The organism is Pantoea stewartii (assembly GCF_011044475.1).
Taxonomy (GTDB): Bacteria; Pseudomonadota; Gammaproteobacteria; order Enterobacterales; family Enterobacteriaceae; genus Pantoea; species Pantoea stewartii.
This window is the reverse complement of sequence record NZ_CP049115.1, coordinates 4,477,068-4,534,187: the sequence shown is the minus strand read 5'-3', so window position 1 is coordinate 4,534,187 and position 57,120 is coordinate 4,477,068. Positions and strand designations below refer to the sequence as shown.

The following is a 57,120-nucleotide window of genomic DNA, read 5'->3' as shown; positions in this document are numbered from 1 at the left end:
GCAGGGCGATGGCAGAGGCTTACAACAAAAACGTCGCATTGCTGACGGTGGTCTGGTTCATCTACCCCATCGTTTTCCTTGTCGGTCCGGAAGGATTAAAAATCATCACCGATCCTGCGTCCGTATGGGCATTCCTGGTTCTTGATATCATCGCCAAGGTGTTTTACGCCTTTTACGCGGCGTCCAGTCTTGAAAAAGCGCTGCGCCATACCACCTTTGATGGTGCTGTGCGGGTATGACTCTGCGGCAGACTGCCGGCTGGACAGGACTTTGGGGGGCAGCGCTGGCTGCCTCTTTCAGTCCGATGCCCGTGCAGTTGATTTTTGCCATTGTCGCAATAGGTGTTATTGGCATGGCTCACGGTGCCAGCGATCTGGCAGTAGTAAAACACGGACGTAAGGTGCCCTTTCTGGCTGCTTATGGCGTGATCATTCTGCTTTGCCTGTTCTGGTGGCACTGGTCACCGGCACTGGCATTACCCGGTTTCTTGCTGGCATCTGCGCTGCATTTTGCCCTTGAGGATGCCCCAAAGGGAGCGATAACCGAACGTCTGGCCAGAGGCGTCAGCATGATAGCGACGCCGGCCCTCTTTCACCCGCGAGAATACAACATCATTCTTCACCAGGCAGGGCTGGCACCCACTCTGCCCGGCTCCGTGACGTTATGCATGGCGATTGCCGGCGCACTTTGTGCCATTAGCCTGCTCATTACCGGCGTGAGTCGTCACGATGTGCGGCTCATTACCGGGACGCTGGCGCTGCTGCTCCTTCCGCCTTTTGTCGGCTTTTCTATGGGATTTTTGATTCTGCATGCCCTGCCACAAACCCGGTTACGCCGTCTTCAGCTGGGCTATGCGCATTACACAGGCTACCTTTATGCGACCTGGCCGGTGTTTGCAGGAGCGATCCTGCTGGCGGCAGTGACAACCTGTATGATGTATCCGTCCAGTGACGCAGACATTAAATCGCTGTTTGCTGCGCTCGCTTCACTCGCTATTCCCCATATGCTGGTTACGCCCTACTTCGAGCCAGGTAGCCATGAATAGTGAACTTAATGCGCGCAGCCCCCGCCGGAAACACGCAGAAGCGTCCCTCCTCTTGCAGGATGCCCCCGCGAAAGACAGTTACTGTGGCTTCCCAGCAAACCGGTTTAAGGCTCCGCTGAAAATCGCTGCATAGCTGCACGCACGCAATACCGCTATCACGCGAGGATCACTGTTCGCTTTCCGGGAGAGCCGCATGTGAAGCGGTGCGCTTCAGTCAGAATGACGCCAATGCCGCCAGGGGTTTACAGCGGCACAGGCAGTGAAGGTGATACAAGGCATCAGCAGGCAAGGACAGATATTCAGGTTTGGCCTGGCAACCGTAACGGATCAGTTACCTGATTTACGACCGAACAAGAGACCCAGCAGTTCACGGTAATGCTGTTCTTCTTCTGCACTTCCTGCCAGCTCCAGGCGTCGGACGAGTTTGCTGCAAATAGCCGTGCGGTTCAGGCTTTTTCCTGCTCGAAGTATTTCGGATGCAATGCTGCCCAGCGTTTCTTGCTGCGTAGGCAGTGACGCGCTTTCAAAGTAGCGGGCAATGGCGCTCATGGCGTCGGGTCTGGACGTGTTTTTATACAATGTCGGCTCTGGGGAAATATTTAATGAGTTAACTATTACGTGTGGGTAAAGTTATAGACTTGATGGTCCGCTGTACAGGTGTATTTTTGGAAACGCTCGTTTTCTTTTGCAAAACGTGCTTTTGCCACCATCCTGGCTGATCTCACGAGAATCTGACAGGTTTTTCTGTCCTGATCCCGGGTGGGCTCACCACCGACACCACAGCATTCCTGAACTGGTTCTGAATTCTGCGAGATGAGAGAAAGAATGATGTTACCGACACGCTAATCGCAGCGACATTTTCTCTTTCACATCGAAAATGCCCTGCTTAACACGTTAAAGGTGATCGGGAATGATCACTCTTTTTCCGCCCCGGGATTCAGGGCATTGAGTTGTTTCGCATCATGGCTGCAAAAGAAGGTGATATCCTGATGATGCTGACTCAACAACGCACGAAGCTGCTGTTGTGTACGCTTTCTGGCTTCGTTATCCATGGCCATCATCCACTGATAGAAACGTAGCCCTGGCGTACAATGAGGATCCTGCAGCGCCATCTCGCCCTGATAGAACCAGGCGTCGCCGCCGTGAAGCAACCACCCTTCCGACCGACTGACTGCAATACCGGCATGGCCTTGCGTATGGCCGGGCAGTGGCACAAGCAGAATTTCAGCGGGAAGACCTTTGAGTGCGGTTACGGCATCAAAGCCGTACCATTGCTCTCCCTGAACCTGATAGCCTGTCCAGCCAGAAAGGCCGGTCCACTGACCGGGCCGATAGCGTTCGCGGGCCAGCCAACTGTGCCGCTGTTGTGATGTATCAATCTCGGTTTGTAGCAGATGTACCTGCGCGCCAGGGAAATCAGTGAGCCCCCCGGCATGGTCAAAATCAAGATGAGTAAGAACGATGTGACGCACATCGTTAGCATTGAATCCCAGCGCCTCAATGCGGGAGCGTGCAGTGAGGGCTTCCCGCCTTTGAATATTGTTCAGCAACCGAAAAAAGCCAGAAAGACGTTTTTCTGGGTGGCGCATATCATCCCGTCCAAAACCGGTATCGACCAGGACCAGACCGTGTCGATCTGTTTCTATCAGCAGGCAATGGCACACCAGATGGGCATAAAGGCCTTTACTGAAACCATCAAACAGCGCTCCGCCCACCGGGCACATACATCCACAATTAAGATGATGAATTTTCATAATTTACCCAGCTTTAAAATGTTGTAAACGTTCAGACAGGCGGTATCTGGAAACCTGTATGACTGAAGGCTCTGAGAGCATGAGGTGAATGGCTGTACTGCATGGCTGTTCCTGATAACGCACGTGTTTGAAACAAAAGAAGCACAGGCAGACAGCCGTCGGAATGCACGATGCCTGGCGTTCAGAACGTACATGAGTAATAAGCAGTGCATGGGGAACGAAGCGCCTCCGGCCTGGCTATCGTTAGTATTGCTCAGCTGAGTTTTACATCGGTGGATTTTTCCTCTTCAAGCCTCTTCGCACGCCGTTGTGATGCTTCTTTCAGGCCGAGTGGAGAGGCAAGCGCAATGCGCGTCTGCAACCAGTCCCTCCAGAGCATGGCATTTCAGATGAACAATGCGACGTTTATCGCGGGCATCAATAATCTGATCAAGGCGCGAAATTTGCTTTTCAGCACTGTAAACGTCAGAAAGGTCATGAATAAACAGATCAAGTAACGTTTTTACTTTCACAGATTAACCACCCTTCCGGCCAGTGATAAACATAAAAGAAGGATCTCTACGAATAACAGCAGCGTTCAACGGGCGTTGTTCATGGAGCGCTCCCTGCTCCGCAGTCTGTCCTTTAATTAAAGTGAATCAGGAGCCACGATGGCTGTTTTGTCCACCTTTCTTACCTGCTTCAGAGGCTTTTTCGCGGTCGTTCTTGAAGTTACCACCGCTATGCTGGCCGCCTTTTTTGCCGGCTTCAGAAGCTTTCTCTTTATCTTCAGCGAAATTACCGGAACCGCCACGATGTTCAGTCATGATATTTCCTCCTAAAAGTAAAAGTTACATGCTTCATTTCCATGCTAAGCATGGCATTGTAAGGCTATAAAACTTTTTTAATACTGCAAGCGTGACGGGAATTCTTTCTGGGGATTTTACGGGGCAACCTTATTCAAATCTCGCATCCGGCTTAACGCTTCCTCTCCGTTTCTTACCCTCACTTCGTCCCACGGTTAAAGAAAAAACAAACAGAACAGCGGGTTGTGAATCATTGATTATTACCCACCTTCCTGAATTATTTCTTAAGGAAATTTTCCCGCCTGAAAAAATCCAGACAATTATTTGCTAACCCTTTTTCCATCTCACTTATACTCATTGTCATACACGCATGACACGCCCGATGTTTTATGGTGCTTTACCGTTGCGTTTTGGCTTTCCGCCGGATGCTTAACACATTTATAAGATTACTCTCAAAAGCCGCCGCCATTAATTTGTACAGGAATCAGGATTATTGTACAAATTTGCCCATTAACCGTCTTCAATAAAAGAATTATTACCGGGTAAAGTTAAAGCGCTATCCGATGCGAATAAAAGTAGCGGTCATGAAAAATAGTTCTCACTGGTACTTTAAAAAACCTTATACGCTATTCTTAGCCGGCAAGGACTGGCGGAGAGGGGTTAAGAAAATAGGGATAAGCGCCGTGGCGGTGGCGGACATTCAGCTACACATCCTAAAAAGACGTTCGGGGCTCGACAAAAAGAGAGTGGCATTTAACGTTAACATCCTTTTACAGAACGATTGACGCTGGCCGCCCTGTATCAGGCGTAATCGGGGGTTAACGCTTTACCCGTCCGAAACGAAACCTGCCATGTCTGAGTCACGGGCTCACGCCCAGACGATGCTATTGCCACATATCGGCAGTTTCGGGTTAAGCCCACTGAGGCTGGCTTGTAATTTCACTGAGAATCGCCCATGTCTGGTGGAAAACTGCGATTTTTATTTATAGGTAACATCATAAGCCTCCCTGTGAGATTCCTGCTTCAGCGTATTTAATCAGATATTCCTGCGGATATTATTCATCCTGCGCGTCAGCTTCTTCATCGCAAAGATAATACAGATGCTGCGCCAGCCCTGGGCCGAAGTAAAAAAACGCCCCCACTCAATAGCGGGGGTGAACCAACTAAACAGTTCCAGGCTACTTTAGCTGTAGGCGCCAGCAGGCACCCACGTTAAATTATTATTGTACTGATGCCTGAGCGTTGCAAACGAGGCGGTAATACCACTCAGGATTATCAGCCGGACTTTTTACAGGTCTACTGCGATATTAAATTGTCCTGAAAAGTAACCGGGCAATTGCTTTGTTTAAAAAGAGCTGACATGAGAATGATTAAGCGAGTCAGGATGTTTTTGAAATTTATTTAACAGAAATAACCGTACACACACTTAGCCTGTCTTTACTACGCCTTTTCCGGCACCACTGACACCTTCTCTACTCTGTTTCGTGTGAAAAGGCTTAGCCTGTATTTCAACCTCAAAAAGCACACTGCCCTTTTTACCTGTCAAGGTAGTACGTGCCCCAGCGATATCCCGACTCGTTTAAAAAACACAGTTAGAATACAGATGGTAACGCGAGCAATAGTTAACGCCATGATTTTCAACCTGTGGAGAAAGAACAATAAAATTGATCAAAATCAAAGAAAGTTAAAAACGGCAGATAAAAAAACAAAAGAAGCATAAGGAATGTATCTTTTGTGCCGATACACGATTACCGCCTGAGAAAACCTAAGGCTCGGGGTAACGTTCAACACAGGGTTAATTAAATGAAAATTATAAAAAGCTTTTATAATTTAAAGATAGGCGGGAAACTGGTTCTGGGTTTTCTGTTAGTTATTCTTGCCTCACTGATTATCTCTTCGCTGGCGCTCAAATGTTTTTTAAATATCAAAGAGAACTCTGCCAAACGTGACATTACCGTACAAATGCTGGATTCACTGGCTAAAGCCCGGCTTAACCGCACACTTTTTCAGTATACTCGTGAGACGAAGTTTATCGAAATCAATGGCGAGGCAATGAACCAGCTTTCGGGTTTACGGCAAAGCCTGGAGCACTACTCCTGGTCCACGGCCGGGCGTGAAAAGCTTTCTGTTCTCAGCGTTGCCCTGAATCAGTATCGGGAGAAACGGCAGACTTTTCTTGCGAGTACAGACAAAACCGTCCTCTCCTTGAATGAACTGAACCGCCTGGAACTGGCCGCGCTGTCAGAAAAATTGGCAGCCCGACAGACGTCCGTTCCTGCTGACGCTGCTCAACTGCTCACGCTGAGCCTGAAGATCGAACAGGCCGCGTTTTATGTGCAGGCATTTATTAAAACGCCAGATTCGTCATCGCTGGATAAATTTGCTGGCATCAGGGATACCCTCTCATCGCTTAAGACCCAGCTGTCCGGTCCGTCCGCTTCAGAATTCACTACCTTGTTAGCCGAAGTGGAGCAAAAAACAACGTCCGGCCCTGTGCTGTTGAACAACTATCTTCTTGCCGTTAACGCAGAGAAACACGCCTCAGACGACATGACGGCCGCCGCAGGCAAACTCAATCAATCCATGACAGATTTGGCTTTCTTCCAGTCTCAGATGGCTGAAGAGTACATACATACCGCCCTCTGGCAGATAGGTTTCACTACGATTACCTGTATTATTCTTAGCCTTGTTGTCGCCTGGAGAATGACCCGTAGCATTACCGTTCCCCTGAAAGAGACGCTTTCTTCAGCAAAACGCATTTCAGCAGGCGACCTGACGTCAGAAATAACCAGTTCGCGTACTGATGAACTGGGCGAACTGATGACCGCCGTCGGTGCCATGAATCACAGTCTGCGCACTATCATTTCAAAAGTCCGTGACGGTGTGAACAGCGTAGCTCGCGCCTCCTCTGAAATTGCAGCAGGTAATACTGACCTTTCCTCACGAACAGAACAGCAGTCCGCAGCCGTTGTAGAGACCGCTGCCAGTATGGAAGAGCTGACCTCAACCGTAAAACAGAATGCTGAGAACGCCCATCATGCCAGCCAGTTGGCTACCGAAGCATCACATAACGCCAGCCGTGGCGGGGAAATTATCAGCGACGTGATCGCCACGATGGGTGGGATAAGTCAGAGCTCGGGCAAAATTGGAGAAATCATCACTGTCATTAACGGTATTGCTTTCCAGACGAACATTCTGGCGTTGAATGCCGCGGTCGAGGCGGCACGGGCAGGCGAACAGGGACGCGGCTTTGCTGTGGTAGCAGGTGAAGTACGTAGCCTGGCACAGCGCAGTTCTGTTGCGGCAAAAGAAATTGAGGCACTCATTCGCGAATCCCTGGAGCGCGTAAACAACGGTACCGAACTGGTTAACCGTGCCGGTAATACCATGGGAGATATCGTCAAATCCGTCACTCAGGTCAGAGATATTATGGGCGAAATCGCTGCCGCGTCTGACGAGCAGAACCGGGGCATTACCCAGATAGCGCAGGCGATGACGGAAATGGATACCACGACGCAACAGAATGCTGCGCTGGTTGAGGAGTCATCTGCGGCGGCCAGCAGCCTGGAGGATCAGGCGCTGGAACTTGAAAAAACCGTGGCCGTATTTCGGTTACCGGCGCCCTCTTCAATGACCGTGACCAGCGCTCCGGTGATCGCGCGCAGTCGGCCCATTCCGGCTTCAGTGAAAACCTCAGACGCCAACTGGGAGACATTTTAAGGCATAACGCAAGGCCGTGCTGGGGCGCTGTGTGTGACGCGCCTCAGCAAGGGTTGATGCGCCTGACGGCATCGGGAGGATACGTGACTGAAAATAAAATGCATACCGCTCACATTATCGTTGGTGAGGCAGCCGAAGCCCTGTTTTATGAAGCCGATTCAATCACGCGGAAAACGTTAATTGATAAGCTCTACAGCATTCTGCAGCAGGAAACAGGCAGTCAGCGTAAAGCCGCAATCATCGAAGCAATAAAACTGTTCATTTGATTTGTACACTCAGTGCCTGAGGAAATGTGAAAGCCCTTCAGTCAGGAAGCATCCTTACCTTACGAAACGTAAGTGCCACTCAGGCGCATCATACGCTTGAGGTCCTTCTCACGACCACAAAGGCGAAGAATGGCCGCAAGTTGTGCTTTCACGGGTAAAAACACCTGCTGCGATCTGATACTCACGGTAACGGTTTCGCCTACTGAGAGAGCTGTCCAGCCTTGTTCTGTCAAAATGTGGAAGCCACCGAGGAGTTCAACCGGCACCGGACCAGTCTCAGGTCGCAGCAAAAAGTCGGAGCGGAACCGTAAAGACGTCTCATCAGCATAGTTGGGCCAGGCGTATTTCTTGCTCAGAAAAGCCGCGGCATGCGAAGGCAGGACAATATCGATATCGTTCACCGGCCCCTTTTCAAGGCCGTAAAGCACCATGGCCGCTCCCCCGATCACCATCCAGGGCAAAGCGTGCTGATTCAGTTGCTGTGCCATTTTTGCCAGGGTTAATTCTAAATCGTCCATATATCACTATCACTCGGTTGAGCGCGTTTTACGACGTAATGTTTTTTCGTTGTGCTGACGCAACTGGATAACTGTATGCCAGATTTATGACATCTGAAGGCAACTGCAAGGAAGGGTCAGAATCGCTACGAGTTGGCTAAACAGCACCATCATAAAGCCCTCTGTCGCCTTACCCGATCAGGAATGACGTAAACCGGTGCAGGAAAAACGGCGCAACCTGTCGTCAGGCCAGCCACAACGCGCATCTGAAAAGCCCGACCAGGGCCGTTCAGGCGCGGCGAAAGGCCTGAACGCACCTCGTACCACCGTTTATTTGCTCAGTCACAAATAAACTGCGCTTCGCACTGGCGGGCGATTTCCCACAGCCTGTTGCGAATGACCTGCTTAAGTTGCAGCGTGGACTGGGACTGGGGTTGATCACGACGGCTGATCAGCATCACTTCAAACGGCAACGGCTGCGCGACGGGGAGTAATTTTAGCTGTTCGGCATAGCGGCAAGCCGTGAACAGATCCACCACGCCCACACCGCCGCCCGCCAGTACCATATCCGCAATCACCGAGTAGGTTTTAATCGATAACGACACCGCCGGATTCAGCTTTTTATCGCGTAGCGCGCGGTGCAGGACGCGCCCAAGCGGATCCTGGGTCTGCATCATCAGCAGGTTATTCGCGCATAACCATGCCAGCGTAACGGGTTCATGCTGGGGATGATTTGGCGGCAGCAGCGCCACCATTGACGACTGAAACAGCGGTTCCGCCAGCAGCGCTGCATCCACCTGCTGACCAAAGACCAGGGCGAAATCAAGCTGATTCTCCAGGATCATTTGGCATAAGGTACTAAAGTGTTCCGTGACCAGCTCAACGCTGACCGAGGGCACCTGTTGTCGCCAGGTGACCAATGCCGGTGCCAACACCATTTGACCGAAAGCGTGAGCCGCACCAACACGGACGATCTGCCCTTCGCCGCGTCGCAGTTGTTCAGTGAGCTGGGTGATGGATTGTAAGCGTTGGTAGAGGTCTTCCACCTCTGGCAGCAGCCGTCGCCCTTCTGCCGTGACGCTCATGCCCTGGATACGCCGCTCAAACAGCGCAAAGCCCAGTTGCTGTTCTGCATGATTCAGCACGCGGCTGATATTGGGCTGCGATACGTTGAGCAGGCGCGCGGCTGCGCTGATGCTGCCGGTCTGTACGATGGCCTGAAAGACTTCTATGTGACGGAGCCGCATCATTATTTACCCTGTGTGGATTCAGCTACCCGCAGGCCGCTGTGATGCACCCTTTTCAGCGCTTCACTTACAGCACCGCCAACGCCTGAATCAAAATGGAAAACCTGAACCATCTGTCATCTCACCCGCGGTACGGGCAAAGAAACGGCCAGCGCCTGAATCTGTCCTGCCTCTGTCGTTATTCCTTACTGCCGATACGATCCGGGCGGGTAAAGACAGGACAATCCCTGCTGCAAAAATTGTACCGTAAAACAGAGGGAGGCGAAGCGACCCGCTACCGCCTTGCGCTGAAATAAGGCGGCGCCGGGCTTAAGCAAGGGGAAACAGGTGTAAATCGCGCCGGTATCGGCCCATTTCCCCTCACTGGCTGAATTATTGAAAAGGGTAAAGCCAGGCGTTCGCCCTGCCATGGTGCAGCGGGGAGACGGCCGGGTTATCTCATGTGGATCGACGGTGCCTGGTGGCGGATTGTCGGTCAGTGCGCACGATCGCGCCCGGCGGCGATGTTTCTGAAAAAAGGAAGCTGCAGGGGCGAAGGTTACCCGCCCCTGACCTCATGGCTGTCCCTGTGCTACGCCTGGGTACTCGCCAGGTAAGAAAATGCACTGAGCAAGCTGATCAACGTCTCCATCCGCTCTGCCTGATATCCCACGGTAACCGCATCGATGCGCGTGACGTCGGGGATCAGGCAGAACAGATCGGCCAACACGGGTTTGCTGGCCTGAAGCTGCATATGATAAGGCGCGGTCAACCGGGTCGTGCGCGTATCGCGCTGATGCTCAAGCGCGGCGCGTGCAGCACTGCCTATGGCACGTTGTGCCGCTTTGGGACTAATGGATTCTGCGCAGGTATGGGAAATGGCGCGCTTGACACAAACGTAGTCAACCGTTGGGTAATACTCTGCTATCCAGCTCTGTAGCTGATCGTCGCCCGTGACCAGCCACAGTGGCGTGCCCTGCTCAGCGGCGGCAGCGGCGTAAATATCGGTTTCGCCCATCACCAGGCCATTGATATGGATACGCCAGAATGCACGGCCATTAATGGTGTGCGCCAGTACGCCGGGTTCGCCTGCTGCGCTGTGATAGCCCACCAGAAATAATCCGTCGAACGTCTGCTGTTCTATGCCTTCAACCATCGACAAGCCGCGCGGTTTGCCCTGCACCAGCCGGGCGCGGGGATCAAGATTTTCCGCCCGCAGGTTGGTCATTTGCGCATGGCTGTCTGCGACGACCACCTCCGTTGCGCCTCCCGCGAACGCCCCCTCAATCGCGGCATTCACTTCCTGTTCCATCAGACCACGGGCCAACTGATATTCCGGGTTGCCGGGTGTGCATTGCTCCGGACGCATAACGCCCGCGATACCTTCAATATCGGCAGAAATAAAAATTTTCATGTGGTTAACCTGTCCAGAATCTGAGTCAGTGAGGGGCGATGGTGACCCCGAAAGCCGGTAACAGGCTCTGCGCTCAACAAGGCATCGAGTACAGCCTGTTCGGTGGCATCTGCCGCGGCGGCAAGCAGCGGCTCCAGCATGGCGTCCTGCGGCGGTTGCGGCAGCGGTTGCGTTGAAAACGCTACGGCGATATCGCCCGAGCCGTGGCCCCAGTAGCTGCCCAGCCGCCCGAGGCCGGCACCGGCACGCTTCGCGATACGCTTCAACTGACGCGCATCCAGCGGCGCATCCGTCGCCATCACGATGATGACAGAACCGGCATCACGTTGCGGTGCCTCTCCTGCCAGCAGCGGTGCAATCACTTCACCGAGTCGCACACCGTCAAGCGTGAGCGCGCTGAGCGCGCCAAAATTCGCCAGCACCAGCACTCCCAGCGTGGCATTGAGCGACGGAATAACACGCGAGGCCGTGCCGATCCCGCCCTTCAGATTAAAACAGCTCATCCCGCGTCCTGCGCCAACGCTGCCGCGGGAAAAGTCCGCTGCGGCTGTATGCAATGCTTCCTGCGCCATCGCCTCACTGATGGCCAGCGCCTGAATATCATTGAGCCAGCCGTCGTTGCACTCCAGGGCCAGCGGGTTCACCGTCGGCAGCGTCCGCCCGAGTTCCGGGTTACGACGGATGGCATCCCTTACCAGCGCGGTAAACAGCGTGCCCACCGCCAGCGTGTTACTGAGCAGAATCGGCGTGTGTAACACACCCAGCTCCTCGACCTGTGTCAGTCCGACCGGTTTCGCAAAGCCATTCAGAACTTCAGCTCCGCACGGCAGCGGCGTGAGAAACAGGTTATCACCCGGCGGAACGATAGCGGTGACGCCAGTCTGCCGCTCTCCCTCAGCCAGCGTGACGTGGCCGACGCGCACACCAGCCACATCGCTGATGCGATTAGTGGGGCCGCATGCGCTACGCGGCTGCCCCAACTGACGCTCGTTACGCCAGCGATCCAGCAGCAGTTCGCACTGCCATTGTTGAAAGTCCATCGTCAGCCCTTGAGTTTCGGGTCGAGCGTGTCACGCAGCGCGTCGCCGAGCAGGTTAAACGCCAGCACCGTGATAAAAATCGCCAGCCCCGGAAACACGCTCATGTGCCACGCGCCCGCCATCATCATGCTCCGGCTCATGGCCAGAATATTGCCCCATTCAGGCACATCCGGCTCCGGTCCGAGGCCAATAAAGCTTAAGCCTGCCGCTGTGAGAATACTGGTGCCAATGCGCATCGTAAAATAAACAATGACGCTGGAAAGCGTGCCCGGCAGAATATGGCGCAGGATAATGATTCGGTCGGGTGCACCGGCACAGCGCACGGCTTCCACATAGGCAGCCTGTCTCAATGACAGCGTGGAGGCGCGCACAATCCGGGCAAAGACGGGCACGCTGAACACCGCGACGGCGATGATGACATTGTTCAGGCCCGTTCCCAGAAGCGCCACCACCGCAATGGCCAGCAGCATGCCGGGAAACGCGAATAACACATCGGCACCGCGCATGATCAGCATATCGACCCAGCCACCGTAATAGCCCGCCAGCAACCCCAGCACGACGCCGACAATCATGCCGAGCGTCACGGACAGCACGCCGACATACAGCGAAATACGCGCCCCATAGATAATACGACTGAGCAGGTCGCGCCCCAGTTCATCGGTGCCCATCCAGTGTGCTGCCGAAGGGGGCGAGGATAACGCCATCCAGTCGGGTGCCATCGGATCCCAGGGAGCCAGCCAGGGCGCAAAGATCGCCACCAGAATCAACAGCAGGACAAATCCGCCTGAAACCAGCGCCAGAGGATTGCGCACAAAAGCATGCAGGAAATCGCGCCACGGCGAGCGAATGACCTGAGGCGGGTTGTCAGTCAGCGATTGATGACTCATCTCGGCTCCTGTCGCAGACGAATTGCCGGATTGACGACCGCGTAAAGCAGATCCACCAGCAGATTAATGACGATAAATTCAAATACAAACAGCATCACCAGCGCCTGAATGACCGGCTGATCCTGCGCTTTGATCGACTCAATTAACAGCCAGCCTAACCCTGGCCAGTTGAAGACGCTTTCCACGACAATCGAACCGCCCAGCAGAAAACCAAACTGCAACCCCAGCATGGTGATCACCGGGATGAGCGCATTACGCATCACGTGTTTCCACGTCACCAGACGGTTACGCAGCCCTTTCGCTTTCGCGGTGCGCACGTAATCTTCCTGTGCCACTTCAAGGAAGGCCGAGCGGGTAAAGCGTGCCATGACCGCCGCAACGGACGATCCCAGCGTGATGGCGGGCAGGACAATATCGCTGGCCTTGTTAAAGCCGCTGACCGAGAACAGGCCAAAAGGCATCGCAACGAACTGGATTAGCAGCAGCCCCAGCCAGAACGCCGGCATCGAGATACCGCCCACCGCCACGCTCATTAGCGTCCAGTCTTGCCATTTCCCTCGTTTCAGGGCCGCGAGTACGCCAAGCATCAGGCCGAGAAGCACAGACCAGGCGAAACCGGCTAAGGCGAGCCACAGTGTGGGCAGGAAGCCCTGCTTAATCACCTGCAGCACCGGTTGCTGGGTGCGGTACGTGGTGCCAAGATCGCCATGTAACAGGCTGTCTATCCAGTTAACATACTGCTGCGGCAACGAGTCGTTGAGCCCGAGGTGCTGACGTGCCGCTTCGACCGCTTCAATCGGTGCATCCGGTCCGGCATAAATGCGCGCCGGATCGCCCGGCAGCAGCTTGATAAAACCGAAAACCAGCAGCGAGACCACCAGCAAAACCGGGATCATCTCCAGCAATCGGCGAATGATGTATGCAAACATGCCATTCCCTGAAATAAAGGTGAGACGGGGAGCCTCACGTGCCGCCGCAACCGGCAAAGGCACGTGAGGGACATCCGCGACTTATTTAAACGACGCCTGAGTAAACAACAGATTGCCATCAGGCAGCATCGAAACGCCGCTCAGGGTGCTGCGTTTGCCTACCAGATTGTCTGGCGTGCCAAGGAACGCCACGGGGGCCTCTTTCCACAACAGCTTTTGCGCTTGTGCATAGGCGATACCACGTTTTGCCGGATCGGCCGTCGCCAGCCCGGCAGCAATCGCCTTGTCGACGTCAGGATTGCTGAAATAGGAGACATTGTACGAGGTAGGTACCCATGATTCGGTGGCGAACAGCGGACGCAGAGCCCAGTCGGCATCGCCTGTAGACGTCGACCAGCCGCCATAATAGAGGTCAAATTCGGCTTTTTTCGGGTCCTGAACGCCCCACAGCTTCGCGTTGCGCGTTCCGGAATCCATCGGTGTCACCGTGGCGCGAATACCCACCGTGGCCAGTTGCGCCTTCAGCACCTGGGCGGCGCGCACGCTGGCGGTCGCATTGGTGACCCAGAGCTTGAGATCCAGCCCATTCGGGTAGCCCGCCGCTTTCAGCAACGTTTTGGCCTTATCCGGCGCATAGTGGTAATCGGGATCGCTCTGCTTCTCATAGAACTGCACCCCTTCCGGCATCGCGGAGGTAGCCGGTTTACCCAAACCGGCAAAGGCCACCTTCAACCACAGATGCCGGTCAATCGCATAGTTGATTGCCTGGCGCACGCGAACATCGGCCAGTGGCTTATGCTGCGTATTGATCGCCATGTAATAGAGATAGATGCTCGGATCGCGCTGAATCGCGAGGTTGCTGTCCTGCTTCACCGCCGCGATCAGATCCGAAGGCAAAGGCCAAATGGCATCCACCTGACCCGATTTCAATGCGGCAACCCGTGTCGCATCTTCCGGGCTGGGTGTGAAGATCACCTGATCGACTTTGGGCCAGCCCTGCCGCCAGTAACCGTCATACTTCGCCAGCGTGACCGCTTTGCCCGGAGTCCAGTTTACGAATTTAAATGGTCCGGTCCCCACCGGATGCAGCCGCAACTGGGCCTCGTCCGGATACTGTTTCAGAACCGACGGGCTCCACATCACCGCCGAAGGGTGCGCCAGCGTGTTAATAAAAGCACCAAATGACTGATTGAGTGAGATTTTCACCTGATCGGGTGCCAGCACCGTCACCTTATCGATCATTTTGTACAGGCTATTGCGCTTCAGCCCTTTTTTCTGGTCAGCCAGACGATCAAGGTTCGCTTTGACTGCTTCCGCATCAAAAGGCGTACCGTCCTGAAAGGTAACGCCTTTACGCAGCGTCAGCGTAAATTCCGTCGCACTGTCGTTGGAGGTGTAACCGGTCGCCAGCCAGGGCTCCAGCTTCATCTGGGGATCAAACTGAAACAGGCGCTCAAAGATACCGCTCTGCACCGAGTAGCTGACATTATCCGAGGTATCGTGCGGATCGAGCCCCGTAATATCGGCATACATTGAAATGCGCAGATCCTGTGCCTGCGCGGTCATGACCAGTGTCGTCGTTAAGGCGAGGGCGAGTGAAGTACGGCGGAACAGCGTTTTCATAAAATCTCCTGGTCGTTAAGGATTATCGCAATGCAATGCCGTCAGCGACCCAGTGTTGCGGTGCAACCTGCCGATAACGGGGTTTCGTGACCGTTTCGCCCACCTTTCGCAACGGCGAAGGAATTTCGCTGTCATCAAAACGGCGAGGCTGACGGTTCTCGGGATCCGCCACCGGCACGGAGGCCAGCAGACGTTGGGTATAAGGATGTTGCGGTTGATTAAAGACCGACTGGCGTGGTCCGAGCTCGACAATCTGGCCGAGGTACATCACCGCCACGCGGTTGGCAATGCGCTCGACGACCGCCATATCATGAGAGATGAATATCCAGGCTACGCCCGTTTGCTGCTGGAGATCCATCATCAGATTCACCACCTGCGCCTGAATTGAAACGTCAAGGGCCGATACGGCTTCATCAGCAATAATCACTTTCGGTTTCAGGGCCATCGCGCGGGCAATGGCAATACGCTGGCGCTGACCGCCCGAAAATTCGTGCGGATAACGGCGCGCGTGCTCCGGCAACAGCCCAACGCTTGTCAGCAGCGCATCAATGTGTGGAGAAGCCTGTTCCAGTGAGTCCACCATGCCATGCAACAGCAACGGCTCGGCAATGGTAAACCCCACCGTCAGACGTGGATTCAGTGACGCATAGGGGTCCTGAAACACCATCTGAATTTCACGGCGCAGCGGCTGGAATGCCGCCTCTTTCAGATGAGAGATTTCCTTTCCTTCAAAGTGGATGCTTTCCGCCTCACTGGCGATCAGGCGCATCAGCGCACGCCCGGTGGTCGATTTACCGCAGCCGCTTTCACCCACGATGGCCAGGGTTTCACCCGGCCACAGACTGAAATCAATCTGCTCAACCGCATGCACATGATGCGTATGGGTCGAGAAGATGCCGCTACGGATGGGGTAATACACTTTTAGCCCACGTACATCGAGTAGCGGTTCGCTGTCGTAGCGCGCCGTCAGCTGTTCGTGTTGCGCCGCCTGTTGTGCACCCAACAGAGGAAAGCGTTGCGGCCACGCGTATTCACGCATATCGCCCAGTTTTGGCACGGCTGCCAGCAACGCTTTGGTATACGCATGCTGCGGGGCGGCAAAAATCTCTGGCACGGTGCCCTGCTCGACCACTTCGCCACGCAGCATGACCACAACACGATCCGCAATTTCCGCCACAACGCCCATATCATGGGTGATAAATAACACCGCCATGTTCTTCTCGCGTTGCAGCTCACGCAGGATATGTAAAATGCGCGCCTGTACGGTGACGTCCAGCGCCGTCGTGGGTTCGTCGGCAATCAGGAGTTGCGGATCACAGGCCAGCGCCTGAGCAATCATTACGCGCTGGCGCATCCCGCCGGACAGCGCGTGCGGATAGCTTTTCATGACGCGATCGACATCGGCAATACGTACCTGTCGCAGCAGTTCACGTACGCGCGCATGAGCCTGTTTCTTGTCGCACTGATGATGGTCGCGTAACGCTTCGGTGAGTTGATCATCGATACGCAGCACCGGATTCAGTGAGGTCATCGGCTCCTGAAAGATCATCGCCATTTCACGGCCACGCAACGTGCGGCGCTGACTGTCATCCAGCGTTTCTAACGCATGAACTTCTCCGCGGCGATCGCGAAACTGCATGCTGCCGCGATCGATACGGCCGCTGCTCGCCAGCAAGCCCATCACGGCCAGCGACGTGACTGATTTACCTGAGCCGCTCTCGCCCACCACGGCGACAATTTCGCCTGGATAAATGGCGAAACTGATGCCTTTCAGCGCCTGATTCTCACCACTGCGTCCACGAAATGAGACGCTAAGGTCCTGAACAGCAAGCACCGGTGATGCACCGTCAGCACGTGTGGCAGAAGAAGTGAGTCGTGTGTCCGTCATCAATGCCTCGTCGCGTTACAGCCAGATACGGCCATCGGAGTAATTCAAAAAAGGAGAGCTGTCGGCCGCCAGCCAGATCGGGCCATCTAAATCGACGTGCTCTGCGTGCACCGCCACGGGCAATGCCGCTTCCATCGCCAGGGATGAACCCAGCATGCAGCCGACCATGATGCGCATGTTCTGCTTGTGCGCTTCATCGACCATCGCCAGCGCTTCCGTCAGACCTCCGCACTTATCCAGCTTGATGTTGATCATCTCGTAGCGATGACGCAGGCTGGCAATATCCTCTCGCGTGTGGCAACTCTCGTCCGCGCAGACGGAAACAGGATGACGGAAGCGTTGCAGGTCATGATCCTGACCAGCGGGAAGCGGTTGCTCGACCATCGCAATGTTAAAGGCCTGAAGCGCCACCAGCAGGCTTTCCAGATCCATTCCCGACCAGGCTTCATTGGCATCGATAATGAGCGTCGCACGCGGGGCCGCGGCACGAATCGCCGCCACTTTTTCCAGAACCGCATCGCGGTCGAGCTTGATTTTGAGCAGGATGGCACCCCGCGAGACGGCATCTGCCGCCGCCAGCGCCATGTTTTCCAGCGTATCGAGGCTGAGGGTTTCCGCCGTCACGACCGAGCGTGGCGGCGGGCATGCACTCTGTTGCCAGAGCGTTTGACTGGCCCGTGCGGCGTCAAGTCGCCACAGTGCGCAGTCCAGCACATTGCGCGCGGAACCGGCGGGCAAACGGTGTTGCAGATCATCGCGGCTCAGGCCTGCTTCCACGTCAGCACGTACCGCCTCAAGCTGGGCCTGAACGCTGTCTGGCGTTTCATCGTAGCGCGCCGTTGGTGTACATTCGCCCTGCCCAATAAAGCCGTTTTGCTCAAGCGTGACGCGGATAACCGTCACAGCGGTACGCACACCGCGCGAGATAGCAAACGGTCGCGCCAGCGGCAGTTCCACCACGTTGATCTGCACCTGTCTCATCTCAGCCCCGCTCCTGAAGCAGCGCGGCGATGTCATCGATACCAAAACGCACCGGATCGGTTGCCGGTAAACCGAATTCGGCACGGATTTCAGCACAATAGGCGCGCGCGTCTTCTTCCGTGTAGTTTGAGGTGTTAATCGCAAAGCCAGCCAGTTGAACGGACTCACTGGTCACCTGGGCGGCGCGCAGATTGGCTTCCACGCAGTCTTTCAGGCTGACCATCGGTTGATGCGGCAAATGGCGCATATGCGGACGGCCCATTTCATGGCACATCACCAGCCAGTGCGGTTGCGCACCGTGCATAAGCCCCATACTGACGCCCGCGTAAGAGGGATGGAACAACGATCCCTGCCCTTCCACGATATCCCAGTGATCATCATCGTTGGCAGGAGACAGGGCTTCCGCCGCACCGGCAATAAAGTCCGCGATTACCGCATCCACAGCAATGCCTTCCCCTGCAACCAGAATCCCGGTCTGTCCCGTGGCACGAAAATCCGCTTTCATTCCGCGCGCACGCATTGCCGCTTCCAGCGCCAGTGAGGTGTACATCTTGCCCACTGAGCAGTCGGTCCCCACCGTGAGTATCCGCTTGCCTGAACGCTTCTTACCGCTACCGACACTCAGCTTCGGACGCATATGACGCAAATCGAAAAGCGCAACACCAAACGTCTCTGCCAGCGTGACCAGCTCGGGCTCATCCACCAGACGATGATGTAATCCACTGGCCACGTTCATGCCGGCTTTGATGGCACTTTTCACCGTATCCAGCCAGTGTTCGGGCAGATACCCCCCTGCGTTGGCGGTGCCCAGCACCAGCGTTTTCGCGCCGCGCGCTTTGGCGCTGGCGATATCAAGTTCATCCAGCCCCAGGCTGACCGTACAGCCCGGCAGTTTAATTTCGCCAACGCACTGTTCCGGTCGCCAGATATGAATACCGCGCGCCGTTTTTGCCGCGAGGGGATCGGTAACATCGCCAAGAAAAAGTAAATAGGGTTGTGGGATTAGCATGAGAGTTCTCGCTTCAGACAAAGGTAAGGTTCTGAAACCACTATTTCATGCGTGTTGAAAGGTGACGAATGCTTGTTTGGTGGCGGGGTATAACGGCAGGCTATAGTCAGATAAAAAAGTAATGGCAACCGCGTTATTTCAACGAATCCGGGTGAAATCGGCCCCGGTGCCGGGACGAGTCATAGGAAAAGGCTAATATCCGCCGGAGAGTTAATGGAGAGATATCGTTTAATGTCAGTCAACGGGAAGCAAGGCCGTTTACTTCGACGCTGTCTTTCATAATGCCCCGGCGTGGTATCGGGTACCACGGATAACACGCTTTGGGGCGTGGTGAGGATGTTATCTTTCCTCTCAAAACGCTGTGACTGACAACCGAGAGGAAACGCGGTAATTACAGCTTTCCGGTCAGATACTGTGCTTCACCATCCGCAAAGCTCCAGTCACCCGGCGCATTGGTAATAAAGCTGATCATCAGATCTTTCCCATCCACCCCACAGTGTTCTGCCAACTCCCGTGCCAGTTCCGCCATGAAACGCGTTTTTTGCTCTTCACTTCTCGGGCTGGTAAACACCCGGACCATCACCAGACGGTCGCTGCGTTCAAACCCCAGCCCGGTATCCTGGAACACCATCTGGTAATTTTTATTTTCGTGAACAATCTGATAACGGTCACGTGCGGGAACGTTAAACGCGGTGAGCACAGCCCGATGTGCAGCGTCCAGCATTGTTCTGATTTCCGTAGCAGAACGTCCCTCAATGATGTCGAATGTCAGCAATGGCATAAATAAACCCTCGGTTGGTCTAAATCGTAAGTGTATGATGTCGCGCTATGTTGACGACTGCTGTTGAAAAGAAAAAGAGACAGGGCTGAAATGATTATTCGCTATTTTGAACAATCCCTATGAAAGCATTCCGAACGGATGAACTGTGGGTGCATTTGTACTGGCTGACGGTACTCGCTGAATCGGGAAGTTTTACCCGCGCGGCTGATCGGCTGGAGGTCAGCAAGGCAGCCATGAGTCAGAAAATCAAAGAGCTGGAGAATATGGCCGGCACAGCACTGGTGCAGCGCACTACCCGCAGCGTCCGTCTGACCTCGGCGGGCGAAAAACTGGTGGATAACTTACGCGATCCTTTTGCGCAGATTGAGCAATCCTTTTTACGCATTCGTGATGAAACCGGCCCGGTGAGAGGCCTGGTGCGTGTCAGTGCGCCGGTAGCCTTTGCGCGCCAGCAGCTCGTCCCGGTCATTGGCGATTTTGTCCGGGAGTACCCGCAGGTCACTATTCAGCTGGATGTCAACGACCGTCTGGTATCACTGACCCGTGAAGGTTTTGATTTGGCCATCCGTCACAGCCAGACACTTCCGGAAACCCACATTGCGCTGAAGTTGTGCGACACGCATGCGGTTCTGGTTGCCTCCCCCGCTTACCTGGCGCAATACGGCACCCCGCAAAAGCCCGACGACCTGGAGCGGCATAACTGTCTGTACTATCTGCGCGGACAGGAACCGCCGCGATGGCATTTCCACAAAGTGACGGGCGGAGAGGAAACCGTAATGGTGAAAGGACAGGGAAACTTTGCGACTAATAACAGCGAATCCGTCCGCGATGCGGCATTACAGGGACTCGGTATCGCCCTGCTTCCTGATTTTAGTGCGCGAGCCGCGCTGGCTGCAGGGACACTAACGCAGGTTCTGCCCGCATGGCGAACGGTAGACGCATTTGCCGAAAGCTTATGGGTAGTACGTCCGCATACTGCGCAGGTTCCTAAGGCTGTGACCACGTTTATTCGGTGGCTGCGGGCGAGGTTTGCGGAGTAGAGTTTAGTAGAATGGTGGTGGTGATTATGTGCGGATGGGCTGCATTGTGTCAGGAGCGGACGTTGCACACTTCTGCTTATGTAGCCAAAATCGGTATGTTTTTAATCTTTATAGTATTTAAATCAATAGGTAAGATAAATGAAGATTGATTGGAGTTTCATTTAGTTACATAGACTCAACGTTCAAGTGGTAATGGACTCAGAAATTATCACTGCCAGAGTTCATGTTAAAATTCAGGAAAGGGAATATCAGATGCCATCAGTATACACGCTCAATGAGATGTTTGGGTTGCTTGTATTTTCAGGAAAATATCCATTTCTTCACAATGATCTGGACTGCATGATCATTGCATGGGCTGAAGATCAAATTATCGAAGGAAATGATTCAGAGACTCTTTTAATCCTCGCTTCACTGGGGCTTGATAATCAATCTGTACGGGCCGAGGTTGAATTATATATGTCACGGTACATGGCAGAGCAGCAGATAAGCCTGCCACCGCTAAAAACAGCAGCATTGGTCTGGATCAAGCTATTTATGAGTCAACTTTCCCAATCCGCGTCCATCCATGATGCAGAGCAGAAAATGTATTTTCTGGTGTGTCATTGGCTTGAACCTAACGTAAAGATTTTCACTGCAGTGGTCGATACCTTGAAATCGCTTTACTGGCATCTCTTTGATGAATGGGAGGGGCCTGGCACAAGCGAAGCCGCAAGGATGGAGGAGTCAGAATTCTTTGAGTTGATTAATCGCGCAATGTTGCCCTATTCACGTAAAATTGAAAACCCAGATTGGTTGGATCTGCTTGTTCGGTAATTTTTTTCAGTATCCTCAAAGGTGTGACCTTAACCCAGTTAATTGAAACATCGTAATGTTAGTAATGCCTTAACCCGTAGTGAGAACGATTGAGAACTTCCGCTTCTCGCTCAAAGCAGACGTTCATTTTTTAACAGCCATCACGTATCTTCTCATTCCTGATCTGCCTGCTACCCAAACCCAACACCTCTGCCCCTCACCTGCCAGCGCACTAACCCGCCGGCATCGCCCATTCCCCCCGATCACGTAACGGCTTTATCTATTACTTTTCGTAAAGCGGATCACAAATCAGCGCGCCAGATGACTCACTGCACAATTTCATATTGAATATCAATTTTCCAGGTGCCAGGATTAACCGGCATCACGCTTGTTACCGATTATCGGGCAAAACCTGAATGCAGGCTGAGGGATAATCCCTTCAACGCTGTATTTATGTTTTGCCCGATTGTGTTTCAGGAGTGAGCGATGCTGGTCAGACAAATACTGAATAATAATGTGGTCAGTGCCGTAGATGATAACGGCCTTGAAGTGATTTTAACCGGTCGGGGGCTGGGATTTAATACACGCAACGGGGCCCGTATTCATCTGCACGAAGCAGAAAAGATATTTCGGCTGCAAGATTCAGGCATCTCTGCACGCTTTAAAGATCTGGTCAGTGAAGTTCCCATCGATATTCTCCAGTTGACCGCCGATATCGTCAGCCTGGCGCATGAAACGCTGAAGCATAAACTAAGCGAAGGGCTGTATGTTACGCTGGCCGATCACCTCTACTTTGCGCTGGAGCGGCATAAAAATAACGCGCTGCTCGCCAACCCACTGGAATGGGAAGTCCGTCATTTTTACACCGCAGAATATGCGATTGGCCGCCAGGCACTGGGCATGGTAGTGGCCCGCACCGGCACCGTGCTACCAGACAGCGAAGCCTGCAGTATTGCGCTGCATATCGTGAATGCCGGGCTCAATGATAACTTAGGCAAAACCACTAAAATCACCCAACTCCTCTGTCAGTTACAACAAATCGTAAAATACTTTTTTACGCTGACCCGCGATGAACACAGTCTGAATTACCAGCGCTTCATTACCCATTTAAAATTCTTTGCGCAGCGGGTCATTGATGGCGAAGTATTAAATAACGACGACGAGGAATTATTCACGCTGGCACAACAGCGATATGCCCGAACGTTTGAGTGCGTAGAAGCCATCAGCACCTTCGTAAAAAAACATTATCACCACAGTATGAGTCACTCAGAAAAACTCTATCTAACGGTACACATTGAAAACATCGTGCAGCGCAGTGCGCATGATGTTGACACCCCATAATGCATTACTGAATTGCTTTACCGGCTTGTGACTGTTTAATCAGGCAAACCCCAGAAAATATGCCACCCGGTTTATGCCGGTCATTGTGGATGACGTCATATCGACTTCAGTCTGGAGGGATTTATGAATTATCAGGACACCGCACAGCAAATTATTCCCCTGATAGGCGGAAAAGATAACGTACAGTCTTTATTTCACTGCATTACCCGCCTGCGTTTTTTACTAAGAGATAACAGTAAAGCCGACCGTCACGCGCTTGAAGCACTGGATGGCGTGATCGGGGTTAATATTTCTGGCGACCAGTTTCAACTCATCATCGGTAATGATGTCAAACCACTGTGCGATGCGCTGCTCAGTCAGCTTCCGCTTCAGGAAGCTTCTGTCCGCCCTGCTTCGCGCTGTAACCCTGTTTCCGCAGTGCTTGAAGGGTTGTCCGGCATATTCTCACCGATTATTCCGGCCATAGCGGGTGCAGGGATTCTCAAGGGCATTCTGGCGCTAATGGTGGCGTTTCACTGGCTGGAGACACAAAACCAGAGCTACCAGATCCTGCTGGCGATCAGCGATGGCGTGTTCTATTTTTTGGCGCTGGCGCTGGCGTTCAGTGCGGCAAAACGCTTTGGTGCCAATCCTTATGTCGCTGTTGCGCTGGCGGCATCACTCTTTCACCCTGCCCTGCAAACCCTCTTTACCGCAGGTGAGCCGATACGTTTTCTGGGTTTACCCGTTCCCACGGTGAACTATGCTTCGACAGTCATTCCGGTCCTGCTATCAATCTGGCTGTTGAGTTACGTGGAGCGCCTGATTGACCGCGTTATCCCTGCCGCCCTCAAAACCATGTTTGTTCCGCTTTTAAGCCTGCTTATCGTCACGCCGGTGACGCTGATCGCTATCGGGCCATTAGGGATTTTTGCCGGTAACGCGCTGACCGGGGGCATTATCTGGCTGGTCGAAAACATGGGCATTATCGCGGGCGTGGTGGTCGGCGGGACGTTGTCGCTGATTATTATTACCGGCATGCACTATGTGCTGGTGCCGGTCATGATCCATAACATCAGCCATCTGGGATTCGACCCGTTTAAAATTCTTTTCTATGTGGCCAACCTTGGTCAGGCCGGTGCGGCGTTTGGCGTCTTTCTGCGGGCCCGGGATAAAAAGCTTAAATCGCTGGCGCTTACCACCAGCTTCAGTGCTGCCATGGGCATCACCGAGCCTGCGATGTACGGCATCAACATTCGCTACAAACGTCCCTTTGCCGCCGCTCTGCTTGGCGGTGCCTGTGGTGGCGCGTTTGCGATGGCGATGGGCGTAAAAACCTATGCGTTTGCACTCAGCGGCCTGCCCGGCATTCCCGCCCTGGTTGGTCCCACCTTCTTATCAGCACTGCTGAGTCTGGTCATTGCCTTTTCCAGTGCGGCCCTGCTGACCGTCATACTGGGTTTTGAGGAAGCGACCCGGAAGAACGTGGACAATACAGCCTCCTCACACTGTCATCATACGCAGGACCACGTAAGGCTTTTTGCGCCGGTCAGCGGTGAGATCACTCCGTTAAGCGCCTTAGCCGATCCGGTTTTTGCCGATGAAATTTTTGGCAAAGGGCTGGCGATTTACCCGACCGGCGGCAAGTTGCGCTCCCCCATTGATGGCCGCGTCGAGTCGCTCTTTGAAACCCACCACGCGCTGGGGCTGAAAAGTGACACTGGCGCGGAAATCCTGATCCACATTGGCATCGATACCGTGAAACTCGGCGGCCGCCATTTCACCAGCCATATTCAGCCGGGCCAGTTTATCCGCACCGGCGATCTGCTGATCACATTCGATCTGAACGCGCTTGAGGCCGAAGGCATCGATCCGAGCGTGATTGTAATCGTGACCAACTGCGAACGCTATGGCGAGGTTCGCCCGGTAAAAGCCGGGGGACATATCGCCTGCCGTGACGCTTTTCTGACACTCACCGCTGCGGCGGTTTAAGGAGCAAAGCATGACGTATTCACCCTCTTTTCCCGAAGGTTTTCTGTGGGGCGGTGCCACGGCCGCGAATCAGCTTGAGGGCGCCTGGCATGTCGGCGGTAAAGGGCTGTCCGTATCGGATGTGTACACCTTTGACGCATCCACACCACAAGACCAGTGGCTGGATCAGTGGTTAAGCATGACCCATGCGCAGGTAGCGGAAGCACAGAATCCGGAGAGCAAAAAATATTATCCCAAACGTAAAGGCAACGGGTTTTACACCCACTTTAAAGAGGATATCGCGCTGTTCGCCGGGATGGGATTCAGGTGCTTCAGGATGTCGATTGCCTGGACGCGCATCTTTCCACGCGGCGATGAAGCAGAACCCAACGAGGCGGGCCTGCAGTTTTATGATGCAGTGCTGGATGCTCTGCTCGCTCACGGGATCGAACCGATTGTGTCATTGTCACATTACGAAATGCCGCTTGCGCTGGTGACGGATTACGGCGGCTGGCCCAATCGCCAGTTGGTAGATTTCTATGTGCGTTTTGCCACCACAGTTTTCATGCGCTATCGCAAAAAAGTGAAATACTGGATGACGTTCAACGAGATCAACTGTGTTAAGCATCACCCTTACGTGAGCATTGGCGTAATTGAAGAAGGTCACCCGCATATTGAACAGGATAAATACCAGGGTGCCCATCATCAGTTTGTCGCCAGCGCGCTGGCGACAAAGGCTTGCCACGCCATTATTCCCGGTGCGCAGGTGGGCTGTATGATCAGCTATCAAATCCTGTATCCGCACACCTGCCATCCGGATGATGTGCAGGCGTGCGAAGAGATGCAGCGCGTGTCGTTGTTTTTTAGCGATGTGCAGGCACGCGGCTACTATCCGGCTTATGCAGAAAGAATGCTGGCGGAAAAAGGCGTACAGCTGATTAAAGCCGTGGGCGACGATGAAATCCTGCGGCAACATCCGGTGGACTTTGTTTCCTTTAGCTATTACATGTCCAGCACGGTCAGCGCCCATCCTGAAAAACTCACCGGCGCGCAGGGCAATCTGATCACCGGCGGCATCAGAAATCCACACCTGGAAACCAGTGAATGGGGTTGGCAAATCGATCCCAAAGGCCTGCGACTGGCACTGAATCAGCTGTATGATCGCTATCAAAAGCCGCTCTTTATTGCCGAAAACGGCCTGGGCGCAGTGGATACCGTCAAGGCCGATGGCAGTATTGATGACGATTACCGCATTGACTACCTGCGCCAGCACGTCGCGCAAATGAAAGAGGCCATTGCGGATGGCGTTCCCCTGTTTGGCTACACCTGGTGGGGACCGATTGACGTGGTGAGCGCAGGTACGGCGCAGATGTCTAAACGTTATGGGTTTATCTACGTGGATCAGGACGATATGGGCAATGGCACGCAGAAACGTACCTTAAAAAAGAGCTATCACTGGTATAAAAAACTGATAGCCTCTAATGGCGAAGACACGGGTCATTAAGCCGGTTGAACGCCATTGCTGTGACCTGCTGGCAGTCGCTGTCAGCAGGTCATTTTGATCTCAGCCGCTGCCATGCATATCTGGCAGAAACACGTTGCTGTCACATCAACCTGAAGAGAGGGTTAAGTTGAACACGCTGCATCTCGTCGATCCCGAGCTACGTCCCCTGCTCGCTAACAGCGCGCCGCTGGAACTCACGCCTGACGCAATCATTACGCTACGCCAGCAGCGCCAGGATGCTGCGCTTAAGCAGGTCCAGTCTTACCGCGACCAGGGGCTGAACATTGATGAACACCTGATTGCGTTTCCCGGCCATCCGTCGGTCAGAGTCTGTGTGATCACGCCCGTTGCGGCCGCCGGTAAACGCATGGGCATATTACATCTTCATGGCGGCGGTCATCTGTTTGGCAGCCCGGAGCAGTCTCTGTCGCTGACCAGCGCGACGGCACGGCGACATAACTGTGTGGTGGTCTCGGTGGACTATCGGCTGTCACCGGAAACCGTATTTCCGGGATCGCTGGAAGACAGCTATCAGGTGCTGAACTGGATGGTGAATGAAGCCGCGATGCTGGGCATTGATCCGGCACGTATCGGTGTTATGGGCGACAGCGCCGGTGCCGGGCTGGCGGCCTCACTGGCGCTGTTCACCCGCGATCGGAATGGCCCCACGCTGGCCTTTCAGAATCTGATGTTCCCGATGCTGGATGACCGCACGGTCACCGAAACCCACCCCAATCCCGTGACCGGCGAGTTTGTCTGGACGCGGGAATACAACCGCATCGGCTGGTCAGCGCTGCTGGGCGAAGCGCCCGGTGGCGAAGCCGTTTCGCCTTATGCGGCCCCCGCTCGCGCCACAGACCTGCGCGGGCTTCCCCCGGCCTGGATTGGCGTGGGCACGCTGGACCTGTTTCTGGATGAGAACCTCGACTATGCACAGCGGTTAATCCGCGCCGGGGTTGCCGTGGAGTTGCACGTCTGGCCGGGCGCGTTTCATGGTTTCCACGGCAGTGAGACGGCGGCAGTATCGTTGCAGGCCCGGGAACTGCGCCAAATCTGGCTGTCGCGCTTTGCGCCCTGATACTCAGCCAGGCCAGGGTTAACGTCCATCCAGGGCTCACGGAGTGAAGTGATGCAAATGCTGCACATTGTGCCTCGCCTGATGACAGCGGTGCGGGCGGGCAACAAACACCATACGATACGCTGGCAGGAACAGGCCATTACGCCCGGTCCGCTGCGTTATATCAACCACGAAGATCCTGCTGACAGCGTCATAGTGACTGTTGAACGGGTTGTCATGATGCCGCTGTCATCCGTCGCGCAGCATCTGGGCAAAGATGAGGAATGGCCCGATGCGGAACTGCTGGCAGGCATGCAGGAGCACTATCCCGCGATTCAGCTCGATTCTCAGGTGGCAGTGCTACATCACTCCGCCCCCTGTGAGACGGAGACAGGACGCTATCAGACACTGCTTGCCGCGTTGACGGCGCTGGAATGCAGTCTGCATCAGGAAAAACGTTACGATGCAGCCTGGCTGGCGCAGCGACTGCATCCTGAATTTCAGGAAATTACCCGCTCGGGCGTGCGGGTGAATCGCGCGCAGACGATTGCAGCCTTACAAGCTGAAGCGCATGCGCCGGCAATCGTCAGCCGCGATTTTCAGCTGATACAGACAGGAACACATCACGCCCTGTTGCTTTACCGTACCGCAAGACCCGATGGCCGACATGCCACATGGCGGTCGTTCCATTGGGTGTACCACGCAACGCAAGGCTGGCAGATGATTTTTCATCAGGCCAGCCCCGCAGCAGAACCGGATTTTTAGTGCGGATACCGGCGCATCCTGAAGACGGATGCGCCCGCCTGGCTATTTCACTACCGGGTTTTTCTGCAACGACAGCGCATCCATAAACGCATCGTCCAGTTGCAGATGTTGTTTCACCAGGTCGCGCGGCGTACCGGCCAGCCATTGATTCAGTGAAATGTCAGCGTAATAATCGCTTTTGAACAGCTCCAGGAACCGCAGCGGCCCCTTGCCGGTGTTTTCCACATAGTGCCCCATGGCGAACGGCACATAGCCGACATCTCCGGCCCGGTAATCAAAGGTTCTGGCCTGGCCGGATGAACCAAACACGCCCATGCGTCCTTCGCCTTCCAGATAGTATTGCCACTCATCGTTGTTTGGATGCCAGTGCAGCTCACGCAAGCCACCGGGTTCGATCTCGACCAGTGCCGCCGCAATGGTTTTGGAGACCTTAAAGGTGGAAGAGTCGGTGATGCGGACCGTGCCGCCTGGCGCTTTGATCGGGTCCTGCGCCAGCATACGGTGAGTAAAGGTGCGTTTGGCTTTGGTTGCCCCTTGCACCTGCACCGATGACAGGCTGCCGGGCACCGGTGCGGCAAAGATATATTCGTCCTGCGGCGACGGTAATTTCGCAAAGGTTGAGACAGGGACCTTAAAGTTTTTCGCCAGGATCTCGGGCGGAATATGTTTAAACCAGTCAGACAGCAGGAAGGTGCTGTCTTCATCGAATCCACCGTTGTCAAAGGCCAGCAGGAACTCACAGCCGTCCGGCCCCAGGCCCTGAATAGAGTGCGGAATGCCCGGCGGGAAATACCACAAATCACCCACGCCAATATCGTCCACGAACCAGGTGCCGTCGATATCAAACGCCGTGACGCGGGCGTTGCCGTAAGTCATGTACGCCCATTCGCCCTCTTTATGCCAGTGCAGCTCACGAATGCCCCCTGCATTGAGGCGCATATCCACGCCCGCAATCGTGGTGGAGACGCCGAGCTCACGTTGAGTGACCTGGCGGGTCCATCCACCGCTGCTTTTACGTACGTGCGCGTCACTGAAGGAAAAGCGCAGATTCGGTAACGTGCCGCTGTCCGTCGCCGGTGGATTCACGATATCCGGGTTTTCGGCTTCGCGGATCGGATCGTGCGGGCCGGGATCGCGGCCCCCGCCGGAAAAAGACTGGATGCTGTCATGCGCGTGCACCTGTCCGGCCGCCAGCGCGACGGTGCCGCCCGCCGCAAAAGCCATAAAACTTCTTCGGGTTAATTTACTCATAAATACACTACCTCGTTCCTTGCTGATAAAGTCGCCGACATGCACTGTCCTAAGGAATGTATAGCGGGGAAAGTTAAATTTTATTTATGTGATATGTAAATTTTGATGACAACCACAAGACAGGTATGGCGCAGAAGTTATCAACGCGTGCGAACTTTTTGCCGCTGGTTTAGGAATGGTTAAGTTTTCTTATTGATACTGCCCCAGAACTGGCATGAAAAGATAATTTTCGCGTCCGATGTTTGTATCGTTTTTGATCACACTTTGTTACAGGTGCAGAGCAGTGAGTGCACCGGCGCAGGCGGGTGACTGAGCAGGCATAAGGTGAATTGACTGCATAACGGGCGATCAGGTTATCCGGCCAGCATGACGGTGGTGTCCTGACCGCCTGACCAGGGCGCAGATAAGTCGGATGAGTGCGGCGTCTGGCCGACATAACCTGCGTGACCCGACGTGAACGTCCTGTCAGAACACGCCGTCCCGACGCGGTCTGGCGGCCTGTTGGGGTGCGCGTGCGGAGAAAGGCGCATCAGGTTGTTGCGCACAAGACGCGAAAGCGCTGTGCCGTTCAGGCAGATTAACGATGATGATGCTCTCTTCCGGTCCGTCGAGCACCTCATCCATCAGGTTCAGATAGTCGTAAGCATTTTGCATAAATCGTCTCTGTTCAGTTATCCATAGTGAAGCAGGTAATCCAGTCAACACAGGCACGAAATGATCACTGCGAAGGATCGATAATAGCCGCTAATCACCCTGTCACAAGCAGATTACGCTTATATGACAACCAGCAGAGGAAAATGCGGCGTGCACAGGGCACGCCGCACCAGGTCAGAAGAAGCCAAGTGGCTGAATGCTGTAACTCACTAGCAGGTTTTTAGTCTGCTGATAGTGATCAAGCATCATCTTGTGGGTTTCACGACCAATGCCCGATTTCTTGTACCCGCCAAAGGCGGCATGGGCAGGATAGAGATGGTAACAGTTAGTCCAGACGCGACCGGCTTTGATCGCACGGCCCACCCGATAGGCGCGGTTGATATCCCGCGTCCAGACGCCCGCGCCCAGCCCATAGATGGAATCATTGGCGATGGCGATAGCTTCTGCCTCGTCTTTAAAGGTGGTGATGCCGACGACCGGTCCAAAGATCTCCTCCTGGAAGACGCGCATGCTGTTGTTGCCTTTCAGCAGCGTCGGCTGGATGTAGTAGCCGCTGGCAAGTGCATCGTCGAGCTTTTCAACGCCGCCGCCGGTGAGGATTTCGGCCCCTTCCTGACGGGCAATCTCCAGATACGAGAGTATTTTGTCGAACTGCTGCTGTGACGCCTGAGCACCGACCATGGTCTCCGTATCCAGCGGATCGCCGCGTCTGATGGTTTTGATACGTTTAAGCACCGCCGCCATAAAGGGCTCATAGATGGATTCCTGCACCAGCGCGCGCGACGGGCAGGTACAGACTTCGCCCTGATTCAGGAAGCCCAGTACTACGCCCTCTGCCGCTTTTTCAATGAAGCTCTCTTCGGCCTGCATAATGTCTTCGAAGAAGATGTTAGGTGATTTACCGCCCAGCTCAACGGTGGACGGGATCAGGCTTTTCGCCGCCAGCTCCAGAATGTGTCCGCCCGTCGCCGTCGATCCGGTAAAGGCCACCTTGGCAATACCGGGATGCGAGGCCAGCGCCTCACCGGCTTCTTTTCCGTAGCCGTGAACCACGTTCACCACACCGGGCGGCAGCAGATCTTGAATCAGTTCAACAAACAGCGTGATCGACAGCGGCGTTTGTTCTGCCGGTTTAAGCACCACGCAGTTGCCCGCACCCAGTGCCGGTGCCAGCTTCCAGGCCGCCATCAACAGCGGGAAGTTCCACGGAATAATCTGCGCCACCACGCCCAGTGGCTCGTGGAAGTGATAGGCGGCGGTAAACTCGTCGATTTCAGCTGCGCTGCCCTCCTGCGCCCTGACGCAACCGGCGAAATAACGGAAATGATCCACCGCCAGCGGCATATCCGCAGCCAACGTTTCCCGCACCGGCTTACCGTTATCCCATGTTTCATTGACCGCCATGTATTCCAGATTTTCTTCCAGGCGGTCAGCAATTTTTAACAGTACCAGCGCACGTTGCTGAGGTGAGGTTTTGCCCCATGCGTCAGCGGCTGCGGCGGCGGCCGCCACGGCCTTATCGACATCGGCCTTGTCCGATCGGGGAAACTCGCCCGCGGCTGAGCCGTTAACGGGGGACGTATTGGTAAAATAGTTACCGTTTACCGGGGCGACGAACTCGCCGTTGATGAAATTGCCGTAGTGCTTCTGCAAAGTGATGAGAGAACCCTGTTCTCCTGGAGCGGCATAACGCATGCTGGATCTCCTTACGCTGTGTGATGTGAAACAACTATGAAACTTGTTGTTAACATATTCGATCAGCGCCAGCCTGACAGGTTTGTTGTCCCTAAACTGTGACCGCGGCGAAGGAAATACCCGCCAGAGCCACTACAGATAATTCCGACTTTTTACCGCTTCGCCTGTTAACTGGAAACTTTCGGCGCGAATGAGGTCAATATGAGGATATGTTCACTCTGGAGGTAGGTCAGCATGTTGGCTTCGGCTTTCACGTTAATGCGCGCAAAAGCAGATTTCGTCCACCAGTTCATCCGCAATCCGCGCAAGATGGGCAGCATCACGCCGTCTTCCGAAGCGCTGTGTCGCACCATGGTGGAAGCGGTCGACTGGCGTCATCAATTCCGGATCGCTGAGTTAGGCGCAGGCGATGGTGTGCTGACGCGTCGCCTGCTGGCAAAGATGGCACCTGAGGCCACACTGGACGTATTTGAAATCAGCAGCGCGCTGGCACAAAAGCTTAACGCGCTGGATGATGAACGCATGACGGTACGCACCTGCTCGGCGGAGTACCTGAACGGCAGCTATGACGCTATTTTTTCTGGCCTTCCGCTTCTGTCGCTGTCGCCGGAACTGCGCGAGGCGATTTTGCAGGCGGTTTTCCACGCGCTGGGCCCAAACGGCGTCTTTGTACAGTTTCAGTACACATCCCTGACCCAGCCCGATTTGTCCCGTTACTTTACCTGGGAACGTCAGCGGGTTTTAAAAAACGTGCCGCCCGCCTGGGTTTACCGCTGCGCCCGTCACTATGCGCCCTGAGCGCTGTCGACCGCCGGGCGCGTTTGCAGCCAGAAATGGGTTAAAATGCTGCGTGCCCAGTCCGCCCCCTGCAGTTCGGCGCCATCGCTGTCTACATCGTCGGGCAGACAGGCATCCATAATCTGGCGATCAAATTCGGGATGGAACTGCATGGACAGCGCATTCGGCGAATAACGCAATACCTGGCAGGGATCTTTTTCTGACTGTGCCAGGATCGTCGACTGCGGCGGCGGTATCACCACCGACTGACGATGAGAAAGCCAGGCCTCGAAGTGTTCTGGCAGGGTCGCAAGCAGGGGATCGTGCTTCGCCGCGGTCGTCGTGTTCAGCGCCAGTAATCCCCGTTCCCAGCCATGAGGGTTGTCCGCGACTTTACCTCCCAGCGCATACGCCATGAGCTGATGGCCGTAGCACACGCCCAGTAGTGGCAGCTGCGCGTCCATCCCCGCGCGAACCCAGGCGGCGGTGCGTTCGCTCCACTCCTCATGGTCAGTCACCATTGCCCACGAACCGCTTAATACCGCGCCGGAGATTTCAGTAAACTGTGGCAACGGCTCACCCAGATGCGGACGGACGATAAGGTAATCTTCAGGCTGTAAATTCAGAGCATCAATAAACCAGACCGGTTGTTCACCGATTTTTTCGACCACACTGGCAGGAGGAACATCTAACTGAATCAGGGCAAGCGGCAAGGCAGGTGCATAAGTCATACCGAATCGGATCCTCACAGGCGTTAACGTTTCGGAAAATCAGTCTGACAGCAACTGTTGTAAAAGTCTTATGAATTTTTAGAGTTAACTAAATAAAAAAAACGTTAATCATTGTCTTAACCGCGCGGGTTCATGCCATGATTATCGGGTAACGTGTTTTTTCAAAGGATGACATTGTGGCAGTGCGGCATTTCTTTACGGTTTTGATGGTTGTGTCCATCTGGGCCTTTAATAACGTGGCGGTGAAATGGGGCTTAGTGGATTTACCGCCCCTGTTCCTGACCTGGATGCGGTTTTTCGTCGTGGCGATTGTCCTGGTGCCGTTTTGCCGGATTAACCGTCAACAGTTTCCCTGGCTGTTACTGTTGGCCTTTACGTTTGGCTTTATGCACTTCTCGCTGCTGTTTCTCGGCATGCGTTACACCGATGCCGGAACAGGAGCGATTGTGGTGCAACTGGGCACGCCGATTGCGATGCTGCTGGCGATGGTATTCCTGAAAGAGAAGCTGCGGCTTATCCAGCTTATCGGCATTATGATTTCGCTGAGCGGTGTAGTGGTGCTGTCCGGCAGCCCGACGATCCCCGCCTGGTGGGTGCTCTGTATCCTGCTGTGCAGCGCCACGGGCTGGGCGGTGAGCAATCTGATTGTGAAAAAATCGCCCCCGATTAAGCCGCTGACCATGACGGGCTGGATCGCGTTTCTGGCGTTGCCCATTGTCGGCGCGGCCAGCTATATGTCCGAATCACATCAGCTTTATGCCCTGCAACATGCGGGCTGGCGCGGCTGGTTTGCCATTCTCTACAGTGCGATTGCCTCTTCGGTAGTCGCCTATACCTTGTGGTATTCACTGCTGAAGAAATACAACGTTAACCTGATTATGCCCTACTCCCTGCTGACACCGGTGCTGGCAGTGATCATGGGCATTGTGGTGCTGGGCGACAGCCTGAACAGTTTCAAAATTATTGGTGCCTCGCTGGTGATCCTCGGCACTACCATTGCGGTAATCAACCTGCGTAATCTGCGCATGCACGCCCGGTTTCCGCGCTTACGACGTCGTTAAAGGCACATGCTATGCTTCAGGAATCGTCCGCTTAAGGAGCCTGTAGCATGAATCATCTGGCCAACGCACTCTGGCAGCAGATGTGGCAGGGATTGCATGGCAACCCTGCGCCACACGCGCTGCCCGTTTTCACCGATCACGCGACCTTTTCCTCCGCCTATGCCGTCAGTGAACTGGCGGCCACCAGTCTGGGATTAGCGACGCAGGGCATCGCTGATTTACTCAGTCGTCCTGTCCGTGCACAGATCAATGTCCGCCTTGCCTCACGCTGGTTCCAGCACAGTTTTATGCCGCTTAACCGCCCTGCACCCGCACTGTGGGATGCCTTCGCGGGCGATTACGCCTGCCGCAACGGCTGGATCCGTCTGCATACCAATGCGCCCCACCATCGCCTGGCGATGGAGAGCGTGCTGGGTCAGCATCCGGATCGGGATGCGCTGGCGCGGGAAGTGGCGCAGTGGCAGGCTACCGAGCTGGAGCAGGCCGTGATTGACGCTGGCGGTTGCGCTGCCGAAATGCGCAGTGCTGAAGCCTGGCGACAGCATCCGCAGGGACTGGCCGTCATACATGAACCGTTGTTTGCCCGGCAGACCATGACCGAAGGCCCTGCGGTCGACTGGGCGTTGCCCGACGCGCGTCCGTTACTGGGTATCAGGGTGCTGGATCTGACGCGCATCATCGCTGGCCCGGTGGCCACGCGCTTTCTCGCCAGCCTGGGGGCAAATGTGTTGCGTATCGATCCACCCGGCTGGCAGGAACCGGGCGCGGATGAGGAGCTTGCCTGCGGCAAGCGCCGCGCCGTGCTGGACCTGAAACAGCCCGCTGACCGTGCGCAGTTTATCTGGTTGCTGAAACAGGCCGATGTGCTTGTGCACGGTTACCGTGCCGATGCGCTGGAAAAGCTGGGATTTGATGCGGAATCGCTGCAAAGCCTGTGTCCCGGCCTGGTGGACGTGGGCCTGAATGCCTGGGGCTGGCAGGGCCCCTGGCGCAACCGGCGCGGTTTCGACAGTCTGGTGCAGATGGGTTGCGGTATTGCCGAACAGGGCATGCGCTGGAAGCAACATACTGCACCGGTGCCTCTGCCGGTTCAGGCGCTGGATCATGCCACGGGTTACCTGATAGCGGCGGCCGTGCTGGCCGGTCTGCGTCAGCGCCTTCATGAAGGCAGCGGAAGCCAGACGCGCCTGTCGCTGGCGCGCACCGCCTGGCTGCTGGAGCAGCACCGTTACGCCAGCGACATGGCCCATTCGGGGATCATCCCGCAGCACAGCGACAATCAGCCCAGCCTGGAACTTACACCGTGGGGAATCGGCGTACGTCTGCACTCCGCCGCATGGCTGCCCGGCACCGCCCTGAAGTGTGCCACGCCCGGCTGCCCACCCGGCAGCCATCCGGCGACGTGGTAAATCAGGCGTCGTCGCCCTGCTCGCTGGCGCTTTCCACCAGCTCATCGTACATGGCCTGAATCGCTTCACGGCTCAGCTCGGCCAGGGTGCGGTAAAAGGCGGTAGTGGCATGCGCCTCGACTTTGCCCAGGAATGCGCCGCACCACGGCATCAGAAACGTATCAAACAGCGCCAGTTGAGCGGCGCTTTCGTCTGCCGCAGACTGATCTTCCAGCCATGACGCCGCCAGCAACAGCGCGCCAAAATGATCCGTCGGTGCTTCACCCAGCGGCATACCGCGCGAGGTTAAAAAAGCGCGGATCTCGGACTCCGGCTTTCCTTCCGGCCAGTGTGAGGCAAAGGGCGAAACGTTACGTGATTCGCCAACAAACAGCGCCTCATAGTCGGCAGTCAGTGCCTGCGGATCGCTGCTCTGCTGTAACCGTTTCAACAGCGCATCCTGCTCCAGCGGCCACTGCGCCGCCAGTTTGCCTTCGCGAATCAGCGTAAACAGCGGTGCCAGCAGGGGATCCTGCGGATGGCGGTTAAACAGCGAGCCGATAATGCGGCACAGAATGGAAAACTCATTCATGAGTCAGAATTCCTTGAAGGAGAAAAATTAAAAGTCCGCCAGCTCGGGGATCGTCTTGCCCGTGCGCAGTGCCAGAAAATCGAGCAGGCGACGCGGCGTGACATTTAACACGCGATCCTCCGGAAAATCCACTTCTCTGGCGATACGCAGGCAGTGCTCAAAATTGCCCAAGGTAAACGCCGTATGGGAATCAGAGCCGAAGGCCAGGCGTCCACCCGCCTTGCCGACGGCTTCGGCAATCGCCCGGCAGTTCGGTTCGCTGCCCGGACGCGAATAGGTAAAGGAGGAATTGTTCAGCTCCAGCGCCACATCGTAGTGTGCGGCCGCTTCGGTAATCGCCGGGATATCAACGGGATATTTCGGGTTGCCGGGATGGCTGATGATGTGCACTAACCCTCCCGCCATGGCGGCAATCATCGCCTCGGTATTCTGAGTAAGGTCGCGCGGTGCATAGACGGGTTCGTGGAAGCCCGCCACAATCAGATCCAGCGATTCCAGCATCGGGCCGGAACAGTCAATTTCGCCCTGCTGGTTTTTGATGTTGGCCTCGATGCCGCGCAGGATCGCCACACCGTCAATGATGCGGGGCCAGATGCGCATATTCACAAAGTGCCAGTAGTGCGGTGCATCGGCCATATCCGGGCCGTGATCGGTGATGGCAAACAGTTTCAGTCCGTTCAGTTTAGCCTGCGCGACGTAATCATGTAGCGTACTGTAGGCGTGGGTGCTGGCAACTGTGTGCATGTGAAGATCGACGGGATACATTGTCTGCTCCTGTAGGGGCCGGTTACGGCCCGAATCGTTAATAGCCACGTTGGCGATCGACGTAGCCCTGTGGGTTTTCACCTGCTTCAAGTTGAGTAATCGCGCGGGCAATGTAGTCCATCGCTTCCTCTTTCAGGGTGACCGCCGCATTATGCGGAGTAATTGTGACGCGCGGATGGAACCACAACGGATGATCGGCAGGCAGTGGCTCGACCTGGAAAACATCCAGTGCGGCGCCCTTTATTTGCCCGCTATCCAGGGCGGTGAGCAAATCGGCTTCCACAACCTGATCCCCACGAGCGAGGTTAAGGAAAAACGCGCCCTGCGGCAACCGGGCTAACAGTTTCTGATCAATCAGATTGCGCGTTTCTGCGGTGCTGGGCAGCAGATTGATCAGTACCTGAGTGTCACGCAGGAAATCGTCCAGCGCGTCGCGCCCGGCGAAGCTGGTCACACCGGCAATCTGCTTGGCTGAACGGCTCCAGACGCGCACCGGGAATCCCCAGGCCGCCAGGCTTTTCGCCACCTGTTGCCCCAGCACGCCCGCGCCTAAAATCCCGATATGAAACTGGTCACGCGAATACGACGGCAGCGGTTGCCACTGGGCCGACTGCTGCTGCTGTTGGTAATCATCAAAGCGCCGAAACCAGCCCAGCACCCGACAGACCGCGTACTCCTGCATCTGTTGCGCCATGCCTGTGTCTTCCAGACGATAAAGGGGAACACTGTCTGCCAGCATGTCCGGGTTTTGCTGCAGCTGACGCAAAATTTCGTCTACGCCCGCCCCCAGCGCAAATACCCCTTTCAGGTCATTGCGGCCCCGCAGCATGGCCGGCGGCGGCGAACGGACCAGCGCATAATCTGCCGGGGACGTATCGTCGGTCGTCCAGTGACGGACACGTGCATGAGGTAAGCGCTGCTGTAATCCGCTGATCCAGTCGTCAGCAGGTTGCGATGGATGAAACCAGATGATGTCCATAGTGATCCTCTTTTTTTCTCAGCCTCGGGGAAAAGTGGTCTCAGGGCAAGCGGAGCCTGAAAAAAAGCACAAAATTTCGCAGGCTATGATCATCAATAAGTTACGCGGCTTCACATTTCCGCCGGACGAAAGGGTGAAAATTGCGGTTAAGGTCTAAAGTTGGAGAGTGGTCAATGCGTGACACATGATCACATTTCGGACAAGGAGAAACACCGATGAGAAACACTGAGGTAACAACGACTAAACGGTCTCAACGTCATGCGCCCGTTTTGCTTGGCGTGTTGTTAAGTGCGACCGTTTTCAGCACCTGGGCAGCCGAGGATTCCCGATTACTGACCAGTCAACCCCAGCCGCCCGATGTCCGTTTAGGACCGTTGTTCAATGCCGTACAACAGGCAAAATTTTACCCTGACCAAAAGACGTTTGCAGATGCCGTGCCTAAATATGATCCGTCCTCCATTCTGGCCGACTGGCAGATGCAGAAGAATCAGCGCGGTTTTGATTTAAAGCGCTTCGTCGCCGCGAATTTCACTCTGCCCACCGACAGTGACAAATATGTGCCGCCTGCGGGCCAGAACCTTCGTGACCATATTAACGGCCTGTGGCCGGTGTTAACGCGGACGACAAGTAACACAGGAAAATATGACTCGTTGCTGCCGTTGCCCAAACCCTATGTGGTGCCAGGCGGGCGTTTCCGTGAGGTTTACTACTGGGACAGCTACTTTACCATGCTCGGCCTGGCGGAAAGCGGCCACTGGGATAAAGTGCAGGATATGGTGGACAACTTCGCCTCGCTGCTGGATCGCTATGGCCACATTCCCAACGGCAACCGCACTTATTACCTGAGTCGCTCGCAGCCGCCATTCTTTAGCCTGATGGTGGATCTGCTGGCGACGCATGAAGGCGATAACGTCTATGTGCGTTATTTGCCGCAGTTACAAAAAGAGTACGATTACTGGATGGCCGACAGCGATAGCGTCGCCGCAGGTAATGCCAGCAAGCGGGTGATTAAACTGGCCGACGGGACAGTGCTGAACCGCTACTGGGATGCACGCGACGTGCCGCGTACCGAGTCATGGATGGACGACATTGCAACGGCAAACAAAGCGCCACAGCGCAACAAAGCAGAGATGTATCGCGATCTGCGCGCCGGTGCGGCATCGGGCTGGGATTTCAGCTCGCGCTGGTTTACCGATGCGCATAACCTTTCGACCATCCGCACCACGCAACTGGCCCCGGTCGATCTCAACAGCCTGATGTTCCATCTGGAAAAAACGCTCTCGACGGCGTATCGCCTGAATAAACAGGATGCGCAGGCTAAAGCCTTTGCCGATCGGGCTGAAAAACGTCAGGCGGCAATTAACCGCTATCTGTGGGACAGCAAACAGGGCTGGTACGCCGACTACGACTGGAAAACGCGTAAAATTCATCCGCAGCTAACGGCTGCTACGCTGTTTCCGCTCTATATGCAGATTGCCAGTGACAAACAGGCTGACAGCACCGCCAGCGCGGTGGAAAAACAGCTGCTGAAACCGGGCGGTCTGGTGACCACCACAGTGAACAACGGCCAGCAATGGGACGCTCCCAACGGCTGGGCACCGCTGCAGTGGGTGGCCGTTGAAGGGCTGGAGCACTATAAAAAGCCGCAACTGGCGCAGCAGGTGGGCCTGCGTTTCCTGCGTAACGTTCAGCTGACGTACGATAAAGAGCATAAGCTGGTCGAAAAATACGTGGTCGAAGGCAACAATCTTGGCGGCGGCGGCGGTGGTGAATATCCGCTTCAGGACGGTTTTGGCTGGACGAACGGGGTCACGTTAAAATTGCTGGATAAATATTGTCCGAAAGATAAAACCTGTAACAGCGCCCACGATATTCCCGAGGCGCAAAGCAGCGCGAAATAAAGCGAGCAGGCGAGAGATCGCGTTAACATAAAAAAGGCCCGCTGCGAAGCGGGCCTTTTTTGGTTATCTGCGTACGTTAACTGCGTACTTTGCGGTAGATAAACAGCACAACCAGCGCGCCGATGACCGCGACGACAAAGCTACCGAAGTTGAACCCGTCCACACGGCCAAAGCCGAAGAAGGTACTGATCCACCCACCGACAACGGCACCCACGATACCCAGAATAATAGTAATGATGAATCCACCACCATCTTTGCCTGGCATGATCCACTTCGCCAGGATACCAGCGATTAAACCAAAGATGATCCATGAAATAATACCCATCTGTTACTCCTTCCTTTTGGTTAGTCAATGGCGATCGCCTGATTAATCAAGCGGTTCACGCGCTTAGTATAGTCGCAATTTTTAAAAATGCTGCGCGTGAAGGTTATGATAGTGGTTATTGTGTTAAAGCTTTATTATTGTCAGCCGATAACGAACGGGTAGTAACAGGATAAATATAAATGATAAAGCGTTGCTCATCGGGAGCCAGCAAGTGAAAGAAGCCGATAAAGAACATTATCTCAAACGTGGCACGCTGGCGGTTCTGGGCGTCATGAAAGACCTGCTTCAGGTGCAAACACCTTTGCTGGTGAATTTCTCACGCGGGCAGTTTATCAGCCGTATGCTGGCGGCGGATGAAAACCGCATTGTTTTTGATCTGGGCAGTAATAATCTGGATAACGACTACGCACTGCAGTGCAACGATATTACCGTGTTTGCCGAAACCCAGGGCGCGAAGGTTGAATTTGCCTTACCTGGGCTTGAGAAAACGGAATTCGACGGCCTGCCTGCATTTCAGGCAACGTTACCGGAGGTGTTATGGCAAATTCAGCGGCGTGAATTCTTCCGCATCAGCGCACCGATGGACCCGCAGTTCTGGTGTCACTGCACATGGCCTGACGGCTCGGCTGCCCGACTGCGATTACAGGATTTATCGTTAGGCGGTATCGGCGTGCTGGTGGACGACGCGATGCCGGACGGCCTGAAAAGCGGCGACGATTTTAAAAATCTTCAGGTGGAACTGGGTGAATACGGCCAGTTTAACGTCAATGCGACGTTGATGCATATTGGTGAACGCAGCATGATTACCAGTAAAAATGAAACCAAAGTTACGCCGCGGCTGAGCTTCCGTTTTACGGCACTCGAACCCCATCAGGAACGGCAGTTGCAGCAGGTGATTTTTAGCCTGGAGCGGCTGGCGCGCGACAAAGCGCAACGCTTCCAGTAACCTCCGCTCTTTTCCCGCGCCGCACATCCGCGGCGCATCCAGGCTATGCTTTCCTTGCTTTCTCGTTTAACCGGAACCAGCAAGGAGACACTCCCCAATGGAAAACTGGCTCAGTTTGCGTCATTTTCAGTCCATTCTTTTTAATCAAACTCTGTGGATCAACAGCGCCATCGTCATCGTTGCCACCCTCGTTATTTACTGGTTGCTGCGCAGCCTGATCAGTTTCGTGTCCAACCGCATTGCGCACTTCAGCGAAGACCGCCACGTTCGCTTTACCGGCATCCTGGTGGAAATACTGCGCAGCACCAGCCACCTGCTGCTGCTGATTTTTTCGCTGCTGATTGCCCTGCGTTTCATCGATTTGCCCGACTCGTGGCGCTCGACGGTTTCTCACAGCTGGTTCCTGGCGCTGATTGTGCAACTGGCGTTGTGGATCGACTGCGGCATTCGCCTGTGGTTAAAAAGCCTGCTGCGCGATCCGCTTCACGTGCGCAATCCGGTGACGACCGTCATTCTGGGGATTCTGTTGCGGGTCGTGGTGTGGGTCATGATGCTGCTGGCGATTCTGTCGAATATGGGCATCGACATCACGGCGCTGGTAGCCAGCCTGGGCGTGGGCGGTATTGCCATCGCCCTGGCGATTCAGACCGTCCTGAGTGATGTGTTTGCTTCCCTGGCGATTGGCTTTGATAAGCCTTTTGAGCACGGCGATTTTATCGTATTTGGCGATATTGCCGGCACTATTGAGCATATTGGCCTGAAAACCACGCGGCTGCGTAGCCTGAGCGGTGAGCAGATCGTCTGTTCCAATACCATTTTGTTGCAGCAGACGATTCATAACTACAAGCGGATGCAGCAACGTCGTCTGGTGTTTACATTCGGTATCAGCTACGCCACGCCGTCTGAGCAGGTGCGAGAAATCAGCGAACTGGTGAAAACCATCATTCAGGGTATTGAAATGACGCGCTTTGACCGCGCCCATTTTCTGGCCTTCGATGACTCGAAGCTGACCTTTGAAGTGGTCTACTTTGTGCTGAGCGCCGACTACAACGTCTATATGGATATTCAGCAGGAGATTAACCTGCAACTGATGGCGGCGCTGGAAGAACGCAATATTCGCTTTGCCTTTCCGATCCGTCAGGTCGAATTCAGCGGCGGAAGTTTACCGCCGGTCGATCTTAAACCGGTGCCGGACGATGAAGAGACTGTCCCGCAACGCGTCAGTCGTTAACCTCGCTGTACTGAGGGCTGGCTGTTACAGTCTGGCCCTCATTTTCCGTTCATTGTGGCTGATAGCGACAGCGGGTCACCGCGTTTTTCCAGCCCTGATAGTTATCCTGCATGTGCTGCGCCAGATGGGTGCGCGGCATGATGATCGGCCCGCCCTGCAAGGCCAGCATATCGTCGCCCTGCTGCCACCATCCCAGCCCTTTTCCTGCCAGCAGTGCCGCCCCCAGCGCAGAGGCTTCGGCGGTCGGCGCGCAGTGCAGCGGACGTTGCAATACGTCGGCCTGAAACTGCATTAGCCAGGGGTTTTGCGTGGCGCTGCCGTCAACACACAAGGCCGGAAGCGCTGTGCCGCAGGCCTCTTCCATGGCAAAAAACACGTCAGCAATCTGCCAGCAGATGGATTCCAGCGCCACCCGCGCCAGTACGGCGGGCGTGGCCGCATCGGTCAGGCCGCAGATCAGGCCTCTGGCCTTGAGATCCCACCACGGTGCCCCCAGCCCCGACAGCGCCGGAACAAAATAGCAGCCCTGATTATCATCACAGCCTTCAGCCAGTGCCGTAAGTTGCCGGGGATCGTGAATGCCCAGCATCGTCCCCAGCCAGGCGGCCCCGGACCCGGTGTGCGTGATATTACCTTCAAAGGCAAAGCGCGCCTGGCCGTCGTGCCAGGCAACGGTGGTGCTGAGCCCGTTATCGGTCAGCAGCGGCGTGGCCATCGACATCATCAGCGATGATCCAGTGCCGTAAGTGGCTTTGACCACTTCCGCCGTGCCGCGTCGCTGAGCATAAAGCGCGGCATGAGAATCGCCGATGCGCGCCAGGATCGGTGTGCCGGGTGCGAGTCCCGGTATATCGCTCACGCATATCATGCCTGCCACGCTCGCCGACGCGACAATCGGTGGCAGCGCCGCACGCGGCAGGCTGAACAGTGACAGCAGTTCATCGTCCCAGTCATTGCGGTGCAGGCTGTAAAGCTGCGTGCGCGCGGCATTGGCATGATCGGTCACAAATGTCGTGCCCGCCGTCAGTTGCCAGGTCAGCCAGCTGTCCACGGTGCCGATGCACAGTTCCCCCGCCGCTGCCCGGGCGAAACCGTCCGGTATGGCTGCCAGCATGCCGGCCAGTTTGGCGGCCGGGAACATCGGATCGACCGCCAGGCCCGTCAGAGCGCTGATGCGCGCGGCGCTGCCCGACTGCTGTAAATCCCGGCAAAACGATTCTGACCGACGATCCTGCCAGCTCACCAGCGGCGTTAACGGCACGCCATCACGGCGCTGCCAGATCAGTACGGATTCGCGCTGGTTACTGATAGCCACCCCTGCCACGCTTGCTCCGTCGCACTGCGCCAGGCAGTCGATGATGGCCTGCCTGACGGCTGACCATATGGTCTGGGGATCCTGTTCTGCCAGGCCGGGTTGCGGATGTTGTAACGTTAAACCGTGACTGCCGCGCGCCACCATGCGTCCCTTTCGATCGACAGCGACCGCTTTGGCATTGGTGGTGCCTTCATCAATGGCCAGAATCACCGACTCCCGCATCGTCAGCCTCCTGCACAGAGGCGTAACGCCTGCGCGGCGATGCTGCTGGCATCAATGCCATGGTGCGCGCGCGTGGCGGCCCGATCGCCGGCTATGGCATATTCGCCGTTGGCAATCCCCAGCCGCAGAAGCTTAACCGGCAAGCCGTATTCCGCCAGCACCTCCGCCACCAGGCTGCCTACGCCGCCATTAATGTTATGCTCTTCCACCGTAATCACGGCGCGGAAGTGGCTGAGCAGATTGTGCAACTGCTGCGTATTACAGGGGCGAATGGACGGAACCGAAATCACGGCGGCAGAAACGCCCTGCTTTTCCAGTTGCTCTGCAGCGGTCACGGCTTCATGTACCGTCGAGCCCATGGCAACAAGCGCAATATCGTGGCCTTCTCGCAGCCGGTCAATCTGACCGGGCCGGAAGCGGTAATTTTCGTCGTGCAACGACGGCAGCGCTTTGCCGTCCAGCCGGATATAAACCGGCCCCCTGTGGTCAAGCGCATAATCGATAATTTGGCGGCACTCGACTGGACAGGCGGGCGCATAAATTTCGATATTGCCGAATCCACGCATGACGGCGATGTCATCGATGCTGTGATGGGTGCTGGCAAGCGGACCATAGCTGGCTCCGGCATTCAGTCCAAACAGCTTTACGTTAGTATTGTTGTAGCAGACATCGATTTTGATCTGCTCATTGGCGCGCGAAATCAGAAAGGGCGCGGCGTTACAGGTCACGGCGATTTTGCCGCCCAGCGCCAGGCCAGCGGCTGTGCTGACCAGCGCCTGTTCTGCAATACCGACGTTAACCAGACGACCGGGAAAGGCGTCAATAAAGGGCGCAATCTTCGCGGTGGAGGTCGAATCCGCCACGACCGGCACCACATCGATGCCGCGATGTACGGCATCTGTTAACGCGTCGACCATGACGTTGGCCAGGTGTTGTGCATTACTCATCGTTTAATTCCTCCAGTGCCCGCGCAATCTCGTCCCCTTTCGGCACCCGATGGTGCCATTCGGCTTGTCCCTGAATAAACGAGATGCCAAAGCCCTTTTCGGTGTGCGCGATAATGACCTGTGGCTTACCGTTCACAGGCAGGTTTTCCAGCGTATTCACCACTGCGGCCATGTCATTGCCGTTGCATTCCCTGACCTCCAGACCAAAGGCGCGCCATTTTTCTGCCAGTGGATCGGTATTGAGAATGTCACGCGTTGCACCCGCCAGTTGCAGCTTGTTCTTGTCGTTTATGATGATGAGGTTATCCAGGCCATAGTGCGCGGCTACCAGCGCGGCTTCCCAGTTGCTGCCTTCTGCCAGCTCACCGTCGCCGGTCACCACAAACACACGGCGCGGGCTGTGGCTCTTTTTCGCCGCCAGCGCAATGCCCACCGCCACGGGCAATCCGTGACCCAGCGCACCGGTATTGAGTTCAACGCCCGGGGTTTTCTGCCGTACCGGATGGCCCGGCAACGCAGAATCGGCATGTTGATAGGTAGGCAGCCAGTCCAGCGGGAAATAGCCGGCTTCCGCCAGCACGCAATAGTATCCTCCCACAGCATGACCTTTTGACTGGATATAGATATCACGTTGATCGTCTTCCGTTCGATCCGGTGCACAATTCAGAATGCGAAAATAGAGCGCGGTCAGAATCTCAACCTGTGACAGATCGGCACCGGTATGCCCGCCTGCCGGACTGCCCGCGTTAAGCTGGATGATGCGGCGGCGTACGGCCCGGGCCTTTTTTTCGAGCGCATCCACAGAAAGCGTAAATGGATTCATATTTCACCCTTGAATTTTAAGTCGAGCTTGAATATATATTCAGAGAGGGTACAACTCTCCCTTCTTTCGCCGTGATGACAGCAATAACCTACCCTTTCATCGCCTGCTATTACGCGCAGAAACACAACAGCCTTAACAGTCATGAATATATATTCAATAATGATTTTATATTCAAAGCTACTATGCGCCCGACGAACGACGGCGTCTATGCACGAAGTGATAAAAAGCGAAAACGATCACAAATTGCCCTGGATTGTGCTTTTCACGTCAGTGGTTAACAATGTCGGGCAGAATACGAGAGGAAAAACAGATGGCGAAGCAGGACGAACAGCGGCTCATGGTGAAAATTGCCACGCTCTACTATGTCGAAGGCAGGAAGCAATCCGATATTGCGCAGTTACTTAAGCTGTCCCAGTCGTTTGTTTCACGCATCCTGACCCGCAGTGTGAAAGAAGGCGTGGTGAAAATTAGCGTGGTTCCCCCCGCCAACGTTTTTCCTGAACTGGAAAAAGCGATCGAGCAAACCTATCAGTTACCTCAGGCCATCGTAGTGGATGTGGCAGAACAGGCTTCTGTCAGCGAAATTAAACAGGCGATTGGATCGGCGGCGGCTCACTATCTGGAGACGCGACTGCGTCCCGATGAACTGATCGGCATCTCTTCCTGGAGCGGCACCATTCGCTGTATGGTCGATGCGTTGCATCCGCTGAATGCCTCATGCAAAGGGGTGATTCAGCTCCTGGGCGGCGTGGGGGCGAACGGCAACGTGCAGGCGACTATCCTGACGCAAAACCTGGCCGCCCTGCTGAACTGTCCGGCCTGGCTGCTGCCTTCGCAGTCGATTGAACATTCGGTGAGCGACCGTCAGCGGCTGGCGGCCAATCCGGAGGTGGCCGAGGTGCTGAATAAGTTCGGCGAAGTAGACCTGGCGATTGTCGGCATCGGCGACCTGGAGCCGTCCGCCCTGTTGCGCAACTCCGGTAACTATTACGATGCAACCATGTTGCGCACGCTGGCAGCGCGCGGTGCGGTCGGCGATATCTGTCTGCATTATTTTGACGAACAGGGCCAGCCCGTGCTGCAGGCCGACGAAGATCCGGTGATTGGTATGGAACTGGAACAGGTCAGACAGTGTTCGCAGGTGGTGGCGCTGGCGGGTGGCAAAGAGAAGGCCCAGGCGATTCGCGGAGCCCTGCGCGGCGGTTATGTCAATGTGCTGATCGTCGATTATCCGACGGCCCGGCTGCTGGTGGGTTAAGTGTTTTCTCCTCACCTTCTGTCAGGTGAGGAGAAAAAACGCGACTCAGCTGATAGCCCGGTAGGCCGTGGTGACTTTCCATAAGTAACGCGGTGCCTGAGCCGCCGGATGCTTGTTCTGCACGTGCTGGTAGAATTCGTCCGGCGTCATGGCGTTAATCATGGCAATCGCGCGGTCACGATCGCGCGAGAACGTGCGAAGCAATGCCCCGGCACCGTTAGCGTAAGAAACAATCGTGGCATAACGCAGCGTGAGTGGATCGCGGATGCCGGACAGCGCAGACTGCTGGAGGATTTTGATATAGGCGGTGCCGATCTCAATATTCCTGGCGGGATCGCGTAACTCAGCGGTGGTCGGTTGACCCCGGCGCCCCTGGGTGCGGTAGACTTCACGTCCGGCCGTTGCCGCTTTGATTTGCATCAGCCCGACAGCATTTGAACGGCTGACCACGCCCGGATTTCCTCCGGATTCCACATTAATAATCGCGCTAATCAGTTTCTCATCCACCCCGTACTGGCTGGCCGCGCTTTCGGTAAAGAGTGACCATGTGCCCGAAATACGCGACGGCGGTGCCTGCGTCAGCGGTGTATTCTTCTCTTTAACATACGTATGCGGCGGTTCACTGGCACAGCCTGTCAGCAATAATGCTGAAATGACAAAGTAGCGAATTTTAAGCAATTTTTTATCTCGTCGCAGAAGTGGCGGAAGCTATCATACCTGGCAGGGTAAATTGCAAAATTACCGTTTATCCTAATTACAGTAGTCGGATGACTTATTGGCACTTTTTCGTCATTATCGTGACGTCTGTCACTGACTAATTTCAGGAATTTACTATGACGTCACGTTCAATCCGTCTTATCGCCCCTTCAGGTTATTGCCACAATCAGCCTGCAGCCCATCTGGGGGTTGAACGCCTGCGCGCAGCGGGGCACCAGGTTGAAAATACGGGGGCAATCGCACGGCGTTTTCAACGTTTTGCCGGTACGGATTCGGAACGCTTAGACGATATCAATGCGCTGGCCGATCTGGCGACCTTACCTGATATTGTGCTGGCAGTGCGCGGCGGCTACGGTGCCACGCGCCTGCTGCCCTCAATGAACTATGCCGCGTTACAGCGCCGCTTAGCGGACCAGCCGCTGGCACTGTGTGGCCACAGCGACTTCACCGTGATTCAACTGGCCTTACTGCAACACGCCGGAATAATCAGCTTCAGTGGGCCGATGCTGGCGGGCAACTTTGGCGCTGCGGTTTTATCCGAATTTACCCTGCAGCACTTTTGGCAGGCGCTGACATCACCTACAGTCAGTGTGAACTGGAAAAGTGACACGCCCGATAACGGTACCTGGCACGGTACGTTATGGGGAGGAAACCTGGCGATGATCAGCTCGCTTATCGGTACGCCGTGGATGCCGGCCATCACAGACGGCATTCTGGTGATTGAGGATGTGAATGAGCATCCGTTCCGGATTGAACGTATGCTGCTGCAGCTCCACCAGTGTGGGATTCTGGCGCAGCAACGGGCGATTATCACCGGCAGTTTCACCAGCACCGCCTTGTCCGACTACGATAACGGGTTTGACTTCGCCACGGTCTGGCAGTACCTCCGCGATCTGAGCGGTCTGCCCGTTATCAGCGATCTGGATTTCGGTCACGGCCCTGACACCGTGACCCTGCCGTTGGGTGCCAGGGCGACCTTAGCGGTACATCAGGGACAGGTCAGTTTACAGGCAAGCGGGCATCCCGTATTGCGCACATAACTGGAGTTGCAGGAGATCGACATTGAAGCCGCTGTATGACGATTTGTGGATCTCTACGCCGGAGTTTCCGGAAGACGATGCCGTCGATATCATGATGCATGGGTTTTTACTGCGCCATCCGCGCGGTAATTTACTGATTGGCCGGGTGGAAAATCCGCTCGATCATGAAGTGCTGGCCGATGAGAACGGCGTGATTCGCCATTATCTTACTCACTGGCATGAGTCTGCACCGGGCGCAGCGGTAATCCAGAAGCGTTTTAGCAGCGCGCTGTACTGTCACAGCCGCTCGCTCGGGCAAATCAGCCGCTTTGTGGAGCCGGACGATACTTTTACCCAGCAGGAAACTCATTTCGGTGATTTTCATCTGTTGCCCACGCCCGGCCATACGCCCGGCAGTTGCAGCTACCTCTACCATTCGCCGCAGGGGCCGACCTATTTATTTGTCGGGGATACGCTGACGCGTGATCATGACCGCTGGGTAACGGTGTTGGTACCCGACAGCAATCCTGCCGAACTGGCGGCGTCGCTGGAGCTTTACCGTAGCCTGCGTCCCGATGTGGTGCTGATGAGCACCACGCGTGGTCATCTGTCCTGGCAAAAGGTTACACTGCCCTGCTGGCTGGCCGCGATTGATGAGGCTGAGCAGCACCCGCTGGATTTGCGGCAGCAGGCGCTGCCCTCAGCATAGCGTTTTCGTCAGATAGTGACGCTGATGATGCATAATGTACTCGCCCAGCGTCAGCCGGACACGGTAACCCAGCTTTTCGTAAAACGGCTTTGCCTGAAAGCTGCCGGTATCCACCTGTGCAAAACGGCAGCCGCGCTGGCGGGCTTCCTGCTCGGCCGCCAGGACCAACTGGCGACCGGTGCCTTGCCCACGCAGCGCCTGTGCGACCCAGAGTAAATCAATGCGTAGCCAGTTGCCGGTGGTCGTGCCGGTCAATCCGGCCAGTTTCATGCCCTGCGCATCGCAGATGAACAGCCCAAGGGGTTTAATCAGGTCAGCATCGTAAAACTGACTGTTCCAGGCATTCAGGCCCAGCCGGATTTCATCCAGATCCTTACTGCTCACCGTGTCAGTCAGGGTAATCTGCATTTATCTTCCTTATCGCTGCGGGTCAGGAGTCGTTGCGCTGGCGATCATCGTAGCGCTCAAGGCTCAGCGCATCGACCTCACGCGTCGTGGTACGGCGGCACGGGATCAGATCGTCGCTGTCATGGTAGACAAAGAAGGTGTCGAGATTGCTTTTGTTCACAATCAACTGATCGCCGTTGCGAAAGCGTGTAATCGCGACCTTGTCGCCGTTATCCGTGCGGGTTTGCAGCTGGCCTGCGGCAATCTGGAAATGCTGTTTCGGCCAGTAGAGCGTGCTGAGCCCATATTGCGCCCGCGAGACGGTCATAACGGGACGTCCGGGACACTGGATCTGAAACTCACTTTCGCTCCATGCGGATGCGCTGAAACCGGCGATCAGGCACAGGGCAAGACGGGCTGCTTTCATCTGATTCCTCCACTGAAAATAAGGGCGGCCACATGTCAGGTGGCGCTAAGACGCTGTAAGCAGGGGTAAAGCATCGCGCGGTGAGCGCGACCGCGCAATAAAAAACGGCACATCAGGCCGTAAGAGACGCGTGACTGGCTGCCGCCAGCGGGATGACACTCGCGCATGCGGATACCAGGCGCGACGGATGAAACTTACTCTGCCGCAACCTCCGCCGCGACCAGCATCAAGGCCAGACCGGCAGGTTCGTTGTCGAAACTGCTCATGACATCGCGGATTTCTGCCGCACAGGCAATCACCTGCTGCCTTTTCTCTGCGTCCAGCGCATCGATGGCATGGCGAATAATCATTAGACTGGCTTCTTCTTCTTTCATCTTTTATCCCTGAATTTGCTTAAGCGACGCGCAAAGATGGCAAGAATAACGTTTATTTGCACCGAAAGTCATCTTTTACATTCCCACTGCTTAACGATTGAACAAACGGCAAATCAACCCGGCGCGCGTAAACGCTATGATCATGTTATTTGTCGCGTTTCAGGCTAAAATCGATCATTCATTCTATGGACCGGGGCAGGAGCAGGCTATGTTGCGACCAGGATTTTTCATTTTTATGGCACTGCTCTCAGGCTGTTCCTCTTCGCCGAAAGGCTTGGAGTGTCCGGGCGACGTCAGCACCATTTACGGTCAGTCACTGGGGCAAACGCAGGGAACGGTATTCGATCTGGTCACCGCGTTCAGCGTCAGTCGGGATGGCGTAAACGTGCAGAGCGGGCCGCTTCAGTCGCTGGATCGCTTTCAGTATGTCCCCTCTGCGGTGACGTCTGAAGGTTACTACGCCCAGCGCCTGTCCGATAAACAGTTTCGTCTGATCAACCCTTATCAGGACACCATGATTACCTGGACCTGTCCGTAAAGCGGGCAATCCTGACACTGCGTGATATAGTGTCAGGAAACGTCAAGCGACAGGTCAGGCTCATCATGGAAAAACGGCTGGATAACAACGGTTATATTGATTTCCCGTTCCCTGCTACCCGCAATGCAGATGGCTCTGTTAATCCCTGCGGTATCGACCTGACCCTGGAGACAGAACGGCTGGACGAGATCGCCGTGATTCGTCACTCCCCTAACCTGCAACGTTTACTGGAAGAGGTGAATCTGCAGGAAGGCCTGTTTATGACCCTGGCCTGCGACTGGCAGCAGCAGGAAAACGCGGTATGCGGATTCATTGATATCGCCTTTCGGCCCGAACTCCTTCACTGTTCTCACAAGGAGGCACTCCAGCTAGAAGCCGCCTTTTATGACTATCTGAAGGAACAAGAGCAGCAGCACGCGCTGGCAGCCGACACGCTGGTGAACTTTGCCCGTTGTGTACTTGACTGGGGCTGGTCACCACTACAGCAGCGCCAGCGCCATTATGAAAAAATCACGATTCAGTATTACTGCCAGCAGGCCGAGGATGCCGAGTGGTGCTTTGACCATCTGCGGCATTTTCTGGTGAGCTGGTATCCCAACACGCGATCCCATCCACGTCATCCCGTCAGGTGAAACAGCTGGTAATAATTTTCCTCGCCGGGCCCTCCGCGTGGTGGCGTTAACGCGCCCTGTCCGCTTCATGCCCGTCTCTCCGCGCCTTCCGCCAGTCCGATGGCCATCACCAGGCGGAGTTTTCATCTGGTCAATTCCCCCCTGACAGACGATTAATGCGTCTAAACGCAGCATAGTGGCGAAGGTTTGCTACGCTTTAAATGACTGTGATAACCAAGGAGATGAAGCATGTCAGGAAAAATTGAAGATGCCGTAAAAGAAGTCGCCGGTGCCGCAGAGCAACAATGGGGTGAAGTCACCGATTCGCCGCGTCACCGCGCCCGTGGTGCAGCCCGCCGCTACACCAACCAGGCATCCTATGCCGCACGCGATGCCGCCGACTGCATCAAAGATCAGATGCAGTCTAACCCGTTTGCGGGTCTGGCGGTCGCGGCCGGTGTGGGCGTCGTACTGGGCTTCCTGCTCGGTCGTAAGTAAGTTCAAAACGGGGGCGTTTGCTCCCGTTTTTCCTTTATGTCAGCTCCCGCGTGTGGTCGTCTTTATTGAGTGTCATCAGGGCCGGGATGGAAACCAGTGCCGTTGCCATCATATACCAGGCCGGAATATCCAGATTGCCCGTCTGCTTAATCAACCCTGTAATAATTAAACCCGCACAGCCGGAAAACACCGCATTGGATAACGCATAGGCGACACCCAGCCCGGTATAACGTACCGTTGTTGGAAACATTTCCGACAGCATCGCAGGCCCCGGCCCGGCGAGCAAACCAACCAGTCCCCCCGCTATCAGCACCACCAGCGCTTTTAGCAGCAAACTCACGCCATCCGCCTGCACTATTTTCAATAGCGGCATCGCCATAAGTAGCAGGAGTACGCTGGCGCTAACCATGACACGACGCCGACCAACGCGATCACTGACGATGCCCGCCGGGATAATTGTCAATGCGAAGCCCACATTAGCGATCACGGCAATCAGCAGCGCCTGATTCATACCGGTATGTAGCGCCGACTGCAAATAGCCGGGCATGATCACCAGACAGGTATAGCCTGCGGAGGACCACAGCATGACGCGCGCGATCGCCAGGAAAATAATTTTTATCGTCTGGCGCGGTGCAGCCCTGACGCGCTGCTGTTGCTGGCGTACAAAGTCCGGCGTTTCTGTGATTGCCAGACGCAACCATAGCGCAACCAGGCCCAGCGGTAACGCCAGCCAAAACGGAATGCGCCAGCCCCATGCCAGCATCGCCTGCGGGCTGAGCAGCCAGGACAGCAGCGCCACCAGCCCCACGCCGGCCAACAGGCCAAACGCCACGGTCAGCGACTGCCAGGCACCATAGCGTCCACGTTGACCGCGCGGCGCAAATTCGGTCATCAGCGCCACCGCCCCGCCATATTCGCCGCCGGCAAATAGCCCTTGCAGGATACGCAGTGCCGTAAGCAGCACGGGCGCGAGAATGCCCGCCGTCGCATAGGTGGGAATTAACCCGATAGCGGTGGTCGCCAGCGTCATCAATATCAGGACGGTAATCAGGACAGGCTTGCGGCCCAGGCGGTCGCCCAGTCGGCCAAACACCAGGGCGCCAAGGGGGCGAAAAAAGAACGCAATGGCAAAGGACGCCCAGGTCAGGATCAGGCCACTCAGCGCTGACTCGCCCTGAAGCTGAAAAAAATTGTGCGCAATAATTGTGGCGAGGAAACCGTAGATGGCAAATTCATACCATTCGATAAAGTTGCCTACCGCACCCGCGATCAGTGCGCGTTTTGAGTGTTTTACGGGTGAAAGAGGCGTTTCCATTCAGGGTTCCTCCGGGATTTATGCAAAATCAGTACGGCGTTGACAGTGAGAGTATAGAATTTCAGCCGATACGATTTTGTCTCCCGGACGAAAATAATCACATCACACCCTGGCGCCCTGCCCTGCGCGCAGTGCCGACAGCAATATACCGCTGGACACTGTACGTAAAGAGTTGCTGCGTCATCAGGACATTCGGCCAGCCGGGCATGAAGTTTCTTACCCGTTGAATATTTTACGCATCACAGTACGTAAAGCGATGAATGCCTGACAGGACGGGAGCATTCGCGCGGCTGAGGCACGTACACTGGAATAGTCGCTAAACGCGCCGCAGGGCTTTACATAGCAGATCGTGTCAGGGGGAAAAACCGGATACCGCGTGGCAGCAAAACGCCGGATGCAAAAACCCACCAGACAGCAGACACAGCTTGGCTGTCTGTTATAGCCTGGGGCTATGGCTCGCGGGTATAACGTTGCGCATCTTCCGCCATGCGGCCCGACGGCTCAGCCTTTAGCGCCGACTGTTCACGTCAGGCAGACAGCGAGCTGTCAACGGCATTCCCTCGGCCTTTCCGTTCTGAATCCTAAACCAATAAGCCGGCCAAATACGAAGCGCAGAAACGGGAATTTACGCATCATGGCGGGCATCTTACTTTGCCCGCTGGCACGTGGCTTGTTGCTGCTCATTTTAATTTGCAGGAACTGGGTCGCCACGGTAGGAAACTGACGGCGTTTCTGGACCTTATGGAGATCGCTTAACTTCAGCGTTCCCCTGCGCAGTGGTCGCGTTAACAGGTTCGCCGCCGCCACCGCATCCTGAATCGCCAGGTTAACCCCAACCCCGCCGATCGGTGACATAGCATGCGCCGCATCGCCAATGCACAGCACGCCCGGTTTTGCCCATTGGTCCAGACGGTCTATCCGGATAGACAACAGTTTGAGTTTTTCCCAACTGTCGACCTCCGCCAGACGTGAAGCGGCAAAGGGCGAAACCGCCGCAATAGTGTCTTTAAGCGCATCCAGCCCCTGCGCCTGTAAGGCCTCAAACTGGCCTTTGGGAATGGTAAGACCACACTGCCAGTAATCCCCCCGATCAATGACGATAAAATTGTTGCGCGGGCCGGTATGGCCCATGCCGGTCAGCGGATCGTCGGGCTGTTTATTGAGGTGGAACCAGAGAACGTCGCGCGGCGCGCCGAAATGCTGACTGCTGAGCCCGGCCTGGGCACGAATAACGGAATCCCGTCCGTCCGCTCCCACCACCAGACGGGCGCGAATTTCCATTGGCTGGCCTGCCTGCTCCGCCCGTACGCCGCACACCTGACCATTCTCGGTGATCAACTCACGACACACGGTCGATTTAAGCAGTGTAAAACCTGAAAACTGCGCGCTTTTCTCCGCCAGAAAATTCAGAAAGTCCCACTGCGGCATAAAGGCAATAAAGCGGCAACGCACCGGCAGGCGGGAGAAGTCGGCCATCGTGACCTCTTCACCGCCCATTTCTGCCTGCAGTTTTTCGACACGCTGATGCGGCAGCGTGAGCAGCGCATCAAGTAAGCCCAGATGGTGCATGATTTGAAGGGTGGAGGGATGAATGGTATCGCCACGAAAGTCGCGCAGAAAATCAGCGTGCTTCTCCAGCACTACCACCTGCAACCCTGCGCGGGCCAGGAGATAAGCCAGCATTAACCCTGCCGGACCGCCGCCAATGATACAACAGTCGGCGCTGTCGTGTTTTGAAGATGACATAGTGACTCCCTCATACTGTATCTGGTGAGTCTAAGCCAGTATCGACGATATTCGTACCGAAGGAATGTGGGGCTATTCAGATCGCCGTCGGAAAAAGCTGCATACGCTGGCCGATCAGGTTTCAGGTTCTGACTGTTTTATCTCAACCAGCACCAGCGGGCATTTTTTGACCTGACAGGCATGATGGTAAGCCAGCGAACAAACCGCACAGTAATCGGCCGAGTCGGAAGAGTATTCGTACTCCTGAAAGTAACGGAATCCGCCTCTGTCATCATTGGCACGCGCACTATAGAACGCGTGGTCGGCAAGCTGCGCATCCAGTTGTCTGAATGTCAGCGCGTTAGGATTGTGGTAACCCACTTTAATACGATATGTCGTCATGCAGACATCATCATCGCCAGCGCACCTTCTCGCAAATTGTTATCGTTGTTGATTGTGATAGATGGAGGTTATCGAAACAGCGCCTGCAAACGATATGGTAATCCGGTGTTTACACCGCTTGCGTTTCACAAAACAGGGAGAACAGTTGCTCTCCCGATTAACGAACTGGATTGACAGGCAGCTATGGACTAAATGTAACCTTCCATTTACATCCCACCCTTAACTTCATAATAAAAAAGTCAAGACATCATTACATTGTCAAGCTTAATAAATAAATGCCATCTGTCTGTAAGTAGACACAACAGGACAAAAAATTCCTGACTAATTCGTGCATTATTGCGCAAATATTAAATACAACAACAAAAAGCTAGCATTTTAAAAACAACAAACACAGAGCCTTATCATATCCATATTGCTTTTTTATAAAATTAAAATCACAGCAAACTACGTGTAGAGTGAGATAAAAGTCATACGCACCACATTTTTATCTTAAAGTGCGATAGTTTTTTTGATCGCGCCGGTGGAATTAACCGAAAATTCCTGGAGAAAACAAAATCGTCTTAACTTGCTACAAGTCACGTGCTTCTTTAGTTCAAAATAAATTGCACAACTGTGGGAGGAATCGCGTTTTTGTAGACACAGAAATGAAAGAGCCCATCTTCGGAATATTCCCTGCATAAAACGCGAGTCATCTGGCCAACACATTGAATCAGAAGATTTAATGATGATATGGTTATCACACCTTCCTAAACGAGCAGCAGGACCGGCTTATGCGAAGGATTACGCGAGAAAGCATTTATTGCTTTAGTTGTCGATACCGATGTGAATTGGCCAGCGAGCTAACAGAAGAAATTAAACGTTGCCCGATCCAGAAAGTGTCCATTTGGCCCGCAAAGAATTACTTCTTAATGAATGGCGTTTTATCCCTGGTGTCGGGACGATATGAAAGTTTATTTATTAAAGGCTGCATGTTTGTTGATTTTTCATCACATAACATCCGTTTTTTCACCAACCATAACTGGCTGGACTATTTAAAATCACCGGGGTTAATCATCATCCTGGTTTGCGATCGCCGACTGGCGTCCCTCGCAGCCTTCTGGAAAAAACAGGACAAAAGCATCAATACGGTGATCTATCCGGGAACGGGGATTACCGAGATGAAAAAATCAATAAACGCATGTTATTACGGTTTAAAAGGAGGTGAAAAAAAAGGTGTTAATCCGTTAACCAGCGATGAGGTTAA

Annotated in this window: 56 protein-coding genes and 1 pseudogene (2 of these 57 running past the window's edge); 24 read left to right on the top strand and 33 right to left on the bottom strand. The window is 55.0% G+C overall.

The genetic code is table 11. The features are described from left to right. Together G5574_RS21410 and G5574_RS21405 are read left to right on the top strand one after the other, a co-directional pair. Positions 1-239 carry the 3' end of a bacteriorhodopsin gene (locus G5574_RS21410; RefSeq protein ID WP_039340894.1) on the top strand. 475 nt of this gene lie to the left of the window's left edge, so the window shows 239 of its 714 coding nt (coding positions 476-714); the start codon falls outside the window, past its left edge; its stop codon occupies positions 237-239. Then, positions 236-1,045: a Brp/Blh family beta-carotene 15,15'-dioxygenase gene (locus G5574_RS21405; RefSeq protein WP_164483163.1), complete on the top strand. Its 810-nt coding sequence runs from the start codon at positions 236-238 to the stop codon at positions 1,043-1,045. Before G5574_RS21410 ends, G5574_RS21405 begins: the two co-directional genes overlap by 4 nt. Before the next feature lie 327 nt (positions 1,046-1,372). Here G5574_RS21405 and ycgZ read toward each other — a convergent pair whose 3' ends face one another. The 4 genes and pseudogenes from ycgZ to G5574_RS21385 form a co-directional block, all read right to left on the bottom strand. Continuing rightward, complete coding sequence (ycgZ, locus tag G5574_RS21400; RefSeq protein ID WP_174250609.1) at positions 1,373-1,624, bottom strand: regulatory protein YcgZ; 252 nt, start codon at positions 1,622-1,624, stop codon at positions 1,373-1,375. Positions 1,625-1,959: 335 nt separating this feature from the next. After that, complete coding sequence (locus G5574_RS21395; RefSeq protein WP_164483162.1) at positions 1,960-2,799, bottom strand: MBL fold metallo-hydrolase; 840 nt, start codon at positions 2,797-2,799, stop codon at positions 1,960-1,962. 253 nt (positions 2,800-3,052) lie between these two features. Next, positions 3,053-3,311: pseudogene (locus tag G5574_RS21390) on the bottom strand (hypothetical protein). Positions 3,312-3,437: 126 nt separating this feature from the next. Beyond that, on the bottom strand, positions 3,438-3,605 hold the full coding sequence (locus G5574_RS21385) for a con-10 family general stress protein (RefSeq protein ID WP_033738455.1): 168 nt from the start codon (positions 3,603-3,605) through the stop codon (positions 3,438-3,440). 1,782 nt (positions 3,606-5,387) lie between these two features. Between G5574_RS21385 and G5574_RS21380 the strand changes: the two genes are divergently transcribed. Both G5574_RS21380 and G5574_RS21375 read left to right on the top strand, forming a co-directional pair. Further along, positions 5,388-7,304, top strand: coding sequence for a methyl-accepting chemotaxis protein (locus G5574_RS21380; RefSeq protein ID WP_164483161.1), 1,917 nt, complete (start codon positions 5,388-5,390; stop codon positions 7,302-7,304). A gap of 83 nt (positions 7,305-7,387) precedes the next feature. Next, positions 7,388-7,570: a hypothetical protein gene (locus tag G5574_RS21375; protein WP_133745147.1), complete on the top strand. Its 183-nt coding sequence runs from the start codon at positions 7,388-7,390 to the stop codon at positions 7,568-7,570. A gap of 59 nt (positions 7,571-7,629) precedes the next feature. On the opposite strand, the gene G5574_RS21370 is transcribed toward G5574_RS21375, so the two are convergent. From G5574_RS21370 to G5574_RS21320, 11 genes are all read right to left on the bottom strand, one after another. After that, positions 7,630-8,088, bottom strand: coding sequence for a hypothetical protein (locus G5574_RS21370; protein ID WP_164483160.1), 459 nt, complete (start codon positions 8,086-8,088; stop codon positions 7,630-7,632). Positions 8,089-8,405: 317 nt separating this feature from the next. Next, on the bottom strand, positions 8,406-9,314 hold the full coding sequence (locus G5574_RS21365) for a LysR family transcriptional regulator (protein WP_032413424.1): 909 nt from the start codon (positions 9,312-9,314) through the stop codon (positions 8,406-8,408). Between the two features lie 571 nt (positions 9,315-9,885). After that, positions 9,886-10,707: a M55 family metallopeptidase gene (locus G5574_RS21360; RefSeq protein WP_058701349.1), complete on the bottom strand. Its 822-nt coding sequence runs from the start codon at positions 10,705-10,707 to the stop codon at positions 9,886-9,888. Continuing rightward, the gene (locus G5574_RS21355) at positions 10,704-11,747 is read right to left on the bottom strand and encodes a DmpA family aminopeptidase (protein WP_164483159.1); all 1,044 of its coding nucleotides are present in this window, start codon (positions 11,745-11,747) and stop codon (positions 10,704-10,706) included. The genes G5574_RS21360 and G5574_RS21355 overlap by 4 nt, the downstream gene beginning before the upstream one ends. Before the next feature lie 2 nt (positions 11,748-11,749). Then, positions 11,750-12,634, bottom strand: a complete 885-nt coding sequence (locus G5574_RS21350; RefSeq protein WP_033737479.1) for an ABC transporter permease subunit — start codon at positions 12,632-12,634, stop codon at positions 11,750-11,752. After that, complete coding sequence (locus tag G5574_RS21345) at positions 12,631-13,563, bottom strand: ABC transporter permease subunit (RefSeq protein WP_015065583.1); 933 nt, start codon at positions 13,561-13,563, stop codon at positions 12,631-12,633. Before G5574_RS21345 ends, G5574_RS21350 begins: the two co-directional genes overlap by 4 nt. Positions 13,564-13,644: 81 nt before the next feature. Beyond that, positions 13,645-15,186, bottom strand: a complete 1,542-nt coding sequence (locus G5574_RS21340) for a glutathione ABC transporter substrate-binding protein (protein ID WP_164483158.1) — start codon at positions 15,184-15,186, stop codon at positions 13,645-13,647. A 22-nt stretch (positions 15,187-15,208) separates the two neighbouring features. Beyond that, positions 15,209-17,074 carry an ABC transporter ATP-binding protein gene (locus G5574_RS21335; protein WP_164483157.1) on the bottom strand — a complete coding sequence of 622 codons (1,866 nt, stop codon included), beginning with the start codon at positions 17,072-17,074 and terminating at the stop codon, positions 15,209-15,211. 15 nt (positions 17,075-17,089) lie between these two features. Then, positions 17,090-18,055 (bottom strand): N-acetyl-D-Glu racemase DgcA, encoded by a 966-nt coding sequence (gene dgcA, locus G5574_RS21330; protein WP_164483156.1) that lies wholly within the window; start codon positions 18,053-18,055, stop codon positions 17,090-17,092. Between the two features lies 1 nt (position 18,056). Then, complete coding sequence (gene dgcN, locus G5574_RS21325) at positions 18,057-19,064, bottom strand: N-acetyltransferase DgcN (protein ID WP_033737483.1); 1,008 nt, start codon at positions 19,062-19,064, stop codon at positions 18,057-18,059. Positions 19,065-19,455: 391 nt separating this feature from the next. After that, positions 19,456-19,845, bottom strand: a complete 390-nt coding sequence (locus G5574_RS21320; RefSeq protein WP_033737485.1) for a tautomerase family protein — start codon at positions 19,843-19,845, stop codon at positions 19,456-19,458. A gap of 119 nt (positions 19,846-19,964) precedes the next feature. Here G5574_RS21320 and G5574_RS21315 point away from each other — a divergent pair, with 119 nt between their 5' ends. The 7 genes from G5574_RS21315 to G5574_RS21285 all read left to right on the top strand — a co-directional run bounded on the left by G5574_RS21315 (position 19,965) and on the right by G5574_RS21285 (position 28,294). Beyond that, positions 19,965-20,885, top strand: coding sequence for a LysR substrate-binding domain-containing protein (locus G5574_RS21315; RefSeq protein ID WP_033737487.1), 921 nt, complete (start codon positions 19,965-19,967; stop codon positions 20,883-20,885). Between the two features lie 252 nt (positions 20,886-21,137). After that, entirely contained in the window at positions 21,138-21,698 is a 561-nt protein-coding gene (locus tag G5574_RS21310) for a hypothetical protein (RefSeq protein ID WP_058701354.1), read from the top strand. A 465-nt stretch (positions 21,699-22,163) separates the two neighbouring features. Beyond that, a complete protein-coding gene (licT, locus tag G5574_RS21305) occupies positions 22,164-23,018 on the top strand; it encodes a BglG family transcription antiterminator LicT (protein ID WP_033737497.1) in 855 nt (284 codons plus the stop codon). Positions 23,019-23,141: 123 nt separating this feature from the next. Beyond that, positions 23,142-24,989 carry a beta-glucoside-specific PTS transporter subunit IIABC gene (locus G5574_RS21300; RefSeq protein ID WP_164483155.1) on the top strand — a complete coding sequence of 616 codons (1,848 nt, stop codon included), beginning with the start codon at positions 23,142-23,144 and terminating at the stop codon, positions 24,987-24,989. Positions 24,990-24,999: 10 nt separating this feature from the next. Further along, positions 25,000-26,472, top strand: coding sequence for a glycoside hydrolase family 1 protein (locus G5574_RS21295; RefSeq protein WP_164483154.1), 1,473 nt, complete (start codon positions 25,000-25,002; stop codon positions 26,470-26,472). Between the two features lie 127 nt (positions 26,473-26,599). Beyond that, positions 26,600-27,550 carry an alpha/beta hydrolase gene (locus tag G5574_RS21290; protein ID WP_058701358.1) on the top strand — a complete coding sequence of 317 codons (951 nt, stop codon included), beginning with the start codon at positions 26,600-26,602 and terminating at the stop codon, positions 27,548-27,550. Positions 27,551-27,601: 51 nt separating this feature from the next. Continuing rightward, positions 27,602-28,294 carry a DUF4440 domain-containing protein gene (locus G5574_RS21285; RefSeq protein WP_164483153.1) on the top strand — a complete coding sequence of 231 codons (693 nt, stop codon included), beginning with the start codon at positions 27,602-27,604 and terminating at the stop codon, positions 28,292-28,294. Positions 28,295-28,336: 42 nt separating this feature from the next. Here G5574_RS21285 and G5574_RS21280 read toward each other — a convergent pair whose 3' ends face one another. The 3 genes from G5574_RS21280 to exaC all read right to left on the bottom strand — a co-directional run bounded on the left by G5574_RS21280 (position 28,337) and on the right by exaC (position 31,894). After that, on the bottom strand, positions 28,337-29,545 hold the full coding sequence (locus G5574_RS21280) for a cupin domain-containing protein (protein WP_164483152.1): 1,209 nt from the start codon (positions 29,543-29,545) through the stop codon (positions 28,337-28,339). Between the two features lie 465 nt (positions 29,546-30,010). Continuing rightward, the gene (locus tag G5574_RS21275) at positions 30,011-30,199 is read right to left on the bottom strand and encodes a hypothetical protein (RefSeq protein ID WP_164483151.1); all 189 of its coding nucleotides are present in this window, start codon (positions 30,197-30,199) and stop codon (positions 30,011-30,013) included. A gap of 174 nt (positions 30,200-30,373) precedes the next feature. Then, positions 30,374-31,894, bottom strand: coding sequence for an acetaldehyde dehydrogenase ExaC (gene exaC / locus G5574_RS21270; RefSeq protein ID WP_006119696.1), 1,521 nt, complete (start codon positions 31,892-31,894; stop codon positions 30,374-30,376). 234 nt (positions 31,895-32,128) lie between these two features. Here exaC and G5574_RS21265 point away from each other — a divergent pair, with 234 nt between their 5' ends. After that, entirely contained in the window at positions 32,129-32,692 is a 564-nt protein-coding gene (locus tag G5574_RS21265) for a class I SAM-dependent methyltransferase (protein WP_162286833.1), read from the top strand. Here G5574_RS21265 and G5574_RS21260 read toward each other — a convergent pair. After that, a complete protein-coding gene (locus G5574_RS21260; protein WP_033737507.1) occupies positions 32,680-33,402 on the bottom strand; it encodes a glutamine amidotransferase in 723 nt (240 codons plus the stop codon). The genes G5574_RS21265 and G5574_RS21260 overlap by 13 nt on opposite strands. Positions 33,403-33,578: 176 nt before the next feature. Between G5574_RS21260 and G5574_RS21255 the strand changes: the two genes are divergently transcribed. Beyond that, positions 33,579-34,463 carry a DMT family transporter gene (locus G5574_RS21255; protein WP_006119699.1) on the top strand — a complete coding sequence of 295 codons (885 nt, stop codon included), beginning with the start codon at positions 33,579-33,581 and terminating at the stop codon, positions 34,461-34,463. A gap of 47 nt (positions 34,464-34,510) precedes the next feature. Further along, positions 34,511-35,872: a CoA transferase gene (locus G5574_RS21250; RefSeq protein WP_164483150.1), complete on the top strand. Its 1,362-nt coding sequence runs from the start codon at positions 34,511-34,513 to the stop codon at positions 35,870-35,872. Between the two features lies 1 nt (position 35,873). Here G5574_RS21250 and G5574_RS21245 read toward each other — a convergent pair whose 3' ends face one another. The 3 genes from G5574_RS21245 to ghrA are packed head-to-tail and all read right to left on the bottom strand — an operon-like array spanning position 35,874 to position 38,187. Then, positions 35,874-36,443, bottom strand: a complete 570-nt coding sequence (locus G5574_RS21245) for a TorD/DmsD family molecular chaperone (RefSeq protein WP_164483149.1) — start codon at positions 36,441-36,443, stop codon at positions 35,874-35,876. A 27-nt stretch (positions 36,444-36,470) separates the two neighbouring features. Further along, complete coding sequence (locus tag G5574_RS21240) at positions 36,471-37,208, bottom strand: phosphatase (RefSeq protein ID WP_164483148.1); 738 nt, start codon at positions 37,206-37,208, stop codon at positions 36,471-36,473. Between the two features lie 37 nt (positions 37,209-37,245). Then, entirely contained in the window at positions 37,246-38,187 is a 942-nt protein-coding gene (ghrA, locus tag G5574_RS21235) for a glyoxylate/hydroxypyruvate reductase GhrA (RefSeq protein WP_058701366.1), read from the bottom strand. A 215-nt stretch (positions 38,188-38,402) separates the two neighbouring features. Between ghrA and treA the strand changes: the two genes are divergently transcribed. Beyond that, a complete protein-coding gene (gene treA / locus G5574_RS21230; RefSeq protein ID WP_058708479.1) occupies positions 38,403-40,088 on the top strand; it encodes an alpha,alpha-trehalase TreA in 1,686 nt (561 codons plus the stop codon). 76 nt (positions 40,089-40,164) lie between these two features. On the opposite strand, the gene G5574_RS21225 is transcribed toward treA, so the two are convergent. Then, positions 40,165-40,413 (bottom strand): GlsB/YeaQ/YmgE family stress response membrane protein, encoded by a 249-nt coding sequence (locus G5574_RS21225; protein ID WP_033737514.1) that lies wholly within the window; start codon positions 40,411-40,413, stop codon positions 40,165-40,167. Positions 40,414-40,624: 211 nt separating this feature from the next. Between G5574_RS21225 and G5574_RS21220 the strand changes: the two genes are divergently transcribed. Together G5574_RS21220 and G5574_RS21215 are read left to right on the top strand one after the other, a co-directional pair. Further along, positions 40,625-41,359, top strand: coding sequence for a flagellar brake protein (locus G5574_RS21220; protein WP_164483147.1), 735 nt, complete (start codon positions 40,625-40,627; stop codon positions 41,357-41,359). A gap of 97 nt (positions 41,360-41,456) precedes the next feature. Further along, positions 41,457-42,590 carry a mechanosensitive ion channel family protein gene (locus G5574_RS21215; RefSeq protein WP_033737515.1) on the top strand — a complete coding sequence of 378 codons (1,134 nt, stop codon included), beginning with the start codon at positions 41,457-41,459 and terminating at the stop codon, positions 42,588-42,590. 49 nt (positions 42,591-42,639) lie between these two features. On the opposite strand, the gene G5574_RS21210 is transcribed toward G5574_RS21215, so the two are convergent. The 3 genes from G5574_RS21210 to G5574_RS21200 are packed head-to-tail and all read right to left on the bottom strand — an operon-like array spanning position 42,640 to position 45,897. Next, the gene (locus G5574_RS21210) at positions 42,640-44,127 is read right to left on the bottom strand and encodes an FGGY family carbohydrate kinase (RefSeq protein WP_164483146.1); all 1,488 of its coding nucleotides are present in this window, start codon (positions 44,125-44,127) and stop codon (positions 42,640-42,642) included. A 2-nt stretch (positions 44,128-44,129) separates the two neighbouring features. Next, positions 44,130-45,074 (bottom strand): transketolase family protein, encoded by a 945-nt coding sequence (locus G5574_RS21205; RefSeq protein WP_006119709.1) that lies wholly within the window; start codon positions 45,072-45,074, stop codon positions 44,130-44,132. Further along, positions 45,067-45,897: a transketolase gene (locus G5574_RS21200; protein WP_006119710.1), complete on the bottom strand. Its 831-nt coding sequence runs from the start codon at positions 45,895-45,897 to the stop codon at positions 45,067-45,069. The genes G5574_RS21205 and G5574_RS21200 overlap by 8 nt, the downstream gene beginning before the upstream one ends. Before the next feature lie 310 nt (positions 45,898-46,207). Between G5574_RS21200 and G5574_RS21195 the strand changes: the two genes are divergently transcribed. Beyond that, positions 46,208-47,155 (top strand): sugar-binding transcriptional regulator, encoded by a 948-nt coding sequence (locus G5574_RS21195; RefSeq protein ID WP_006119711.1) that lies wholly within the window; start codon positions 46,208-46,210, stop codon positions 47,153-47,155. A 45-nt stretch (positions 47,156-47,200) separates the two neighbouring features. Here the strand turns inward: G5574_RS21195 and emtA are convergent, their stop codons facing one another. Then, positions 47,201-47,833: a membrane-bound lytic murein transglycosylase EmtA gene (gene emtA, locus G5574_RS21190; RefSeq protein ID WP_006119712.1), complete on the bottom strand. Its 633-nt coding sequence runs from the start codon at positions 47,831-47,833 to the stop codon at positions 47,201-47,203. Between the two features lie 155 nt (positions 47,834-47,988). Here emtA and ldcA point away from each other — a divergent pair, with 155 nt between their 5' ends. Then, positions 47,989-48,912, top strand: coding sequence for a muramoyltetrapeptide carboxypeptidase (gene ldcA / locus G5574_RS21185; RefSeq protein ID WP_058708481.1), 924 nt, complete (start codon positions 47,989-47,991; stop codon positions 48,910-48,912). 22 nt (positions 48,913-48,934) lie between these two features. After that, on the top strand, positions 48,935-49,600 hold the full coding sequence (locus tag G5574_RS21180) for an MBL fold metallo-hydrolase (protein WP_033737520.1): 666 nt from the start codon (positions 48,935-48,937) through the stop codon (positions 49,598-49,600). Here G5574_RS21180 and G5574_RS21175 read toward each other — a convergent pair. From G5574_RS21175 to G5574_RS21165, 3 genes are all read right to left on the bottom strand, one after another. Then, on the bottom strand, positions 49,592-50,008 hold the full coding sequence (locus tag G5574_RS21175) for a GNAT family N-acetyltransferase (protein ID WP_164483145.1): 417 nt from the start codon (positions 50,006-50,008) through the stop codon (positions 49,592-49,594). The two genes, G5574_RS21180 and G5574_RS21175, sit on opposite strands and share 9 nt — an antisense overlap. Before the next feature lie 22 nt (positions 50,009-50,030). Continuing rightward, a complete protein-coding gene (locus tag G5574_RS21170; RefSeq protein ID WP_033737521.1) occupies positions 50,031-50,414 on the bottom strand; it encodes a hypothetical protein in 384 nt (127 codons plus the stop codon). A gap of 194 nt (positions 50,415-50,608) precedes the next feature. Next, positions 50,609-50,788, bottom strand: a complete 180-nt coding sequence (locus G5574_RS21165; RefSeq protein ID WP_006119718.1) for a hypothetical protein — start codon at positions 50,786-50,788, stop codon at positions 50,609-50,611. Between the two features lie 208 nt (positions 50,789-50,996). On the opposite strand from G5574_RS21165, the gene G5574_RS21160 reads away from it, so the two are divergent. From G5574_RS21160 to G5574_RS21150, 3 genes are all read left to right on the top strand, one after another. Beyond that, positions 50,997-51,326 carry a hypothetical protein gene (locus G5574_RS21160; protein WP_164483144.1) on the top strand — a complete coding sequence of 110 codons (330 nt, stop codon included), beginning with the start codon at positions 50,997-50,999 and terminating at the stop codon, positions 51,324-51,326. A gap of 65 nt (positions 51,327-51,391) precedes the next feature. Then, on the top strand, positions 51,392-51,958 hold the full coding sequence (locus G5574_RS21155; protein ID WP_058708482.1) for a hypothetical protein: 567 nt from the start codon (positions 51,392-51,394) through the stop codon (positions 51,956-51,958). 228 nt (positions 51,959-52,186) lie between these two features. After that, on the top strand, positions 52,187-52,435 hold the full coding sequence (locus tag G5574_RS21150; protein WP_006119721.1) for a glycine zipper domain-containing protein: 249 nt from the start codon (positions 52,187-52,189) through the stop codon (positions 52,433-52,435). Between the two features lie 34 nt (positions 52,436-52,469). Here the strand turns inward: G5574_RS21150 and G5574_RS21145 are convergent, their stop codons facing one another. The 3 genes from G5574_RS21145 to G5574_RS21135 form a co-directional block, all read right to left on the bottom strand. Further along, positions 52,470-53,750: an MFS transporter gene (locus G5574_RS21145; protein ID WP_054634150.1), complete on the bottom strand. Its 1,281-nt coding sequence runs from the start codon at positions 53,748-53,750 to the stop codon at positions 52,470-52,472. 546 nt (positions 53,751-54,296) lie between these two features. Beyond that, entirely contained in the window at positions 54,297-55,496 is a 1,200-nt protein-coding gene (locus G5574_RS21140; RefSeq protein WP_039341021.1) for an FAD-dependent oxidoreductase, read from the bottom strand. A gap of 114 nt (positions 55,497-55,610) precedes the next feature. Then, complete coding sequence (locus G5574_RS21135) at positions 55,611-55,877, bottom strand: hypothetical protein (RefSeq protein ID WP_033737525.1); 267 nt, start codon at positions 55,875-55,877, stop codon at positions 55,611-55,613. Positions 55,878-56,704: 827 nt separating this feature from the next. On the opposite strand from G5574_RS21135, the gene G5574_RS21130 reads away from it, so the two are divergent. After that, positions 56,705-57,120, top strand: partial view of a helix-turn-helix domain-containing protein gene (locus tag G5574_RS21130; protein ID WP_226375132.1) — the 5' portion only. 142 nt of this gene lie beyond the right edge of the window; the window shows 416 of its 558 coding nt (coding positions 1-416); its start codon is at positions 56,705-56,707; the stop codon falls past the right edge of the window.

What these genes read in the sequence shown, in the direction of transcription:
- G5574_RS21175 (WP_164483145.1), bottom strand. Translation starts at nt 50,008, where the DNA reads ATGCAGATTACCCTGACTGACACGGTGAGCAGTAAGGATCTGGATGAA.
- G5574_RS21315 (WP_033737487.1), top strand. Translation starts at nt 19,965, where the DNA reads ATGAAAGCATTCCGAACGGATGAACTGTGGGTGCATTTGTACTGGCTG.
- G5574_RS21250 (WP_164483150.1), top strand. Translation starts at nt 34,511, where the DNA reads ATGAATCATCTGGCCAACGCACTCTGGCAGCAGATGTGGCAGGGATTG.
- G5574_RS21360 (WP_058701349.1), bottom strand. Translation starts at nt 10,707, where the DNA reads ATGAAAATTTTTATTTCTGCCGATATTGAAGGTATCGCGGGCGTTATG.
- G5574_RS21275 (WP_164483151.1), bottom strand. Translation starts at nt 30,199, where the DNA reads ATGCAAAATGCTTACGACTATCTGAACCTGATGGATGAGGTGCTCGAC.
- G5574_RS21145 (WP_054634150.1), bottom strand. Translation starts at nt 53,750, where the DNA reads ATGGAAACGCCTCTTTCACCCGTAAAACACTCAAAACGCGCACTGATC.
- G5574_RS21370 (WP_164483160.1), bottom strand. Translation starts at nt 8,088, where the DNA reads ATGGACGATTTAGAATTAACCCTGGCAAAAATGGCACAGCAACTGAAT.
- ghrA (WP_058701366.1), bottom strand. Translation starts at nt 38,187, where the DNA reads ATGGACATCATCTGGTTTCATCCATCGCAACCTGCTGACGACTGGATC.
- treA (WP_058708479.1), top strand. Translation starts at nt 38,403, where the DNA reads ATGAGAAACACTGAGGTAACAACGACTAAACGGTCTCAACGTCATGCG.
- G5574_RS21345 (WP_015065583.1), bottom strand. Translation starts at nt 13,563, where the DNA reads ATGTTTGCATACATCATTCGCCGATTGCTGGAGATGATCCCGGTTTTG.
- G5574_RS21195 (WP_006119711.1), top strand. Translation starts at nt 46,208, where the DNA reads ATGGCGAAGCAGGACGAACAGCGGCTCATGGTGAAAATTGCCACGCTC.
- G5574_RS21260 (WP_033737507.1), bottom strand. Translation starts at nt 33,402, where the DNA reads ATGACTTATGCACCTGCCTTGCCGCTTGCCCTGATTCAGTTAGATGTT.
- G5574_RS21300 (WP_164483155.1), top strand. Translation starts at nt 23,142, where the DNA reads ATGAATTATCAGGACACCGCACAGCAAATTATTCCCCTGATAGGCGGA.
- dgcN (WP_033737483.1), bottom strand. Translation starts at nt 19,064, where the DNA reads ATGCTAATCCCACAACCCTATTTACTTTTTCTTGGCGATGTTACCGAT.
- G5574_RS21205 (WP_006119709.1), bottom strand. Translation starts at nt 45,074, where the DNA reads ATGAGTAATGCACAACACCTGGCCAACGTCATGGTCGACGCGTTAACA.
- G5574_RS21155 (WP_058708482.1), top strand. Translation starts at nt 51,392, where the DNA reads ATGGAAAAACGGCTGGATAACAACGGTTATATTGATTTCCCGTTCCCT.
- dgcA (WP_164483156.1), bottom strand. Translation starts at nt 18,055, where the DNA reads ATGAGACAGGTGCAGATCAACGTGGTGGAACTGCCGCTGGCGCGACCG.
- G5574_RS21225 (WP_033737514.1), bottom strand. Translation starts at nt 40,413, where the DNA reads ATGGGTATTATTTCATGGATCATCTTTGGTTTAATCGCTGGTATCCTG.
- G5574_RS21200 (WP_006119710.1), bottom strand. Translation starts at nt 45,897, where the DNA reads ATGAATCCATTTACGCTTTCTGTGGATGCGCTCGAAAAAAAGGCCCGG.
- G5574_RS21135 (WP_033737525.1), bottom strand. Translation starts at nt 55,877, where the DNA reads ATGACGACATATCGTATTAAAGTGGGTTACCACAATCCTAACGCGCTG.
- licT (WP_033737497.1), top strand. Translation starts at nt 22,164, where the DNA reads ATGCTGGTCAGACAAATACTGAATAATAATGTGGTCAGTGCCGTAGAT.
- G5574_RS21320 (WP_033737485.1), bottom strand. Translation starts at nt 19,845, where the DNA reads ATGCCATTGCTGACATTCGACATCATTGAGGGACGTTCTGCTACGGAA.
- G5574_RS21215 (WP_033737515.1), top strand. Translation starts at nt 41,457, where the DNA reads ATGGAAAACTGGCTCAGTTTGCGTCATTTTCAGTCCATTCTTTTTAAT.
- G5574_RS21285 (WP_164483153.1), top strand. Translation starts at nt 27,602, where the DNA reads ATGCAAATGCTGCACATTGTGCCTCGCCTGATGACAGCGGTGCGGGCG.
- G5574_RS21140 (WP_039341021.1), bottom strand. Translation starts at nt 55,496, where the DNA reads ATGTCATCTTCAAAACACGACAGCGCCGACTGTTGTATCATTGGCGGC.
- G5574_RS21210 (WP_164483146.1), bottom strand. Translation starts at nt 44,127, where the DNA reads ATGCGGGAGTCGGTGATTCTGGCCATTGATGAAGGCACCACCAATGCC.
- exaC (WP_006119696.1), bottom strand. Translation starts at nt 31,894, where the DNA reads ATGCGTTATGCCGCTCCAGGAGAACAGGGTTCTCTCATCACTTTGCAG.
- G5574_RS21240 (WP_164483148.1), bottom strand. Translation starts at nt 37,208, where the DNA reads ATGTATCCCGTCGATCTTCACATGCACACAGTTGCCAGCACCCACGCC.
- G5574_RS21245 (WP_164483149.1), bottom strand. Translation starts at nt 36,443, where the DNA reads ATGAATGAGTTTTCCATTCTGTGCCGCATTATCGGCTCGCTGTTTAAC.
- G5574_RS21170 (WP_033737521.1), bottom strand. Translation starts at nt 50,414, where the DNA reads ATGAAAGCAGCCCGTCTTGCCCTGTGCCTGATCGCCGGTTTCAGCGCA.
- G5574_RS21365 (WP_032413424.1), bottom strand. Translation starts at nt 9,314, where the DNA reads ATGCGGCTCCGTCACATAGAAGTCTTTCAGGCCATCGTACAGACCGGC.
- G5574_RS21340 (WP_164483158.1), bottom strand. Translation starts at nt 15,186, where the DNA reads ATGAAAACGCTGTTCCGCCGTACTTCACTCGCCCTCGCCTTAACGACG.
- G5574_RS21385 (WP_033738455.1), bottom strand. Translation starts at nt 3,605, where the DNA reads ATGACTGAACATCGTGGCGGTTCCGGTAATTTCGCTGAAGATAAAGAG.
- G5574_RS21395 (WP_164483162.1), bottom strand. Translation starts at nt 2,799, where the DNA reads ATGAAAATTCATCATCTTAATTGTGGATGTATGTGCCCGGTGGGCGGA.
- G5574_RS21150 (WP_006119721.1), top strand. Translation starts at nt 52,187, where the DNA reads ATGTCAGGAAAAATTGAAGATGCCGTAAAAGAAGTCGCCGGTGCCGCA.
- G5574_RS21350 (WP_033737479.1), bottom strand. Translation starts at nt 12,634, where the DNA reads ATGAGTCATCAATCGCTGACTGACAACCCGCCTCAGGTCATTCGCTCG.
- G5574_RS21165 (WP_006119718.1), bottom strand. Translation starts at nt 50,788, where the DNA reads ATGAAAGAAGAAGAAGCCAGTCTAATGATTATTCGCCATGCCATCGAT.
- ldcA (WP_058708481.1), top strand. Translation starts at nt 47,989, where the DNA reads ATGACGTCACGTTCAATCCGTCTTATCGCCCCTTCAGGTTATTGCCAC.
- G5574_RS21160 (WP_164483144.1), top strand. Translation starts at nt 50,997, where the DNA reads ATGTTGCGACCAGGATTTTTCATTTTTATGGCACTGCTCTCAGGCTGT.
- G5574_RS21280 (WP_164483152.1), bottom strand. Translation starts at nt 29,545, where the DNA reads ATGAGTAAATTAACCCGAAGAAGTTTTATGGCTTTTGCGGCGGGCGGC.
- G5574_RS21405 (WP_164483163.1), top strand. Translation starts at nt 236, where the DNA reads ATGACTCTGCGGCAGACTGCCGGCTGGACAGGACTTTGGGGGGCAGCG.
- G5574_RS21355 (WP_164483159.1), bottom strand. Translation starts at nt 11,747, where the DNA reads ATGGACTTTCAACAATGGCAGTGCGAACTGCTGCTGGATCGCTGGCGT.
- G5574_RS21335 (WP_164483157.1), bottom strand. Translation starts at nt 17,074, where the DNA reads ATGACGGACACACGACTCACTTCTTCTGCCACACGTGCTGACGGTGCA.
- G5574_RS21310 (WP_058701354.1), top strand. Translation starts at nt 21,138, where the DNA reads ATGCCATCAGTATACACGCTCAATGAGATGTTTGGGTTGCTTGTATTT.
- G5574_RS21295 (WP_164483154.1), top strand. Translation starts at nt 25,000, where the DNA reads ATGACGTATTCACCCTCTTTTCCCGAAGGTTTTCTGTGGGGCGGTGCC.
- G5574_RS21265 (WP_162286833.1), top strand. Translation starts at nt 32,129, where the DNA reads ATGTTGGCTTCGGCTTTCACGTTAATGCGCGCAAAAGCAGATTTCGTC.
- G5574_RS21380 (WP_164483161.1), top strand. Translation starts at nt 5,388, where the DNA reads ATGAAAATTATAAAAAGCTTTTATAATTTAAAGATAGGCGGGAAACTG.